At 38.7% G+C, this 57,671-nt stretch carries 49 protein-coding genes, 6 tRNA genes and 3 rRNA genes (2 of these 58 running past the window's edge); 9 read left to right on the forward strand and 49 right to left on the reverse strand.

Annotation, left to right across the window (positions count from 1 at the left end):
* The 24 genes from PEPE_RS07425 to pth form a co-directional block, all read right to left on the reverse strand.
* Positions 1-39: transfer RNA gene (locus tag PEPE_RS07425), tRNA-Gln, on the reverse strand (it extends 33 nt beyond the left edge of the window).
* Positions 40-42: 3 nt separating this feature from the next.
* Positions 43-128: transfer RNA gene (locus tag PEPE_RS07430), tRNA-Tyr, on the reverse strand.
* Positions 129-216: 88 nt separating this feature from the next.
* Entirely contained in the window at positions 217-1,032 is an 816-nt protein-coding gene (locus PEPE_RS07435) for a metallophosphoesterase (RefSeq protein WP_011673714.1), read from the reverse strand.
* A gap of 4 nt (positions 1,033-1,036) precedes the next feature.
* The gene (locus PEPE_RS07440; RefSeq protein WP_011673715.1) at positions 1,037-1,570 is read right to left on the reverse strand and encodes a dihydrofolate reductase family protein; all 534 of its coding nucleotides are present in this window, start codon (positions 1,568-1,570) and stop codon (positions 1,037-1,039) included.
* A gap of 67 nt (positions 1,571-1,637) precedes the next feature.
* On the reverse strand, positions 1,638-3,104 hold the full coding sequence (locus PEPE_RS07445) for a peptide MFS transporter (RefSeq protein ID WP_002834588.1): 1,467 nt from the start codon (positions 3,102-3,104) through the stop codon (positions 1,638-1,640).
* A gap of 92 nt (positions 3,105-3,196) precedes the next feature.
* Positions 3,197-3,269: transfer RNA gene (locus PEPE_RS07450), tRNA-Thr, on the reverse strand.
* A gap of 48 nt (positions 3,270-3,317) precedes the next feature.
* Positions 3,318-3,390: transfer RNA gene (locus PEPE_RS07455), tRNA-Asn, on the reverse strand.
* Between the two features lie 6 nt (positions 3,391-3,396).
* Positions 3,397-3,513, reverse strand: a 5S ribosomal RNA gene (rrf, locus tag PEPE_RS07460).
* Positions 3,514-3,607: 94 nt separating this feature from the next.
* Positions 3,608-6,531: ribosomal RNA gene (locus PEPE_RS07465) — 23S ribosomal RNA — on the reverse strand.
* 186 nt (positions 6,532-6,717) lie between these two features.
* Positions 6,718-6,790 (reverse strand) — tRNA-Ala (locus tag PEPE_RS07470).
* Positions 6,791-6,795: 5 nt separating this feature from the next.
* Positions 6,796-6,870 (reverse strand) — tRNA-Ile (locus PEPE_RS07475).
* A 78-nt stretch (positions 6,871-6,948) separates the two neighbouring features.
* Positions 6,949-8,525, reverse strand: a 16S ribosomal RNA gene (locus tag PEPE_RS07480).
* Together the 16S, 23S and 5S rRNA genes with 4 tRNA genes alongside form the textbook arrangement of a ribosomal RNA operon.
* A 463-nt stretch (positions 8,526-8,988) precedes the next feature.
* Positions 8,989-10,485 carry a lysine--tRNA ligase gene (lysS, locus tag PEPE_RS07485; RefSeq protein ID WP_002833036.1) on the reverse strand — a complete coding sequence of 499 codons (1,497 nt, stop codon included), beginning with the start codon at positions 10,483-10,485 and terminating at the stop codon, positions 8,989-8,991.
* A gap of 66 nt (positions 10,486-10,551) precedes the next feature.
* Positions 10,552-11,550 carry a tRNA dihydrouridine synthase DusB gene (dusB, locus tag PEPE_RS07490; protein ID WP_011673716.1) on the reverse strand — a complete coding sequence of 333 codons (999 nt, stop codon included), beginning with the start codon at positions 11,548-11,550 and terminating at the stop codon, positions 10,552-10,554.
* Between the two features lie 83 nt (positions 11,551-11,633).
* Complete coding sequence (hslO, locus tag PEPE_RS07495; protein WP_002833034.1) at positions 11,634-12,512, reverse strand: Hsp33 family molecular chaperone HslO; 879 nt, start codon at positions 12,510-12,512, stop codon at positions 11,634-11,636.
* A 58-nt stretch (positions 12,513-12,570) separates the two neighbouring features.
* Positions 12,571-14,652 carry an ATP-dependent zinc metalloprotease FtsH gene (ftsH, locus tag PEPE_RS07500; RefSeq protein WP_011673718.1) on the reverse strand — a complete coding sequence of 694 codons (2,082 nt, stop codon included), beginning with the start codon at positions 14,650-14,652 and terminating at the stop codon, positions 12,571-12,573.
* 93 nt (positions 14,653-14,745) lie between these two features.
* Entirely contained in the window at positions 14,746-15,282 is a 537-nt protein-coding gene (gene hpt / locus PEPE_RS07505; protein WP_002833031.1) for a hypoxanthine phosphoribosyltransferase, read from the reverse strand.
* Complete coding sequence (tilS, locus tag PEPE_RS07510) at positions 15,272-16,642, reverse strand: tRNA lysidine(34) synthetase TilS (protein ID WP_011673719.1); 1,371 nt, start codon at positions 16,640-16,642, stop codon at positions 15,272-15,274. Before tilS ends, hpt begins: the two co-directional genes overlap by 11 nt.
* A gap of 2 nt (positions 16,643-16,644) precedes the next feature.
* Positions 16,645-17,151 (reverse strand): S1 domain-containing RNA-binding protein, encoded by a 507-nt coding sequence (locus PEPE_RS07515; RefSeq protein ID WP_002833029.1) that lies wholly within the window; start codon positions 17,149-17,151, stop codon positions 16,645-16,647.
* A 149-nt stretch (positions 17,152-17,300) separates the two neighbouring features.
* Positions 17,301-17,657, reverse strand: a complete 357-nt coding sequence (locus PEPE_RS07520) for an FtsB family cell division protein (protein ID WP_011673720.1) — start codon at positions 17,655-17,657, stop codon at positions 17,301-17,303.
* A gap of 72 nt (positions 17,658-17,729) precedes the next feature.
* Positions 17,730-17,999, reverse strand: a complete 270-nt coding sequence (locus PEPE_RS07525) for an RNA-binding S4 domain-containing protein (protein WP_002833026.1) — start codon at positions 17,997-17,999, stop codon at positions 17,730-17,732.
* On the reverse strand, positions 17,996-19,579 hold the full coding sequence (locus PEPE_RS07530) for a polysaccharide biosynthesis protein (RefSeq protein ID WP_011673721.1): 1,584 nt from the start codon (positions 19,577-19,579) through the stop codon (positions 17,996-17,998). Before PEPE_RS07530 ends, PEPE_RS07525 begins: the two co-directional genes overlap by 4 nt.
* 9 nt (positions 19,580-19,588) lie before the next feature.
* On the reverse strand, positions 19,589-23,086 hold the full coding sequence (mfd, locus tag PEPE_RS07535; protein ID WP_011673722.1) for a transcription-repair coupling factor: 3,498 nt from the start codon (positions 23,084-23,086) through the stop codon (positions 19,589-19,591).
* Positions 23,087-23,104: 18 nt separating this feature from the next.
* The gene (pth, locus tag PEPE_RS07540; RefSeq protein WP_002833022.1) at positions 23,105-23,662 is read right to left on the reverse strand and encodes an aminoacyl-tRNA hydrolase; all 558 of its coding nucleotides are present in this window, start codon (positions 23,660-23,662) and stop codon (positions 23,105-23,107) included.
* Positions 23,663-23,912: 250 nt separating this feature from the next.
* On the opposite strand from pth, the gene PEPE_RS07545 reads away from it, so the two are divergent.
* The 3 genes from PEPE_RS07545 (at position 23,913) to cbpA (ending at position 27,383) form a co-directional block, all read left to right on the forward strand.
* Positions 23,913-24,875: an L-lactate dehydrogenase gene (locus tag PEPE_RS07545; protein ID WP_002833021.1), complete on the forward strand. Its 963-nt coding sequence runs from the start codon at positions 23,913-23,915 to the stop codon at positions 24,873-24,875.
* A gap of 394 nt (positions 24,876-25,269) precedes the next feature.
* Entirely contained in the window at positions 25,270-26,673 is a 1,404-nt protein-coding gene (locus PEPE_RS07550) for a L,D-transpeptidase family protein (protein WP_011673723.1), read from the forward strand.
* Positions 26,674-26,738: 65 nt separating this feature from the next.
* Entirely contained in the window at positions 26,739-27,383 is a 645-nt protein-coding gene (cbpA, locus tag PEPE_RS07555) for a cyclic di-AMP binding protein CbpA (protein WP_002833019.1), read from the forward strand.
* Between the two features lie 101 nt (positions 27,384-27,484).
* On the opposite strand, the gene PEPE_RS07560 is transcribed toward cbpA, so the two are convergent.
* The 10 genes from PEPE_RS07560 to PEPE_RS07605 form a co-directional block, all read right to left on the reverse strand.
* Entirely contained in the window at positions 27,485-27,847 is a 363-nt protein-coding gene (locus tag PEPE_RS07560) for a type II toxin-antitoxin system PemK/MazF family toxin (RefSeq protein ID WP_011673724.1), read from the reverse strand.
* A gap of 38 nt (positions 27,848-27,885) precedes the next feature.
* Positions 27,886-28,125 carry a hypothetical protein gene (locus PEPE_RS07565; protein WP_011673725.1) on the reverse strand — a complete coding sequence of 80 codons (240 nt, stop codon included), beginning with the start codon at positions 28,123-28,125 and terminating at the stop codon, positions 27,886-27,888.
* A 54-nt stretch (positions 28,126-28,179) separates the two neighbouring features.
* Complete coding sequence (alr, locus tag PEPE_RS07570; RefSeq protein WP_011673726.1) at positions 28,180-29,304, reverse strand: alanine racemase; 1,125 nt, start codon at positions 29,302-29,304, stop codon at positions 28,180-28,182.
* 1 nt (position 29,305) lies between these two features.
* Positions 29,306-29,662, reverse strand: a complete 357-nt coding sequence (gene acpS, locus PEPE_RS07575) for a holo-ACP synthase (protein ID WP_002833014.1) — start codon at positions 29,660-29,662, stop codon at positions 29,306-29,308.
* 89 nt (positions 29,663-29,751) lie between these two features.
* Entirely contained in the window at positions 29,752-31,332 is a 1,581-nt protein-coding gene (locus PEPE_RS07580) for a DEAD/DEAH box helicase (protein ID WP_011673727.1), read from the reverse strand.
* A 292-nt stretch (positions 31,333-31,624) separates the two neighbouring features.
* Positions 31,625-33,007 (reverse strand): UDP-N-acetylmuramoyl-tripeptide--D-alanyl-D-alanine ligase, encoded by a 1,383-nt coding sequence (locus tag PEPE_RS07585; RefSeq protein ID WP_011673728.1) that lies wholly within the window; start codon positions 33,005-33,007, stop codon positions 31,625-31,627.
* Positions 33,008-33,171: 164 nt separating this feature from the next.
* Complete coding sequence (locus tag PEPE_RS07590) at positions 33,172-33,954, reverse strand: hypothetical protein (RefSeq protein ID WP_011673729.1); 783 nt, start codon at positions 33,952-33,954, stop codon at positions 33,172-33,174.
* Between the two features lie 33 nt (positions 33,955-33,987).
* Positions 33,988-34,884: a zinc metalloprotease HtpX gene (htpX, locus tag PEPE_RS07595; RefSeq protein WP_002833010.1), complete on the reverse strand. Its 897-nt coding sequence runs from the start codon at positions 34,882-34,884 to the stop codon at positions 33,988-33,990.
* A 15-nt stretch (positions 34,885-34,899) separates the two neighbouring features.
* On the reverse strand, positions 34,900-35,481 hold the full coding sequence (locus tag PEPE_RS07600) for a LemA family protein (protein ID WP_011673730.1): 582 nt from the start codon (positions 35,479-35,481) through the stop codon (positions 34,900-34,902).
* A 90-nt stretch (positions 35,482-35,571) separates the two neighbouring features.
* Positions 35,572-36,261, reverse strand: a complete 690-nt coding sequence (locus PEPE_RS07605; RefSeq protein ID WP_002833008.1) for a class A sortase — start codon at positions 36,259-36,261, stop codon at positions 35,572-35,574.
* 79 nt (positions 36,262-36,340) lie between these two features.
* Here PEPE_RS07605 and PEPE_RS07610 point away from each other — a divergent pair, with 79 nt between their 5' ends.
* Entirely contained in the window at positions 36,341-37,567 is a 1,227-nt protein-coding gene (locus tag PEPE_RS07610; RefSeq protein ID WP_029258135.1) for a multidrug efflux MFS transporter, read from the forward strand.
* A 127-nt stretch (positions 37,568-37,694) separates the two neighbouring features.
* On the opposite strand, the gene PEPE_RS07615 is transcribed toward PEPE_RS07610, so the two are convergent.
* The 6 genes from PEPE_RS07615 to PEPE_RS07640 form a co-directional block, all read right to left on the reverse strand.
* Positions 37,695-37,940: a type B 50S ribosomal protein L31 gene (locus PEPE_RS07615; protein ID WP_002833006.1), complete on the reverse strand. Its 246-nt coding sequence runs from the start codon at positions 37,938-37,940 to the stop codon at positions 37,695-37,697.
* Between the two features lie 103 nt (positions 37,941-38,043).
* Positions 38,044-39,330 (reverse strand): transcription termination factor Rho, encoded by a 1,287-nt coding sequence (gene rho, locus PEPE_RS07620; RefSeq protein WP_011673732.1) that lies wholly within the window; start codon positions 39,328-39,330, stop codon positions 38,044-38,046.
* A 25-nt stretch (positions 39,331-39,355) separates the two neighbouring features.
* Entirely contained in the window at positions 39,356-40,627 is a 1,272-nt protein-coding gene (locus PEPE_RS07625) for a UDP-N-acetylglucosamine 1-carboxyvinyltransferase (protein ID WP_002833004.1), read from the reverse strand.
* A 149-nt stretch (positions 40,628-40,776) separates the two neighbouring features.
* Positions 40,777-42,375 (reverse strand): CTP synthase, encoded by a 1,599-nt coding sequence (locus PEPE_RS07630; RefSeq protein ID WP_011673733.1) that lies wholly within the window; start codon positions 42,373-42,375, stop codon positions 40,777-40,779.
* 212 nt (positions 42,376-42,587) lie between these two features.
* A complete protein-coding gene (rpoE, locus tag PEPE_RS07635; protein WP_002833001.1) occupies positions 42,588-43,124 on the reverse strand; it encodes a DNA-directed RNA polymerase subunit delta in 537 nt (178 codons plus the stop codon).
* A 44-nt stretch (positions 43,125-43,168) separates the two neighbouring features.
* On the reverse strand, positions 43,169-43,609 hold the full coding sequence (locus tag PEPE_RS07640; protein ID WP_002832999.1) for a DUF1934 domain-containing protein: 441 nt from the start codon (positions 43,607-43,609) through the stop codon (positions 43,169-43,171).
* 153 nt (positions 43,610-43,762) lie between these two features.
* Here PEPE_RS07640 and PEPE_RS07645 point away from each other — a divergent pair, with 153 nt between their 5' ends.
* Together PEPE_RS07645 and yidA are read left to right on the forward strand one after the other, a co-directional pair.
* The gene (locus PEPE_RS07645) at positions 43,763-45,112 is read left to right on the forward strand and encodes an HD domain-containing protein (protein ID WP_002832998.1); all 1,350 of its coding nucleotides are present in this window, start codon (positions 43,763-43,765) and stop codon (positions 45,110-45,112) included.
* 11 nt (positions 45,113-45,123) lie between these two features.
* Positions 45,124-45,936 (forward strand): sugar-phosphatase, encoded by an 813-nt coding sequence (yidA, locus tag PEPE_RS07650; RefSeq protein ID WP_011673734.1) that lies wholly within the window; start codon positions 45,124-45,126, stop codon positions 45,934-45,936.
* Here yidA and PEPE_RS07655 read toward each other — a convergent pair.
* Entirely contained in the window at positions 45,925-46,305 is a 381-nt protein-coding gene (locus PEPE_RS07655) for a DUF3899 domain-containing protein (protein ID WP_011673735.1), read from the reverse strand. The two genes, yidA and PEPE_RS07655, sit on opposite strands and share 12 nt — an antisense overlap.
* A gap of 132 nt (positions 46,306-46,437) precedes the next feature.
* Here PEPE_RS07655 and PEPE_RS07660 point away from each other — a divergent pair, with 132 nt between their 5' ends.
* A complete protein-coding gene (locus PEPE_RS07660) occupies positions 46,438-47,379 on the forward strand; it encodes an ROK family protein (RefSeq protein ID WP_011673736.1) in 942 nt (313 codons plus the stop codon).
* Positions 47,380-47,428: 49 nt separating this feature from the next.
* Here the strand turns inward: PEPE_RS07660 and PEPE_RS07665 are convergent, their stop codons facing one another.
* The 4 genes from PEPE_RS07665 to PEPE_RS07680 all read right to left on the reverse strand — a co-directional run bounded on the left by PEPE_RS07665 (position 47,429) and on the right by PEPE_RS07680 (position 50,678).
* Positions 47,429-47,956, reverse strand: coding sequence for a hypothetical protein (locus PEPE_RS07665; RefSeq protein WP_002832994.1), 528 nt, complete (start codon positions 47,954-47,956; stop codon positions 47,429-47,431).
* A gap of 103 nt (positions 47,957-48,059) precedes the next feature.
* Positions 48,060-48,590: a hypothetical protein gene (locus PEPE_RS07670; protein WP_011673737.1), complete on the reverse strand. Its 531-nt coding sequence runs from the start codon at positions 48,588-48,590 to the stop codon at positions 48,060-48,062.
* Positions 48,591-48,658: 68 nt separating this feature from the next.
* Positions 48,659-49,999: an MATE family efflux transporter gene (locus tag PEPE_RS07675; RefSeq protein ID WP_011673738.1), complete on the reverse strand. Its 1,341-nt coding sequence runs from the start codon at positions 49,997-49,999 to the stop codon at positions 48,659-48,661.
* A 19-nt stretch (positions 50,000-50,018) separates the two neighbouring features.
* Entirely contained in the window at positions 50,019-50,678 is a 660-nt protein-coding gene (locus PEPE_RS07680; protein WP_011673739.1) for a CPBP family intramembrane glutamic endopeptidase, read from the reverse strand.
* Positions 50,679-50,855: 177 nt separating this feature from the next.
* Here PEPE_RS07680 and PEPE_RS07685 point away from each other — a divergent pair, with 177 nt between their 5' ends.
* Entirely contained in the window at positions 50,856-51,107 is a 252-nt protein-coding gene (locus tag PEPE_RS07685) for a hypothetical protein (RefSeq protein ID WP_002832990.1), read from the forward strand.
* A gap of 71 nt (positions 51,108-51,178) precedes the next feature.
* Here PEPE_RS07685 and PEPE_RS07690 read toward each other — a convergent pair whose 3' ends face one another.
* Together PEPE_RS07690 and PEPE_RS07695 are read right to left on the reverse strand one after the other, a co-directional pair.
* A complete protein-coding gene (locus PEPE_RS07690) occupies positions 51,179-51,811 on the reverse strand; it encodes an HAD family hydrolase (protein WP_002832988.1) in 633 nt (210 codons plus the stop codon).
* A 116-nt stretch (positions 51,812-51,927) separates the two neighbouring features.
* On the reverse strand, positions 51,928-53,568 hold the full coding sequence (locus tag PEPE_RS07695) for a peptide ABC transporter substrate-binding protein (protein ID WP_002832987.1): 1,641 nt from the start codon (positions 53,566-53,568) through the stop codon (positions 51,928-51,930).
* A gap of 430 nt (positions 53,569-53,998) precedes the next feature.
* Between PEPE_RS07695 and PEPE_RS07700 the strand changes: the two genes are divergently transcribed.
* Positions 53,999-55,864 carry an FAD/NAD(P)-binding protein gene (locus PEPE_RS07700; RefSeq protein ID WP_011673740.1) on the forward strand — a complete coding sequence of 622 codons (1,866 nt, stop codon included), beginning with the start codon at positions 53,999-54,001 and terminating at the stop codon, positions 55,862-55,864.
* Positions 55,865-55,961: 97 nt separating this feature from the next.
* On the opposite strand, the gene PEPE_RS07705 is transcribed toward PEPE_RS07700, so the two are convergent.
* Positions 55,962-56,792, reverse strand: a complete 831-nt coding sequence (locus PEPE_RS07705; protein ID WP_011673741.1) for a YitT family protein — start codon at positions 56,790-56,792, stop codon at positions 55,962-55,964.
* An 84-nt stretch (positions 56,793-56,876) separates the two neighbouring features.
* On the reverse strand, positions 56,877-57,671 hold the 3' portion of the coding sequence (dltD, locus tag PEPE_RS07710) for a D-alanyl-lipoteichoic acid biosynthesis protein DltD (protein WP_002832984.1). Its footprint extends 492 nt past the window's final position; only the last 795 of its 1,287 coding nucleotides appear in the window; its start codon lies beyond the right edge, outside the window; the stop codon is at positions 56,877-56,879.

The raw sequence follows: 57,671 nt of genomic DNA on the forward strand, positions 1-57,671 counted from the left end.
GGATCAAAACCTGTTGCCTTACCGCTTGGCTATAGCCCAATATGGTGGAAGGGAGTGGATTCGAACCACCGAACCCGAAGGAGCGGATTTACAGTCCGCCGCGTTTAGCCAGACTTCGCTACCCTTCCATATAAGTTGTCGTCTTATCTATCCGACTTAATAATAATACCCAATCTCGAATAATTTTGCAAGCTTTTTTTTAAACTTTTTTCAAAATTATTTGAGATCGGTTATAAGCAATCGCTGAGTCCATTCAGTGAAGAAATCATCTGAACTCCACTCGTTGATTCGGTTGTTATGATAACCGACTGAATTATTATAATATATTCCATTAGACTTTGCAAGTGGTTTAAAATGATGATGTAAATGTCCTGATATCACCAATTCAGGCTGGTATGTTTCCAACAACTTTTCCATTCTTCTGCTCCCCGCCATTCCATTAATCATGTTCCAAAAGCGGGCATCTTCGGAATAATGAATATACTCATGTCTTACTGCAAAGTGAGTCATAAATAACACTTTTCTCCGACTGGCCTGCTGCATTTGTTGTTCAGTTTGCTTCAACACAATATTCATTCGTTCAATATCTGACATAGGCTGTTCAATTCCAGTATCAATCCAGAAAGACTTTTTCCAACGCCAAAACTGTTCGGTGGTTTTATCAACATTATCTGCAAACGTATAGTCGTACCACCCATTATTTCCAATAATACGCCATTTAGTCCCAGGAACGTCATAGAACTGGTTATGTAAGTATAATGGGCTTAAATTTGATTCTAATTGATTATAGTCGATATCGTTCAACATATCATGATTTCCGGCTATGAAAAAAACTTTAGTGTGTTCTCCCACTAATTCCTGTAGCTTTTCCACGTACTGCATGCTTCGATTAAATTTATTAAATAGGTCTCCTGCTATTAAATATACTCCCACATGTTGTTTTAAAAGATACTCGGCTTGTTTTTGAGCCATTTGATTTTCATCTATTTTGTTCACATCGAAATGATTGTCGCTAGTTGCTGCAATTTTCAAACTATTAACCTCTCTGATAAATCGAATATACTAATTCGTTTTTTTGATATACATCTATAAGACGGACCGGGACTTGCTCCTCTAATCGATCAAAAAGTCGAATACCTGATCCTAAAAAAATCGGGACCGTTGTTAAAATATATGTATCAATTAAATTGGCTTGCACGAGCGGATCAATAAGCTTAGCTCCTCCCACAATCCAAACGTCTTTTCCCTTCTCCTTTTGGATCCTTTTAACTAATTCTACTGGCGACTGTTTCCAGTATTTAATCTTATCTGTATCTTCCCCTAGGTGAGACGTAACAATATACGTCTGCCGATCTGCGTAAACATATTTTTCCGGAGATAATTTTTGTGTTACTTGTTCATAGGTAGTTCTTCCCATAATAACCGTATCTATTTTGGAATACATTTTCTCATAACTGTCATCACTTTCGGTACCATGGACATTTTTCTCCAACCAATCAACGGCACCTTGATCGTCAGCAATGTAATTATCAATACTCATTGCAATAAAAAGTATTACTTTTCTAGCCATAAATCCCTCCAAAATAAAAAGATGAACTAAGCATAACCTAGTTCATCTCTTGAATTCAAATATTTAATTATCTAATCCCTTGCATCTTCTTAGTAATCCATGGTGAACAAATTAATAGTACGAGTGCAAAGACTAGTGTTACAAGACCTAATACAATAAAGTAAGCTACTTCATGTCCTGGGTAGAAGCGAACTAACTGAGCGTTAATTGCTTGTCCAGCAGCATCGGCTAAGAACCACATACTCATCATTTGAGAAGCAAATGCAGCAGGTGCCAATTTGGTTGTTACAGATAAACCAATTGGTGAGATTAACATTTCACCAATTTCAACAATTGCCCAGCTACCAACTAACCAAAGAGCATTAACCTTACCATCAGTACCAAACATCAAACCAGGTAAAGCAATAAATAAGTATGATAGACCCGTAAATACAAGTCCATACGTAAATTTCTTAGGTGATGAAGGTTGCTTCTTACCTAACTTAGTCCATAGCCATGCAAAAATTGGTGTATAAAGCATGATGAATAATGGATTAAGGGACTGGAAGTTAGCGGGCGTAATATGCATCCAACCGTAGTTTAATTGAGTACGATCAGCAGCAAATAATGCTAAAACAACTGAACCTTGTTCTTCAATTGCCCAGAATAACGTTGCAGCGATAAATAATGGCACATAAGCCCATAAACGTGAACGTTCTGTTTTAGAAACCTTACTACTTGAAAACATGATGATAAAGTAAACAATTGGAGCAATAACAGCAATAATACTAATTAATAGAACAACATTATCAATTGTTAATGCATTAGCAACAAACATAACCACTAAAATTAATGCTAATACAATCACACCCATTAAAACTCGAAGACTAAATTTTTTGACTTCATCGGGTTGAATTGGATCTGATGGATATAAACTATCTTTATTTAAATATTTTTTACCATCAATATAATATTGGACTAATCCAAAGAACATACCAATTGCAGCTAATGAGAATCCAGCATGGAAACTCATATTAAAACCAACCCACGAAACAATTATGGGAGCTAATAAAGCACCTAGATTAATACCGAAAACAAAAATACTAAATCCGGCATCACGTCTCGTATCCTCCACGGAATATAGTGATCCAACCATTTCAGAAACATTTGGTTTTAACATACCAGTACCAGCAACAATTAAAGCAATTGATACTAGTAGGGCCGCCCCACCGAAAGGAAGTGAAAGTGCAATATGACCAAACATGATCAATACACCACCGTAAAATACGGTTTTTCGACTACCTAAAATTCGGTCACTGATAAACCCACCAGCAACACTAGCTAGATAAACCAGTGAACCATAAATGGCCATTACTGAAGCAGCAGTGGCTTGACTAAAGCCTAAACCACCCTTGGTTACAGCGTAATACATGTAATAAATTAAAATTGCACGCATACCGTAGTAACTGAAACGTTCCCACATTTCCGTGAAGAACAACGTCATTAATCCACGTGGTTGACCAAGAAATGCTGTATCCTTATCTTGTGTATTCAATTGTATATTTCCTCCATAATTTTCGCCTTAAAAACAAAGACTGTATATGAAAAAATGCGCCTTAACTTAACATTAAGGCGCATCCAAACAAATGCCGGCTAGGTGAGTCGAACACCTGACCTACGGTTTACGATACCGCCGCTCTACCAACTGAGCTAAGCCGGCATATAACAAAAGGATGCTAACTTTCCAGTTAACATCCATACAGCCTAACTCCGGCAGGCGGACTCGAACCGTCGACACCCTGATTAACAGTCAGATGCTCTACCAACTGAGCTATGCCGGAATAAACGCATGGCAACGTCCTACCCTCGCAGGGGGCGATCCCCCAACTACTCTCGGCGTTAAGAAGCTTGACTTCTGTGTTCGACATGGGAACAGGTATATCCTTCTCACTATCGTCACCACACTCTGTGCTAACTTACGTTATCACTTGAGAAAACTTTTGCTCTCTCAAAACTGAACAATATCTATTTTTTCCTTCGAGATTCAACCACTTCTACTTGGTTAAGTCCTCGACCGATTAGTACTAGTCCGCTCCATGTATCACTACACTTCCACTTCTAGCCTATCTACCTGATCATCTTTCAGGGGTCTTACTTGCCCGAAGGCAATGGGAAATCTAATCTCGAGGTGAGTTTCACACTTAGATGCTTTCAGCGTTTATCTCATCCACACATAGCTACCCAGCGATGCTCCTGGCGGAACAACTGGTACACCAGCGGTGTGTCCATCCCGGTCCTCTCGTACTAAGGACAGCGCCTCTCAAATTTCCTACGCCCGCGACGGATAGGGACCGAACTGTCTCACGACGTTCTGAACCCAGCTCGCGTACCGCTTTAATGGGCGAACAGCCCAACCCTTGGGACCGACTACAGCCCCAGGATGCGATGAGCCGACATCGAGGTGCCAAACCTCCCCGTCGATGTGAACTCTTGGGGGAGATAAGCCTGTTATCCCCAGGGTAGCTTTTATCCGTTGAGCGATGGCCCTTCCATACGGTACCACCGGATCACTAAGCCCGACTTTCGTCCCTGCTCGACCTGTCTGTCTCGCAGTCAAGCTCCCTTCTGCCTTTACACTCTACGAATGATTTCCAACCATTCTGAGGGAACCTTTGGGCGCCTCCGTTACTCTTTAGGAGGCGACCGCCCCAGTCAAACTGCCCACCAGACACTGTCTCCCGCCACGATTAGTGGCGCGGGTTAGAGGGTTCATACAACGAGGGTAGTATCCCACCATTGCCTCCTCCGAAACTAGCGTTCCGGATTCTACGGCTCCTACCTATCCTGTACAAGCTGTACAAACACTCAATATCAAGTTACAGTAAAGCTCCATGGGGTCTTTCCGTCCTGTCGCGGGTAACCCGCATCTTCACGGGTATTATAATTTCACCGAGTCTCTCGTTGAGACAGTGCCCAGATCGTTACGCCTTTCGTGCGGGTCGGAACTTACCCGACAAGGAATTTCGCTACCTTAGGACCGTTATAGTTACGGCCGCCGTTTACTGGGGCTTCAGTTCAGAGCTTCGCTTACGCTAACTCATTCCCTTAACCTTCCAGCACCGGGCAGGCGTCAGCCCCTATACGTCATCTTACGATTTTGCAGAAACCTGTGTTTTTGATAAACAGTCGCCTGGGCCTTTTCACTGCGGCTGATCTTGCGATCAGCACCCCTTCTCCCGAAGTTACGGGGTCATTTTGCCGAGTTCCTTAACGAGAGTTCTCTCGCTCACCTTAGGATACTCTCCTCGACTACCTGTGTCGGTTTGCGGTACGGGTAGCTAAACTCTAACTAGAAGCTTTTCTCGGCAGTGTGACGTCAGGAACTTCGCTACTTAAATTTCGCTCCCCATCACAGCTTGTCCTTAAGAAGTAAAGCATTTGACTCTACTTCAGACTTACTGCTTGGACACCCTTTTCCAGCTGGGTGCTTTCCTTAGCCTACTGCGTCCCTCCATTGTTCAAACAAGTTTAACTAGTACAGGAATATCAACCTGTTATCCATCGCCTACGCCTCTCGGCCTCGGCTTAGGTCCCGACTAACCCTGGGAGGACGAGCCTTCCCCAGGAAACCTTAGTCATACGGTGGATAGGATTCTCACCTATCTTTCGCTACTCATACCGGCATTCTCACTTCTAAGCGCTCCAACAGTCCTCACGGTCTGCCTTCATTGCCCTTAGAACGCTCTCCTATCACGCCACCTAATGGTGGCATCCACAGTCTCGGTAATATGTTTAAGCCCCGGTACATTTTCGGCGCAGAATCACTCGACTAGTGAGCTATTACGCACTCTTTAAATGGTGGCTGCTTCTGAGCCAACATCCTAGTTGTCTATGCAACTCCACATCCTTTTCCACTTAACATATATTTAGGGACCTTAACTGGTGGTCTGGGCTGTTCCCCTTTCGACGATGGATCTTATCACTCACCGTCTGACTCCCGGACATAAATCGATGGCATTCGGAGTTTATCTGAATTCGGTAACCCTTGATGGGCCCCTAGTCCAAACAGTGGCTCTACCTCCACGATCCTAATTCCGAGGCTAGCCCTAAAGCTATTTCGGAGAGAACCAGCTATCTCCAAGTTCGTTTGGAATTTCACCGCTACCCACACCTCATCTCAGCACTTTTCAACGTACACGAGTTCGGTCCTCCAGTGCATTTTACTGCACCTTCAACCTGGACATGGGTAGGTCACTTGGTTTCGGGTCTACATCCGCATACTTATATCGCCCTATTCAGACTCGCTTTCGCTTCGGCTCCGTCTCTTCAACTTAACCTGGCATACGAACGTAACTCGCCGGTTCATTCTACAAAAGGCACGCCATCACCCATTAACGGGCTCTGACTTCTTGTAGGCACATGGTTTCAGGAACTATTTCACTCCCCTTCCGGGGTGCTTTTCACCTTTCCCTCACGGTACTGGTTCACTATCGGTCACTAGGTAGTATTTAGCCTTGGGAGATGGTCCTCCCGGATTCCGACGGAATTTCACGTGCTCCGCCGTACTCAGGATCCTGAACTGAGAGAACTTGATTTAACTTACGGGGCTATCACCCTCTCTGGCGAATCTTCCCAGATTCTTCAGCTATCAAGTTCTTTGGTAACTCAAATGTTCAGTCCTACAACCCCAGGAAGCAAGCTTCCTGGTTTGGGCTCTTCCCGTTTCGCTCGCCGCTACTCAGGGAATCGAATTTTCTTTCTGTTCCTGCGGGTACTGAGATGTTTCAGTTCCCCACGTTTACCTTCACACATCCTATGTATTCAGATGCGGATAATAGTCGATTAAAACTATTGGGTTGCCCCATTCGGAAATCCCCGGATCAAAGCTTACTTACAGCTCCCCGAGGCATATCGGTGTTAGTCCCGTCCTTCATCGGCTCCTAGTACCAAGGCATTCACCATGCGCCCTTCCTAACTTAACCTATCTTTACCTACGGTAAAGTGATTAATTGAGTTTAGCGATTAATCTTTGAACTAATCTTGTTTTATAACTCTTTAAATTACGCGGTTTTCTCTCGGTTTAATTATGATTAACAATTAAAATTAGAAAATTATAGATATTATTCAGTTTTCAAAGAACAAAAGAATAAACAACCTTAGTTGTTTAATGGAGAATAGCGGGATCGAACCGCTGACCTCCTGCGTGCAAGGCAGGCGCTCTCCCAGCTGAGCTAATTCCCCATGTATGGGCCTAAATGGACTCGAACCATCGACCTCACGCTTATCAGGCGTGCGCTCTAAACCAGCTGAGCTATAGGCCCGATACGCGTGCTCTGAGAGTAGACCTCTCAAAACTAAACAAAACTTTGACATAGTGTGGGTTTCCGTTTATTCCTTAGAAAGGAGGTGATCCAGCCGCAGGTACTCCTACGGCTACCTTGTTACGACTTCACCCTAATCATCTGTCCCACCTTAGACGGCTAGCTCCTAAAAGGTTACCCCACCGGCTTTGGGTGTTACAAACTCTCATGGTGTGACGGGCGGTGTGTACAAGGCCCGGGAACGTATTCACCGCGGCATGCTGATCCGCGATTACTAGCGATTCCGACTTCGTGTAGGCGAGTTGCAGCCTACAGTCCGAACTGAGAATGGTTTTAAGAGATTAGCTTAACCTCGCGGTCTCGCGACTCGTTGTACCATCCATTGTAGCACGTGTGTAGCCCAGGTCATAAGGGGCATGATGATTTGACGTCGTCCCCACCTTCCTCCGGTTTGTCACCGGCAGTCTCACTAGAGTGCCCAACTTAATGCTGGCAACTAGTAATAAGGGTTGCGCTCGTTGCGGGACTTAACCCAACATCTCACGACACGAGCTGACGACAACCATGCACCACCTGTCATTCTGTCCCCGAAGGGAACCTCTAATCTCTTAGACTGTCAGAAGATGTCAAGACCTGGTAAGGTTCTTCGCGTAGCTTCGAATTAAACCACATGCTCCACCGCTTGTGCGGGCCCCCGTCAATTCTTTTGAGTTTCAACCTTGCGGTCGTACTCCCCAGGCGGATTACTTAATGCGTTAGCTGCAGCACTGAAGGGCGGAAACCCTCCAACACTTAGTAATCATCGTTTACGGCATGGACTACCAGGGTATCTAATCCTGTTCGCTACCCATGCTTTCGAGCCTCAGCGTCAGTTGCAGACCAGACAGCCGCCTTCGCCACTGGTGTTCTTCCATATATCTACGCATTTCACCGCTACACATGGAGTTCCACTGTCCTCTTCTGCACTCAAGTCTCCCAGTTTCCAATGCACTTCTTCGGTTGAGCCGAAGGCTTTCACATTAGACTTAAAAGACCGCCTGCGCTCGCTTTACGCCCAATAAATCCGGATAACGCTTGCCACCTACGTATTACCGCGGCTGCTGGCACGTAGTTAGCCGTGGCTTTCTGGTTAAATACCGTCACTGGGTAAACAGTTACTCTTACCCACGTTCTTCTTTAACAACAGAGCTTTACGAGCCGAAACCCTTCTTCACTCACGCGGCGTTGCTCCATCAGACTTGCGTCCATTGTGGAAGATTCCCTACTGCTGCCTCCCGTAGGAGTCTGGGCCGTGTCTCAGTCCCAATGTGGCCGATTACCCTCTCAGGTCGGCTACGTATCACTGCCTTGGTGAGCCTTTACCTCACCAACTAGCTAATACGCCGCGGGTCCATCCAGAAGTGATAGCAGAGCCATCTTTTAAAAGAAAACCATGCGGTTTTCTCTGTTATACGGTATTAGCATCTGTTTCCAGGTGTTATCCCCTACTTCTGGGCAGGTTACCCACGTGTTACTCACCCGTTCGCCACTCACTTCGTGTTAAAATCTCAATCAGTACAAGTACGTCATAATCAATTAACGGAAGTTCGTTCGACTTGCATGTATTAGGCACGCCGCCAGCGTTCATCCTGAGCCAAGATCAAACTCTCATATTAAATGATGAGTCTTTTTCAAGCTCATTAATTGTTTGTTTTGCGAATTGACTTCGCATAATGTTTTCTTACATAATCTTGCGATTTGTAAGACCCTACACTATTGATTGTCAAAATTTTGTTCAGTTTTCAAAGGTCTACTATCGTTGTCATATCAACGCTGTTAGCGCTTTTGACAACTATTTAACTATATCATCGAGATCAATTACTGTCAATAACTTTTTTTAGCATTTTTTCATAAATCTAATTCGATGACTGCTGCGAACTAACGCTGCTAGAATATAATACCAATTTTACCCGTGATTCGTCAATAGTTTATTTTAAAAAAGTAATAATTACTTAGTAAAGGATTAGAAATTGATTTGTTAACGATTTCATGAAGCTAAAAAAACATCTTTTTCCTTGCGTAAAATGCACAAAAAAAGAATGAGAATTTTGCTATTCTCATTCTTTTCTTAGTTCTTATTTAATCGATGGGTTTCATCGTTGGGAACAATAGTACATCACGAATTGAAGGAGCATCAGTTAGCAACATCACTAAACGATCAATCCCAATTCCAAGTCCCCCTGTTGGTGGCATACCATATTCAAGTGCTTCGATATAATCTTCGTCAATACCTTCAGCTTCATCGTTACCTGCTTCACGTTCTGCAACTTGAGCTTCAAAACGTGCCCGTTGGTCGATAGGATCATTTAATTCAGTAAAGGCATTACCATATTCATTACCTAAGATGTACAACTCAAATCGATCTGTAAAACGATCATCTTCGGCGTTCTTCTTAGCTAGTGGAGAAATTTCTACTGGATGTCCGTAAATAAACACCGGTTGTTTCAATTGGTCTTGAACCTTTTCTTCAAAGAATTCATTGATGATGTGTCCAACTGTCCACCAAGACTCGTAGTGGATACCATTTTCATCAGCAAGTTTCTTCGCATCTTCAACCGACATCTTAGGCCAAAAGTCCACTCCCGCATATTTCTTGATTGCATCGACCATGTGTAGACGTTCAAAATCTTGACCTAAGTCAAGTTCTGTTCCTTGGTACGTAATCTTACCATCATCTGAAACCGCTGCAACTGCTGCCTTAAAAATTCCTTCAGTTTCATCCATTACGTCATGGAAATCAAAGTAAGCTGCGTATGTTTCGAGCATAGTGAATTCAGGATTATGACGAGTATCAATCCCTTCATTTCTGAATACGCGACCGATTTCGTATACTCGTTCCATTCCACCAACAATTAGCCGTTTTAAATGAAGTTCCAACGCAATCCGTAAATATAAATTGATATCTAGGGCATTATGGTGTGTAATAAATGGACGTGCACTAGCTCCACCAGCTTGAGTATGTAGCACTGGTGTTTCAACTTCGGCAAAATCATTACCATCAAGATATCTTCTTACTGCTGAAACAATCTTAGTCCGTTTTCTGAAACGATCCATACTATCATCATTAGCAATTAAATCAAGATAACGTTGACGATAAATTTGTTCAACGTTTTGTAAACCATGGAACTTGTCGGGAAGAGGACGGAGCGCTTTACTTAAGAAAGTTAGTCCCGTTACTTTAATTGTTAATTCACCCATATCGGTTTTCATGACATCCCCAGTTACACCGAGGAAATCACCAATATCAGAACGCTTAAAGACTTTGTATACATCTTCGCCTAAAACATCCTTACGAACGTACAATTGCATTTTTCCAGAACGGTCTTTAAGATCTGCAAAACCGACCTTACCCTTACCACGCTTAGAGATCATACGGCCGGCAATCGTAGCTACCACGCCCTGTTCATCAAGCTCTTCCTTTGTCATATCACTGTACTTTTCGTGTAATTGTGCTGCTAAATGTGTTCTCTCAAAACGATGACCAAATGGATCGATGCCCTTATCACGAAGTTCTTGCATCTTTTCGCGACGAACTCTTAGTTGGTCATTCATACTTGGTTGTTGCTTTTCACCCACTATTTTGTCCCCCTCTTAAATTTATTCAAATATAATTATTACCTACTAAAACAACAAATTGCAACCTTAATTCAAAGTTCTTACTCTTCTAGTTTCGAGTTTTTCAATAAAACTATCAAAAATATTAATCATTTGTTGCTCAGTATCTGCTCCCGTTACAGCCACCTTGGTTCGAGCTGAATGTGGAATACCCTTGAGGTAGTAGGCAGCTTGTCCACGGAATTCTCGCGGACCGACATTTTCACCCTTCAATTCTACTAGAGCGTGTAAATGCTCTTTTGCAATCTCAATTTTTTCTCTTGGTGTAGGTTCATCAATAACTGTTCCATCATTTAAATAAGCTGAAATTCGTTGTAATTCCCATGGATTACCCAGTACAGCACGGCCAATCATTACCGCGTCCGCACCAACTTCATCCAACATTCTTTTGGCATCTTCAGGTGTCCGTACATCTCCATTACCCATAAATGGAATATGTAACTGACTTCCAACTTCTTTTAAAATATTCCAATCTGCTTGTCCAGTATACATTTGTTTACGAGTTCGACCGTGCATAGCAAGCGCAGAAGCACCCGCACGTTCGGCTGCTAATGCATTTTCAACCGCTAAAATATGGTTAGCATCCCAACCAGTTCGCATTTTAACTGTTACTGGTTTTTTAACCGCATCCGTCACGTAAGATACCATCTCATATACCTTATTAGGATCCAGCAACCAACGGGCACCAGCATCAGTATTAACAACTTTGTTTACGGGACATCCCATATTGATGTCAATAATATCTGCATCAGTATTTTGATCAACAAATTTAGCAGCTTCTACTAATGTTTCTTTAGTACCACCAAAAATTTGAATACTCATTGGATGTTCATTTGGATCAACTGTCATCATGCTCAGAGTTTTTTTGTTTCCATAGATAATTCCTCGGTCGGATATCATTTCGCAGACCACTAATCCCGCACCGAATTTTTTACAGATCATTCGAAAAGCAGTATTAGTCACACCGGCCATTGGAGCAACAACTAGTTGATTTGGGATTGTAATGTCCCCAATTTTCCATTCCATTTTTTCACCTCGTCAAACTTTTTATGCATGCAGAATATAATATCACAGAAATTCATGATTGTGGAGAAGCTTACCAATTTCACTTATTTTTGGTCAATGATTTCTTGGAGATCCGCTTCCGAAAATACATACTTATTACCGCAGAAACGACAAACCGCCTCAGCACCATGATCTTCTTCCATCATTTCTTTGATATCTTGTAATGGTAATGCTGAAATTGAATCGCCAAAACGTTCTTTAGAACAATCACATTCAAATTTAACATCCATCTTGTCTAAAAATTTAATCTCATCATCATTGAAAATATCTTTTAAAATTTCCTCTGGTGTTTTACCAGCACGTAACATTTCTGAAACTAGTGGAATTTCTTTCAAACGTTGTTGAAGTTTATCAATAGCATCGTCTGTAGCATCTGGCATAACTTGAATCAAGAAGCCACCTGCCACCCCCACCGTTTCGTCAGGATTAACAAATACTGATACGCCGACGGCAGAAGGGATTTGTTCAGATTGGGCTAAATAATACGTAAAATCGTCCCCAATTTCTCCAGAAACTAAGCCAACTTGTCCAGTAAATGGATCTCCTAGACCCATATCTTTGGTAACAGCCATTACCCCAGCATTCCCAACTGCTTGCCCCACATCAATATGATGATCTTCTTTTAAAGGTAATGAAACATGGGAATTCTGAAGGTAGCCCTTGACCGTTCCGTTCGCATTTCCATCAATCACAATCGTTCCGGTAGGGCCGCCACCATTAATTTTGACAGTTAATTTTTCTTCGCCCTTTAAAACCGACGATGATAATAACAGTGTTGCCGTTAAAGAACGTCCCAATGCAGCAGTTGCGGCACTCCAAGAATCATGACGTTGTTGTGCTTCTTGCACTAAATTAGTGGTACTAACCGCGTAGGCTCGAAACATTCCATCATTTACAATACTTTTAACTAAATAATCTTTCATTTTATACCCGCTTTCATCAAAAAATCGTGAGTGCATTTTGCAACCCACGATTCTTAAATTATTGATTTTCTGAATGATTGTTATCGTCTTTTGGATAATAAACAGTCGTAGCAGAATCACTTTCTGAGCCGTCATGCTTAACTGCCTTAGCAGCTTCATCATGGCGTTCAGCTTCTTTACGTTCTAGTTCTCGTTTAGATTCTTCGAACGTTGCAGCTTTTTCGCTCGGAAATTCAGAAGTAGTTTTCTTTTCAGGCATCTTGCCTGTCTTGAATAAACTAATAATTTGCTTTTCATCAAGTGTTTCATGTTCAAGCAATGCTTCCGCAATAATCTTATGTTGTTCACGATGCTCTTCAATAATCTTACGAGCTTCGTTATAACCTTCAGTAGTAAAGCGCCGAATTTCTTCGTCAATTGTCGCAGCTGTCTTTTCAGAATAAGCTGGTCCACCTTCACCATAGTAGGATTGCCCCGGAGCAGCCAACTCGACTTGACCAATTTTTTCGCTCATCCCATACTGAGTAACCATTGCTCGAGCAATTTGAGTAGCTTGCTCAAAGTCATTTGATGCTCCAGATGATTGTTGGTCAAAAATGATCTCTTCTGCAGCACGACCACCCATCAAACCAGCAATTTGTTCCATAGCATCTTTCTTCGACATTAACATTTGATCTTCACGAGGAAGCATGATGGCATAACCGCCGGCACGTCCACGAGGAACAATTGTAACCTTGTGAACAACTCGTGCATCGTTTAATACCAAACCGACAATTGTATGTCCAGCCTCGTGGAAAGCAACTGTCTGACGTTCCTTCTTGCTAACCACTGCGTTCTTCTTCGCTGGTCCTGCAATTACTCGGTCTTCAGCTTCGTCTAAGTCAGCAGCATCAATCGTCTTCTTATTACGACGAGCAGCTAACAAAGCAGCTTCATTAAGTAAGTTTTCCAAATCAGCTCCAACAAAACCTGGTGTTTGTTTAGCAATTTCTGCTAAATCAACATCACTATCAATTGGCTTATTCTTGGCATGAACTTTCAAAATTGCTTCACGTCCATTAACATCTGGACGACCAACTAAGATCTTACGGTCAAAACGTCCCGGACGTAGTAAAGCTGGGTCTAAAACATCCGAACGGTTAGTAGCAGCCATAACAATGACTCCTTCATTTCCCGTGAACCCATCCATTTCAACCAATAATTGGTTTAAAGTTTGTTCTCGTTCATCATGTCCTCCGCCGGTACCATTGCCACGGCGACGACCTACAGCATCAATTTCATCAATGAAGATGATTGATGGAGCATTTTTCTTAGCTTGGTCAAACAAGTCACGTACACGACTTGCACCAACCCCAACAAACATTTCCACGAAATCCGAACCAGAAATTGAATAGAACGGAACTCCGGCTTCACCGGCTACCGCTTTTGCAAGTAAAGTCTTACCAGTTCCGGGAGGTCCTTCCAAAAGTACCCCCGCTGGGATTCGAGCTCCCAACTGAACAAACTTACGTGGATCTTTCAAGAATTCAACAACTTCAACAAGTTCTTGTTTCTCTTCTTCTTCACCCGCAACGTCAGAGAAGCGAACTTTATTTGCACTCTTATCAGCAGGTTTGACCTTGGATTTACCAAAGTTCATCACCCCTTTACCTCCGCCACCTTGACCGGCTTGACCCATCATCATGTAGAAGATAAAGATAAAGAAAATTAAAGGTAAGCCCGTTACTAGTAATTGAACCCAGAAACTGCTTGATTCTTCTTCTTTAGTTGTGACCTTAACTCCATCAGCTGAAGCAGATTTAGTTATTTCGGTAATTGTTGAATCATTCTGTAGAACTGAAGTTTGGAATCCAGTCACCTTATTAGATGAAACGGTTCCTGGGAATAATCCTGCTGAAGAATCATCCTTTTGTGCAGAACGATATTTACCTGTAACCTTATAAACTCCATTGGCTGGCTGAATATCAAAGCTCTTCACGTTGTCTTTTTTAAGTTGTGAGACAAATTCGCTAGACGAAATAGTAGAAGTTTGGCTATTGCCACCCTTTCCAACTACAGCCGCGATAATTCCCATAATACTCAAAAAAACTACGATATAGAAAAGACTATTTTTAAACAGGCCATTTCTGTTATTTTTCATGTAGTTCCTCCTTGTAAGGCATCAAGAAATATCAGTTACAATCTTGACCATTGACGATATAATACCATATTTGACTAACTTTGACCAATGATTTTATTCGTAAACTTCTGGCTTCAAAACTCCCACATAAGGTAAGTTTCGGTAATAGCCTTGATAGTCTAATCCATAACCCACTACAAACTCTTTAGGTACGGTAAAACCAACGTAGTCAGCTTTAGCTTCTACAACACGTCCAGCTGGCTTGTCTAAGAAGGTACAAATCTTAACGCTTTTCGCATTGCGTGAATATAATAAATCCACAATATAACTTAATGTCCGCCCAGTATCAACGATATCTTCAATAATTAAAACATCGCGTCCATTAACATCTTCAGATAAATCTGACACCAAATCAACAGTTCCCGTTGATTCCATGCCACCTTTGTAACTTGAAACATCGATAAAATCAATTTCAGAATATACATCAAATTCACGAACGACATCCGTTGTGAAGAACATAGCACCCGTTAATACACTTAAGATTAAAGGACGTTTTCCTGCATAGTCCTTTGTTAATTGTTTACCTAAACGTTCGCAAGCTTCCTTTATATCCGCCTTACTGTACAAAACTCTGGCGATATCATTGTCCATGGGGACTTCCTCCAATTCTAAATTCCATAATAAATTGTTGATTATCTTTTAGGAAAGGTTCCTTTAACCAGGCCTTTCGCAAACCTGGTACCCATAAAATTTCATCATCAACATCCGTAATTGCAAAATAACGTTCTCGTTGTTCATTCGGAACCTTTTGATCAATTAACTCTCGACGAATTGTTTTATAACCACCATTTTTAAGTCTTAAGCGGTCGTTGGGGTTTATTTTCCGGATAAAAAGCGGGAACCTCAGCTGATTGGCGCTCAAAACCATCGTCTCGTCAGCATCCAAAGCCGACTTTTGATTAGATAATTGGAATTGAGCATCACCATCTAAATTTAACCACGAATTCAATGTTACCACACGCTTTTTTACTTGTTCACCTTTTACGGTTATTTTTTTACCAATTCGTAGATAATTGTACGTGATTTCAAATTTATAGTTTTTTCCAATGTCGATTGTAGCTTGAGCTTGTTTAGTATTATTAACCAATCGAACTAGCTCATCCAACTTATTCTCATTTATTGCAATTTCCGCATTAACTTCAGTAATAATTTTTAAAATAATTTTTTTCTGCCATGGGAGCGATTCTTTACGTAGTGCCAGCAGATCAAAGCTTTCATCTCTTTGTAACTTAGTAAGTTTTTCAAGAACCACTTGGTCGACTAAGTTAGACTGTTCTAATAGCTGATCTTGATAGTGCTGGATATGTTCAACCACCCTTGGATTTTCTTTTCGAAAAGCAGGAATGATTTCATTTCGCACACGGTTACGTAAAAATTCAGTAGTACGGTTGGTTTGATCTTCAAACCACCGTAATTTATTTTCTTGAGCGGTCTCAATCAAAAATTGCTTAGTAAATTTTAGAAACGGGCGAATTAGCCATCCTTGTGCAAACGTTCGCCGTTCTGGAATTCCATTTAATTGATTTAGCCAGCCCCCCCGAATCACTTGCATTACGAAATTTTCAGCTTGCTCATCCGCATTATGTGCAGTCAATAGTACTTGCGCATGCTGGTCATGCATTACCTGCTTAAAAAAAGTATATCTAAATTCGCGTGCAGCAGCTTCTACTCCATGTTGAGGGTGCTGACTTTTAGGCCAGTCCGTCTCCATAAACGTGATTTGATGCTGTCGACACCATTTATGTAAAAATCGTTCTTCTTCAATACTTTGCTCACGCAGCTGATGATTGACATGGGCAACAATCAATTGTTGATGCTTAATTTTAGTTGAATTTATCAATGCGTTAATTAGCACCGTTGAATCGACTCCCGTTGAAACTGCCACTACGATTTTGAATTGGCTCAGTCCATATTGTTCAACAATCTGATCACCTAGCTCACCGATTTTCATAGTTAACTACGGCGTCCGCCACGGCCACCACGTTTACCATCCGTATTACGTTTTAACGTTGATAAGCGTGACTCACTATCCTTTAAAAATCCAGAGAGCATTTGATCAAAATCTGGTTCCACATTTGAGCTGCGTTGTTCACGATGATTATCGCGATGACTGTGTTGATTATGTGAATACTTTCTATCCATGTTTCCTGCTGGACGGCCATGGAAATTTCCATTGGAATGGTGGGAAGTTGAAGCAACTTTAGCAGTTTCTTTTTGTACGGGATGATCAACTGCCTTTCTAATTGAAAGAGCAATCTTTCCATCGTCCGCAATCGATAAAACCTTAACCTTCACGGTGTCTCCAACATTAAGTACATCATGAATATCCTTAATAAAACCGTCAGAAACTTCACTAATATGGACTAAGCCCGAACGATTCTCCCCCAAATCAATAAAAGCTCCGAAATTTGTAATTCCTGAAACTTTTCCGTCTACCTTAGTTCCAACTTCGATTGTCATAAATACCTATGATCCTCCTAAAAAATTTAATGCTTAATTATACCATTCCACACCGACTCCTTGCGAGTTTTGTTCACGCAAATTCAGTCCATTAATTAACAAAAAAAGCATTAAGATGACCTACGTCATTTCAATGCTTTAATCTAATTTTATTTTGCATCATTTGGCAAATTATAGACAGTTTCACCTTTTTTAGTATAGAGATATTTAGAACGAATCAATTTTTCCAAATATTGTTCATCGTTCATCTGCTTAACTTTGACTTTGAGCGCCTTGTTATCATTTTGAATCTTTTCATAATGCGCTGTTTCCATTGCTAATTTATTATTAACGCTACTTCTGGAAATATGTGCATGGACAATTTGAAAAATAAAAATGGTCGCAATAATCGCGAAAACACCTAAAATAAATAGTGCTCGTTGTTTACGGGCCCTAGCATAGGGATTTACTGCTCCTGTCGCTGTTCTTGCTTTCATACTTCTCTTATTTTTCTTCACATTTTCCATTAAAATAACCTCTCAATTATCTTAAATTATAACAACGCTTTCTTTAACTGTCTATCATTTTTAACTTCTTAATTATTTTCTAAAATCTTGTTCGTAATTTTCGGAAACGATCGTGTACATCCGTTCTGCATCATCTTTTTTCGTAGTATCTAAAAGCTGATCAACTTTAATTACCAACGTTTTATTTCCAAAACGAATTTCAATATGGTCGTTTACTCCCACATTAGTTGAAGATTTAGCCACTTTATCATTGATCAAAATTCGTCCTTGATCAGCTACTTCCTTAGCTAAAGCACGCCGTTTGATAATTCTTGAAACCTTTAAAAATTTATCTAATCTCATTTAACAATCCTCTGTACCATTCTTAAAATTTTTGAACCATAGGGAATAGTCAACCATTCCCGAATACTAAATAACCTGAATTTAAAGATATAACTAATAAAAACACCTGCTCCAACGATTACACCCATTACTGTGATAATAGTAGCGCCGAAGCGTCCTGGAGAAACTACTGTTAATTGTAAAACAATCACGAGTAATTTTACTACTATGAACATTAACAAATTTCCCCAGATGAGTTTCCTTAAAAAGTGATGTTCTCGGTAAACCCGTTTCGACAACTGACTCGGTAATGCATAATTCATCACACCTGCAATCACAGCTAAGCTTAATACTGTCACGAGACTAGCTCCTAAGATTCCCAACCATTGAGTAGCCCAACTATTTAAAACAACTTTAATTATAATTCCTGTGATAATGGCCACCAAGGTCGGTTTAACAGCCCCCGCACTTTGCAAGATGCTGTTATACACAAAGATTAATGCAGCAAAAATCACACTTAAATTGTACACAGCTAGAGCTAAGGAACCTTCCGAACTGCCAAATAGCAGGTGATTGATTTGAGGCATTAAAGCCACCATTCCTATACTGGCAGCCATCGATATGGTTAGTGAAACCCGCAATAGTGAGGTTGCTGATCGATAAAAGGCTTTTGTGTCCCTTTTTTGTAAAGCCTCCGTAAGAGATGGTAGCAACGTGGTGGCAAAAGCCGTAGCAATCACCGTCCCTAATTGAACTAACGGCTGTGCACGATCATAAATCCCCTTCATCGACTTAGCCATTGATTGAGTTAGCCCACCACTGACCAAACTATTTTTAACCGTGAACGAATCTACTAACTGTAGCAAAATAATCATGGCTGCCAATAAGCAAATTACGCCACCTTCAACCACAAAGCGTTTCACTAAAATTTTAAACAGTTGCCAATTAAATTTATGTCGTTTAGCTTTTATTAACTTGGACCCAAACTTTATAAAAAAGAGCGTTGAAGCAACGGCAGCTAAAGTTGAACTAGCCATCGCCCAAGTCCCCATTTTATACACGGACCAATTTAGTTTAACCGCCAATACCGCAACTAAAATAATGATTGAAACCCGCACTACTTGTTCAAGCACTTGTGATTTAGCCGTCGGCGCCACATCATAAATTCCTTGGTAGTAACCCCGCCCCGTCGCCAATAATGGCATAAACAGGAACATAGTCGAAACCATTCGCAATAGTGGGGTTAAACTAACATCCCCCATTGCACCAGCAATCCACCTAGCACCTACCATTAAAAATAAAAATATTAACAATGATAGCCCTGCCAAAATTAGCATCGCATAGCGACTTAAACGTAACCTTTTTTCTTCTTCGGGTTCCTCAGCAATAATTTTTGATATAAAAATCGGAAATCCATTTAATGCAAAGGTCATTCCAATGCCATAAATTGGATAGATTTGTTGGTATACATAAAAACCAGTATTACCAACTAAATTTTGAAGGGGCACTCGATAGACTGCACTTAAAATTTTAGCCACAATTGATGCGATGGATAAAATTAATGCCCCACGCATAACCTTTTTAGCACTCGAATTTTTCACAATCAGTCCTCACACATATTCTTTAAGTTTCTCAATATAATTAAACAGCTGTGTAAACCAATCCTTTTGTGTCATTCGTGGTTGAATTACCAGCTTAATATGCATTTTAGCATCTGATTCCGCTACCGTCGCTCTCAGTCTTGTAACTGATAATGCTTCAAATATCTGCTCACCAGTTAATTTTTGGCTGGCTGCCCTTGTCATAGTTACAGTTAAAATACCGTCCTTGCGGGTGATTCTTTCGACTTGAACTTGATCGGCTATAATTTTCAAGTCGGTAATTTGTAATAAATTATCAACTTCAGCTGGATAATCTCCAAAGCGGTCTAACATATCATCTTGAATATCAACAACTTCTTCATGACTGTTAGCCTGACGTAATCGTTTATAGAATTCGATTTTCTGCTGTTCATCTTCAATATAAGAACTAGGAAGAAAACCTTCGATTCCGAGACTAATCTCACTATCTGAACGCCGTTTAACCTTTTTACCTTGCTTCTTCTTAACCGCATCTGCCAGCATTTGTGAGTATAAATCATATCCAACAGAATCGATAAAGCCATGTTGTTGTTTTCCTAACAGATTTCCCGCGCCTCGAATTGATAAATCTCGCATAGCAATTTTAAATCCAGAACCTAGTTCTGTGAAATCTTTGATGGCTTCCAATCGTTTTTCGCCTAATTCAGTTAACACTCGGTTTTTCTGATACAAGAAATACGCGTAAGCCACCCGTGATGAACGCCCAATTCGACCACGAAGTTGATATAATTGGGAAAGTCCCATATGATCGGCATTTTCCACAAAAAGAGTGTTAGCATTCGGAATATCAATTCCGGTTTCAATGATTGTCGTTGTAACTAACACATCGTACTCACCCGCAATAAATTCAAACAAGATATCTTCTAATTGTTTCTCGGTCATTTGTCCATGAATATAACCCACTCGGGCTTCTGGAACTAATGCTTCAATTTCAGCCACTACTTTTTCAATATCTTGAACTCGATTATGAAGGTAGAAAACCTGTCCATTACGGCGCATTTCTCGCATAATTCCTTCACGAATAGCCCCCGCGTTTTCTTCCATTACATACGTTTGAATCGGATAACGATTAGTTGGCGGTGTTTCAATCACTGACAAATCTCGCACCCCAATCATGGACATGTTCAATGTCCGAGGAATGGGGGTCGCGGTCAAGGTTAAAACATCCACCTGTGATTTAAGCTCTTTAATTCGTTCCTTATGTTTAACCCCAAAACGTTGTTCCTCATCAATTACCAGTAATCCTAAATCTTTAAATTCAACATCCTTAGATAATAGTCGATGGGTTCCAACAATCACGTCTACACTGCCATCTTTTAATCCCTCAAGGGTCTCCTTAACTTGTGCCCCAGTTTGGAAACGAGACAATATTCCCGTTGCAATTGGGTATCCTTCAAACCGTTCATTCATCGTATCAAAATGCTGTTGCGCCAGAATAGTGGTGGGAACTAAAATAGCCACTTGTTTACCACTTTCAACCGCTTTAAAGGCGGCCCGTAACGCAACTTCTGTTTTACCGTAGCCAACATCTCCTACTAGCAAACGATCCATCGGGCGTTCTCTTTCCATATCTTTCTTGATTTCTTCAATGGACCGTAATTGATCTGGAGTTTCAGTATATGGAAAATCATTATCAAATTGACGTTGATAGCTGTCATCTGGTTTAAAAGCAAACCCTTTTTCAGCTTCCCTTTTGGCATACAGTTCAATTAAGTCATCGGCAATGTCTTCAATCTTAGAAGCAACGTTCTTCTTCGTCTTAGCCCAGTCAGAGCCACCCAGTTTATTTAGTTTAGGGCTTTTACCTTCCGCTGCAACGTATTTTTGTACAAGATTTAACTGTGTTACCGGAATAAATAATTGACCACTCCCTTTGTACTGGATGGTCATATAATCTTGATGAACGCCATCGACTTCCATCGTGGTCATTCCCATAAACTTTCCAATCCCGTGATTGACATGAACAACGTAGTCCCCAGTTTTTAGTTCTGTATAACTTTTGAGACGTTCGGCATTTTCCACATGTTGTTGGCGAGGACGTTTTTTAGGAACCTTAGCAAATAGCTCTTTCTCCGTTAACACTACCAATTTCGTACTAGGCATATCAAAACCTTGTGGAAATGATTGTCCAATAATGTTAACCGCTGCCACTTGAATTCGATCAGCATTAACTTTTTGAGCAGTAATCTCAAAATCGTGAAGCACTTCGGTAATTTTTCCTTGTCGTTCTTTGGAATTGGCAAAGATTAACACCGTTTGCTTACGAGCTAACCATCGTTCCACCTCACCTTTTAAAACAGGCATTTGTCCAAAGAAATCTTGGACAGCCCTAGTAGTGATTTCCGTCAACTGGTCAAACTTTAAGCGCCCCATCCCTTTTTGGAACATCGACAAAAATAACTGAGGAACAGACTTTTTCTTGATCAATGTTCGAATATCGACGCCAAAGGATTCGTTATCTAACAACACGTTATTTTTTAACTGATCAACGATCCAACTGGCTTCATTATTTTCAATGTCAGTTTCAGCATCCAAGATCCGGGGATAGTCGTCTAAAACTAGCGTGCCCTTTGTTAGATAATCTAGCAATGAAGTTTTAGCTGCATACAATTGTTTAGCGTACATTGTATCTTCTTGAATCAGTTGGTGGTGTTTCCAGCGCTCGATTACTTCATTAATATTTTGTTGTAAAGCCTCAAAGTTTTCTTCACTTAATTTTTTTTGAGCTTGCGCCAGCTCGTTATTCATCGTTTTAATTGCTTGGTTTAATTTTGTTTCATTTATTATCAAGTCTGTAGCGGGCAATACTTCAATTTTTTCGATATTTTCAATACTTCGCTGGGTTGCTTGATCAAAAGTTCGCAGCGAATCGATTTCGATATCAAAAAAATCCATTCGGATTGGGTCATCTTGATTAAGTGGAAAAATATCAACTACCGAACCTCGAACCGCAAATTCACCTTTCTTTTCCACCTGTTCAACCCGTTGGTATCCCAGCGCATTCAGATCGCTAATTAAAGTTTGAAACTCATATTCAGCTCCCACTTCCAGAGTGATTCGAGCTTCAATAACATCCTTAGGTTCGGGAACTAATCGGCGTAAACCGGATGTAGAAGTAATAAAAATACCTGTCTTTGATGTCGCTAAAGCACTTAAAAATTGGATTCGTGCCGTACGATAATTTGGCGAACTAGTGGCCACCTCGGCCGCAATAATCTCTTCAGCTGGAAACCAATACGTATCAATCTCGGACTGTTCTTCTTTAAACATGTTATAGACATGTTCGGCCCGCGCTAAGCTATCTGTTACATATAAAATTGGGGCTGATTTAGTTTCAATAATCGTACTTAAGAAAAGTTGTTTAGCCGGCTCTAGTAAACCAGTAACTAATTGCCGCGACCCTTTTTGGAGAGCATCAACAACGGTTGTAACTCCCGAATCAGATGCAAAAATTTCATTTATATTCATACTTGCTCCTAAATAATCCTAGTTGTATTTATTCATTAGCTGACTGAAATTTTCAATTGTAGTCCAATCTTCTAATGCTGCTACTGCATTTTGAACACCAATTTCAAAATCGGTTATCTGTTCCTTCCTAAACTTACCTAGTACGTAATCCACGACGCTTTCTTTAGTCGGATGATCAATCCCTACTCGCACTCGATTAAAGGATTGGGTTCCTACATGGGCTATTATACTTTTAATCCCATTATGTCCCCCGGCTGAGCCCTTTTGACGAAGTCGAATTTTACCAACTGGCATATCCATGTCATCATAGGCCACAATCATGTCATTTAAATCAACATCGTAGTAATCCATTAAAGGACGCACTGCTCGACCAGAATCGTTCATATAAGTAGTTGGTTTTACTAACAAAACTTTTTCACCATTTACTCGAAAATCTGCGATCAAGGCATCACTTTGAACTTTAAAATTATTTATATCATGCTTTTTTGCTAATTCATCGACAACCATAAAACCAGTATTATGGCGCGTTTTATCATATTCTTTACCAATATTTCCTAAACCCACAATCATTTTCATGTTATTTTTCCACCCTCAACACGCAAAAACGGCTGAAAGAGCAAAAACCCCTCAGCTGTCCACGTTTATTTTCATGTAATATTACCATATTATTGACCCCAAGCGGGTCTTTTAACCTCTAACTTATCAATCACTTTACTAACTGTACCCGAACTTCATAAAATTTTTACTCAACTTTCTTTTATGAAAATGCTATACTTAGTATTGTTTGATAAATTCAAATATTATATGAAAAAAGGGGATTGATCTTTTGTCTAAAATTCAAAACCATCAAAAAGTTGTATTAGTCGGCGACGGCGCTGTAGGTTCAAGTTATGCCTTTGCAATGGCACAACAAGGAATTGCAGAAGAATTCGTAATCGTTGATGTTGTTAAGGACCGTACTGTTGGTGACGCACTTGATCTTGAAGATGCTACTCCATTTACTGCACCTAAGAACATTTACTCAGGTGAATATTCTGACTGTAAAGATGCAGATCTTGTAGTTATCACTGCTGGTGCTCCACAAAAACCAGGTGAAACACGTCTTGACCTTGTTAACAAGAACTTAAACATTCTTTCAACAATCGTTAAGCCAGTTGTTGACTCAGGCTTCGACGGTATCTTCTTAGTTGCTGCTAACCCAGTTGATATCCTTACTTACGCAACATGGAAATTCTCAGGATTCCCTAAAGAAAAGGTTATCGGTTCAGGTATTTCTCTTGATTCAGCACGTCTACGTGTTGCTCTTGGTAAGAAATTCAACGTTAGCCCTGACTCAGTTGATGCATACATCATGGGTGAACATGGTGACAGTGAATTCGCTGCTTACTCAACTGCTTCAATCGGTACAAAGCCATTGCTTGATATCGCTAAAGAAGAAGGCGTTTCAACTGACGAATTAGCTGAAATCGAAGACAGTGTTCGTAACAAAGCTTACGAAATCATCAACAAGAAGGGTGCTACATTCTACGGTGTTGGTACTGCTTTGATGCGTATTTCAAAAGCTATCTTGCGTGACGAAAATGCTGTATTGCCTGTTGGTGCTTACATGGACGGCGAATATGGTTTGAATGACATCTACATCGGTACACCTGCTGTTATTAACGGCCAAGGTTTGAACCGTGTTATCGAATCACCACTTAGTGATGACGAAATGAAGAAGATGACAGATTCAGCTACAACATTGAAAAAAGTTCTTACAGATGGTTTGAAAGCTCTTGAAGAAAAATAAGCTTTTCAACATCAACTAATTTCAAATAGTTGAAAAAACGACTCTGAATAAATATTCAGAGTCGTTTTTTTATGCCCAATTTACTAATTTCACGCTTCTAACATTACTTCTTCATAAAAAGATAGCATTTCTTCTGATATAATAAGTAAGTAATATTTACCGTATGCAATTAATTACTAGATAATAATAACTGATTAAATATTTTGAAGATAGCAAACACTTTTAATGTTTTAGTTATTTAATTTTTCTATATATTCTCTCGTCATTAAAAATCAACCACTCCATGTTGACCTGTATTTTTCTATTTACTAAATAAAAATATATAAATAGGCTTGATTAATATTCTTTATTACAGTAATGTTACAGAGGATAAAATTTATTTCGGAGGCTCACGATGCAACGTAGATCAAATCATCTTAAAAAAACAAGGAAACTTCCTTACATAATACTTGGTGCAGTCGCTGCTGTGCTAGTCTTAATTTATGCAGGAGGAGCAATCCACTACAGTACTTCCAACACATTCATGCCTAATACTGTAATTGATGGCGTAAATGTTGCTGGGAAAAATGTAAATCAGGCACAAACACTGGTTAACAATCATGTTAAAAACCAAACTTTTAATTTAACTGAAAAAAACAAAGTTCTCAAAACTGCTAAATATGCAGATGCAGGTTTAACCTCTTCTGATAATAAGACTATAGCTAAGCTTCTCAATAAACAAAATGCTTTAATGTGGCCCCTACAACTTGTCCATGCCGCTAATGCTGATAACACAGTAAACGCAACTAGCAAGGCTAAATTAGAAGAATTTGCTAAAAAAACAGCGATTACTTTGAATAAGAATCGTAATACTGGTTCAGCTTCCGCTATTAGTGCCACTGAACTGGCTAGCTCAAGCTCTAAAAAAGATAATAAGATAATTAGTTCTACTGCGCTTGCAGAGGAAATCAAAACCAGCATCGCAAAAGGACAAAAAGATATTGATTTAACCAAAACATATCAATCAGCTACTGTTAATTCAGATGATATTCAAAAACAAATTAAAAAGTATACAGCAGAAAAAATTACTTATAACATCAACGGTACCAATGTCACTATTCCAAGTGATACTTTAAAGCAGTGGATAGTTCTTACTTCTAAAAACGACGGTACTCAAACTGTTTCGGTCGATAATGCCCAAGTTAAAGCCTATCTAGATGACTTAAACGATAAGTATTCTACCTATGGAGCTAGTGTGACCTTTAATAGTACTAAACGTGGTTCTCAAACTGTTAAAAATGAAATTTTTGGTTGGACTATTGATACTACCACCGACGCAGCTGATATAGCCCAAAAAATTGCAACTGGTAAAGACTTCACCGAAAAAGCTACAATTTCAGGTTCTGGACAATCTCTTAAAAAAGGTGAACTCGGATCAACGTATGTCGAAGTTGATAAAACTAACCAACATATGTGGTATTACAAAGACGGCAAGCTTAAAATTTCAACTGATGTTGTTACTGGAATGCCTGCAAATAATGATGACACTCCAACTGGTGTGTTCTTTGTTTGGAATAAAAAACGTAATGCTACCCTAAAAGGTAAAAATACGGATGGCTCTAATTATGCCTCACCAGTCAGCTACTGGATGCCAATTGATTATACTGGAGTTGGTCTCCATGATGCTTCATGGCAACCTAAATTTGGTGGAGATTGGTATAAAACCCATGGTTCCCATGGTTGTGTCAACACTCCACCTGCAACAATGAAAACTGTTTATGCTGAAGTAGCCCTCGGAACACCGGTAGTCGTGTTCTAAATTATCATTTTGTGTTATTATTAAATTTGTATTAAAGAAAATTGCGGTTTTGGGAGGAAATTCTAATGCTTTTAAAATCAATGGTCAAACCTAAGAAAGATTTAACAACTGTTCGTGAAGATGCAACTCTTGAAGAAGCGCTTGATATTCTTGAAGAATCTGGATTCCGTTGCGTTCCAGTTTTAGATAAAACGGGTCGCTTGTTCCGTGGAAATATTTATAAAATGCATATTTATCGCCACAAATCACGTGGTGGATCAATGCAAGAACCTGTGACTTCTCTTTTAAAAAATGCCACTAAGTATATTAATGTTAATGCTGCTTTCTTTAACGTCTTCTTCTCAATTAAGGATTTACCTTTCATTACTGTATTAGATGATAACAATTACTTCTATGGAATTTTAACCCATGCACGTCTCTTGGATGGGTTATCTCAATCGTGGAACGTAAATGTTGGTAGTTATGTGATTACTGTCATTTCTGGGGACGAACGAGGCGATTTAGAGACGATTGCAAAGATCATTACTAAATATACCTCAATTGCTAGTGTTATCTCTTTAGACGTTGAAGAGGGGGATTTAGTGCATCGGATGATGTTCACTCTCCCAGCAAGTGTTGATGAAAAGAGATTACATCAAATTATTAGTAACTTAGAACGTAAAGGCTTCAGAGTTCCTGAAGTTGAAAACCTAAAACAAGATCGTTTATAGTTCGTAAATAAAAAAGGATTCGCAGTTTGCGAATCCTTTTTTCTATCTTGAAATAGGTGGTTTTAAAATTTGAGCGTGAAACTTTGTTCACATTTTCTATTCTATGTATTCGGTACGAGACCTATACTTACCTTTAAGGCCTCGTCCACCTGTTTCATCTTCTGGTCATCTAATCGACCAATTTTATCATGTAGACGTTGTTTATCAATTGTTCGAATCTGTTCCATTAAAATAACTGAATTACGGCCTACTCCTTGTTCTCCACCTTTAATTCCTACATGGGTAGGCATTTTAGGCTTAGAAATTTTAGCCGTTATTGCTGCAATAATGACCGTCGGACTATAGTGATTACCGATGTTATTCTGGATAACAAGAACCGGTCGCATCCCGCCCTGTTCAGAACCAACAACTGGTGACAAGTCTGCATAGAATAAATCACCGCGTCTTATCTTCGACTCGTCCACAGTGTCACCCCATTAACTTTTAATTTAAAAAATTTAACTTAGTAACGTTCAAGCACATGCTTTTCACAATCCGCTTCACATGAAGAAAAGTCATGAGTAATTTCGGAATTGATATCAGCCATTTGAAGGTATCCGGCTTTAAGCTGTTCAAGATGCTCAGTTGCGTGATGGGTAAAAAAGTTCCTTACAATATCATCATTTACACAACTAGGTTCAAAACCAAACATTTCACAGTAAGTCTCTTTCTCAATTGACATATCTTTTGGTTGAATACTCATTAGATTGCTCTCCTGTACTATTTAATTATTAACATTATTTTAGCATTCAATACATTAATTTACTACACCATTTTCAGTATAGATTCGTGGTAAACGTTGTGTGAATCCACATGTGATTTCATAATTAATGGTCCCAGCATATTCGGCAATGTCTGTCATGGTAATTGATTTTTCGCCTGATTTTCCCGCTAAAATTACTTTAGTTCCCACAGGATATGACTTTGGTAAGCGAACCATCATTTGATCCATACAAATTCGTCCTACTATTTCGCAAAATTGACCATCAATCAAAACATGGAATCCTTGTAAACGACGTTCATAACCATCTGCATAACCAATCGGGATCGTCCCAATCCATTCATCTTCTTCAGCTGTATAAGTCGCTCCATAACTAATTGAACGGCCTTTTTGCACTAGTTTAGAAAAAGATAGTTCAGACTCCAGACTCATAGCTGGCTGTAAATCAAAAGGACTTTCCAGTGTTTTTCCAGAAGGATTCATCCCATAAATGCCGACTCCAAAACGAATCATATTACCATTGCAAGCTGCATGCCACAAGCTGGTAGCAGTATTAGAAACATGCACATAACGTGGACGTCGAGTTAATTGGCTGATGAAATGGTTAAAACGTTCCACCTGTAAATTGAAATAAGTCGTATCCTTTTCATCTGCTGTTGCAAAATGTGTAAACACACCTTCAAAATTGAACTGTTGACTTTGTTCAAGATAATCGGCCGCTTTCTTAAAAGAAGCTCCATCTTGAAAACCAATCCGTCCCATTCCTGTATCAATACCTAAATGAACTTTCAGCGGCTTTTGATTTAGAATTTGCGTAGCTTCATCTAGCCATGCTTGATCACCCACCGTTAACGAGATATCATTTTCAGCAGCTAATTTAGCATATTTAACATCTGTAATTCCTAAAACTAGGATAGTTTCTGTTAGCCCAGCATCTCGCAAAGCCAACGCTTCGTCTAAGATAGCAACACAAAAACCAGTTGCCCCAGCTTGTTTCGTAAATTGGGCTGTTTCTACAATTCCATGTCCATAGCCATTAGCCTTAACCACGGCAAATAATTCACTGTGTCCATCTAATCGACTAATCTCATTTTTTACATTATTTCTAATTGCCTCAGCATTAATAACTAGCTTGCTGGGACGATGTATCCCTACAACCATTTCAATTATCCCCCTCTAAAATTACCTGTGTTACAACATGGTGGTCAGAATGGGAAATTGACACATGTACGGTTCCACTAAACGGATGTTTAACAATCTTAGGTTTTCCAACCCCATCGTAATTAATTTCGATGTCTTGAAAATTAAGTTTTTTACCTAATCCTGTCCCGTAAGCTTTACTATATGATTCTTTAACCGAAAAGTGCCCTGCTAAAAATTCATACGCGCGTTGACCTTTCTTAGCTTCAAACTCATCAAATTCAGTGGGCGTCAAAACCTTTTGGATAAACGTTGCTGGATTGTGGAGAGTTTTAAATCGATCAATGTTTGTTATATCAATGCCAATTCCGTAAATCATCCTAGTACCTCCAATGTCGTTCCTATTGTATCAAAAAAAGAGGTCAAGAAAAAATGTATTTTCCGGGCCCCTTAGTTTATTGAAAATGTTTATTTTTCTTTAATTACAAATTGACGGTTTGATCCACCCTTGTTACCTGAGTTGCGATCATTACGCTTACCACCATTGTGGTTACGGTCATCGCGACCAAAGCGTGACTTGCCGCCACCCTTACGATCGTTATTCCATTTACCACCACGGCCCCCGCCATTGCTGCTATTACCATTACTACGACGACCATTACCACCACGATGGTTTCCGCCACGGTATCCGCCGCCACCTTTACCGCCTTTGTTGCCACCTTTTTTACGAGGAAGTGGGCGTTCAGGAGTAATCTTAACTTTGATTTCACTAGCGTCAGACTTAGTTACTTCATTTAGAAGTGCAGCAACCAGCGTTTTAGCATCATGTTGTTCTAAAAGATGATCAACTTGTTCTTCGAACTTAGCAACATCTGTTTTTTGAACCAATTCTTCAATGCTTTGTTCAGCCATTGCAGCACGTCCAGCAAAAGCTTCTTCTTCTGTTGGTGGCTTCATTGGTAACAAACGTTTCTTTGTCAAATGTTCAACGTCACGAAGATAGTCCATTTCCCAGTTAGTAACGAAGGTTACTGAAGTACCTGTAGCACCGGCCCGGCCTGTACGACCAATACGGTGAACATAACTTTCTGGGTCTTGAGGAATATCATAGTTGTAAACGTGAGTTACACCAGAGATATCAAGCCCACGTGCAGCAACGTCAGTAGCAACTAAAATATCTAATTGTCCTTCACGGAATTGACGTAAAATACTCATCCGGCGTTGTTGAGTTAAATCACCATGGATTCCAGCAGCATTGTAACCACGAGTAACTAATCCCTTAGAAACTTCATCAACGCGACGCTTAGTACGACCAAAAATAACTGCAAGTTTTGGTGCTTGTACATCAAGTACGCGGGTTAAAATATCAAATTTTTCGAATTCTTTAGAACGAACGTAGTATTGATCAACCAAATCAGCAGTAAGTTCTTTAGACTTAACTGTAATTTGTTTTGGATCAGTCATGAACTTAACACCAATTTTCTTAATTGGTGCTGGCATTGTGGCTGAGAACAATAATGTTTGGCGTTCGCTAGGTGTTTGTTCAATAATGTGTTCGATATCAGGTAAGAATCCCATATCTAGCATATCGTCAGCTTCATCAAGAACTAATGTTTTAACGTGGTCTAAACGAATTGTCTTTCGACCAATATGGTCCAACAAACGACCAGGTGTACCAACCACGATTTGTGGATGGCTCTTTAAAGCATTAATCTGACGACGGATATCTGATCCACCGTAAACCACTTGAACTTTAGCTTTTTTATATTTTCCTAATTTAAAGATTTCTGCTTGTGTTTGAGCAGCTAACTCACGTGTAGGTGAGATAATAATTGCTTGAATGTTAGGATTATCTAGGTCAACATTTTGTAGGATTGGTAATCCGAAAGCAGCTGTCTTACCAGTACCTGTTTGAGCTTGTCCAATGATGTCTTTTCCTTCTAAAACACCAGGAATAGTTTCAGCTTGGATAGGTGTTGGTTCGTCATACCCATTGTCTAAAACTGCTTTTAAAATGTCTTCGTCTAACCCTAGTTCGGTAAATTTCAAATATAATTCCTCCTAAATTTTCGTCACCGCATCAAAGAAAATCCGTCCTTTTAGGGCCGCGCCCACGGTGACAATCGTGTAAACATAACTTTATAATCATACACCCCTGCTTAGGGATTAGCAAACAAAAGTTCTTGAAAACGCTGTTAAAACAGCTCTATTTAGCCTTTTTAATAAAAATAAAGTTGTGATATTTAGGCTAGCATTCCCCACTCAAAGGTCGGCAACCGCGTTTTAAGAATAATTTACATACGCTGTAAAAAATCTAAAAGCCACATCACAACTTTATTTTTTAATTTTTAATTTTATCAACAACATTTTCTAAATGAATTCCGTGACTTGCTTTTAATAAAATACTATCATTTGCTTGAATTTCAGTTGAAAGATCATCTGTAAGTCGCTTTAATTCGCCAGTTTCATAATAATGAACAGCATCTTTACTGTAGATATCTTCATCAATCAGTCGTTTTTCAAGAGCTTTCATATGTGGGCCAATTAAATATACTTGTGCAAAACGCTTGGCATTTAATTTTTCAGCTAAGCTAGCATGCATTTGATCAGCATTCTCACCTAATTCCAACATATCTCCTAGAACTACCAAACGACGTCCTTCAGTATTTACGTTAGCAAATGAATCCAATACTGCTCGAGCAGCAGTCGGATTAGAATTATAAACATCACTTAAAATACGTTCGCCTTTTTTTCCAGTTAACCACTCTGTTCGATTTTTGGTTAAATCAAAGTCAACTAGCGCTTCAGCTTCTTTTTTTAGGTCAATATGGTACTTATGTCCAACGGCGATTGCTGCTAACGCATTAGTTACATTGTAATCACCCAATACTGGAATTGTTACGGTGGTTTCTTCATCCAAATTAGTTTTGAACATTGTACTTGTGTCAGTTCCCTGGATATCGCTGGCGCTGACATCATTATCTGCTTTAAGCCCAAAACGGTATTGTTCAACATTGAGGTCTTTAGCACGCTGTTCTAATAGCGGTTCATCCCCGTTAAAAACAAAACAACCGTCCTCTTTTAGGCCATCTGTAATTTCCATTTTTGCATCAGCAATCCGCTCACGCGTCTTAAAAAATTCAATATGGGCTTCGCCAATCATCGTAATCACAGCAATATCAGGTTGAACCAATTCACTTAAAAAGTGTAACTGTCCTGGACGATCCATTCCCATTTCAACTACCAATACTTCCGTATTAGAGCTCATTCCCAAAATAGTAATTGGCACGCCCAGTTCGTTGTTAAAGTTTGCTTTAGTTTTTACCACATTATATTCTGCTTCCAGAACTGCTGCAGTCATATCCTTAGTAGTTGTCTTTCCATTACTTCCAGTAATAGCAACTACCTTAGGGTTAATCTTATCCAGATAATATTTAGCAAGTTTTTGCAGAGCTTCTAATGGATTTTTTACTAGAATACTTGGTAAATCAGCTGGACGCCGTTCTTGGTGGTCTTCCGCCCATAAAGTTGCAACGGCGCCTGCTGTTACTGCTTGACTAATAAAATCATGTCCGTCACGTTCACCCATAATTGGCACAAAAAGTGATCCTGGAGATAATTTTCGACTATCAAATTGAACACTCGTTACGCTAATATCGTTCCATAGTTCAGGATATTCATCCGTTCCAAGAGCGCGCGCAATTTCGCTAAGTTGCATTTTCATCTTTTTAAAACTCCCCTTAAATTAAAAAACCTGGCTACAATTATACCATAATAGCTCATTAAATTAACTTACCTTAAAAGTAGACTAAACATCTTATCCCCAAAATAATTACCCTTTTTTGCTAAAAAAGAGAACTTATATCTTATCTGACACAAGTTCTCAATTTAATATAATGCATCCGCATCAAAGGCTTGCGGGTTAGTAATAATAAAATGCCAATGTTTACTACGTAGATTATATTTCAAAATCGCAATTTGTTGGGCATTATTATAAAGTGAATCTTTGCTGCGTAACGTAGGAGCCAAATTACTGTCGCTAGCAATCAAAATCGGGATTCGATATTCGCGATCTTGCTCAAAAGCTTGATCAAACGCAAAAATTAATCCTTCTCCTAACACAGGAATTAATTGTCGAACCATTCCAGCTGGTAATTCAGCAAATTTATTTCCCCGACGAAATACAATTCGATGCTCGTTATAAGCTTGTTCAGCATGACGAATAATAGATTGATTCAAAACTAAATAAAAATTTTTTAGACGACGATAATAGGTCTTCACCTGATTTTCGCCAATGTCTAAATAAACATAGTCGTTTTGGAGCTTATACGAAAATGGCGTATCATTATGAGTTTTCATATGCCCCATATATAAAAGATTAGCAATATCAGCCGGCGTGAGCTCACTCAACGCATCTCGCTGAGAAAAATCAATCCAATTGCGTGGGCCATGGTTTCCAATTAAATACTCACTAACTTTTTTAGCGCCATTAATTTCATTTAAAAATGTATGATTATCAATCGTTAAATCATCACTGACTTCCCGATTTAATAATAAAATATTGGTTGGTATTTGCAAGACTCCCTTTAGGAAATCATTTGCCGTAATCCCGCGCGAATAAATTAAATTAACAATTGATTCTAAATGTACAAAAATATAGTCATCACGCATGATCCCATAACTCTCTTTCAATTAACTATATACTTACATTCTTTCCAAACGTTGAATGCGATCTTCAATTGGTGGATGCGTATCAAATAGATGTGCCATGGTACGTTTCTTTTTAAATGGATCAGAGATATAAAGTGCAGCACTACTTGGATCGGCTTCTTTCATCGGTTCACTGACCGATATCTTTTGTAGAGCATGGATTAGCCCCAGTGGGTTACGTGTTAATTCAACGCTAGAGGCATCGGCGAGATATTCTCGATTTCGTGATAAAGCCAATTGAGCGATAGTTGTGGCAATTGGACCTAAAATAACCAATACGATGGAAATAATCATCATCACAATTTCCAAACTTCCGCCTTCATTGTCATTATCATTGCGACGTCGTCCCCCGCCCCACCAAAATGAGCGCATTCCAATATTTACTAGCATTGCGATCGCCGAAGATAATGCCAAGGCGATGGTCGAAAGGCGAATATCATAATTTCGAATGTGTGAAACTTCGTGTCCAATTACGCCTTCAAGTTCTTCTCGATTAAGCCGTTCTAAAATACCAGTAGTCACTGCTACGGCAGCATTTTTAGGGCTATTTCCTGTTGCAAATGCATTAGGGCTGGCATCGTTAACAATATAAACCTTGGGCATTGGTATATTAGCTACCAAGGCCATGTCTTCTACAATATGCCAAATTTCCGGATGATCGGCTTCACTAATTTCAGTTGCGTGATTCATTCCCATCACGACATTAGTAGAATTGGCAATCATCATGGCCATATAAATAGCGGCAATTACTGCCGCCATAATAATCCCTGCCATTGCACTATCATAGAAAACATAACCAACTGCAGCACCAATAAACAATACTAAGATAGCAAAACCGATCATCACATAAACGGTCTTTCGCTTATTACTTGCAATCTGTTGATATAACATTAATCGACCTCTTAATTATTTATCAAATGAAACGGTTGGGTTTTTAGTTTCTTCTTCAGGAACTTGAAGATAATCAACCGGCTTAAATCCACCCATCCCAGCAATTAAATTATTAGGGAAAGATTGTAGTTTAATGTTGTAACTTGCTACACTCGAATTATATAGTTGACGAGAATAAGCAATTTTATTTTCTGTATTAGTTAATTCTTCCATTAATTTAGTAAATTCTTGGTTAGCCTTCAAGTCAGGATAACTTTCAGATAAAGCAAAAATACTTTTAAGTGAGTCACTAATCTGGTTAGAAGTTTTCATAATCTCTTCACGTTGTTTAGTAGAAGGGGCTGAATTATCAGTCTGATCCACTAATTGATTACGAAGTGCCACCACTTTACTTAAAGTATCTTTTTCATGGGCTGCATATCCCTTAACCGTATTTACAAGATTAGGAATCAAATCATTTCGACGCTTCATTTGAACGCTAATTTGGCTCCATGATTCCTGTGTATAGGTTCTAGCTTTTACCAAGCCGTTGTACATTGAGACGATCGCAATTACAATCACCACAATTACAATTAGTGCTATTATCATTCCTACCATTCAATCCCATCCTTTCAAAACTTCCTATATATGATATTAATAGTAACAAATTCGTCAAGCAAATTATATGAATTTGAACACTAAATTTTCTTAACGATTAAACTTTTCTGAAAACTCTTTTTGAACTGCTTCCGGAGCCTTGGTATGACTCATTTTCTTGATAAATTTAGCCCGAATCATCAAACGACCCGCTCCCGTATCATCACAGGTAACCAACGTTAAAATTTTCTTACCTTTAATATCGTCAACTACTTGCACATCGGTCGCCTTTATAAATTTACGGGTGTCTACCCGATACTCATAAATATTGGTCTCATCTGTCAAATAAACCTTTTGCCCAATTTTGGCTTTCCAATAAAGCGGACTAAATAAAACATTTTTATCAACCATATGATGTCCAGCCAATGCGTAGTTACCTTCACCCATTCGCTGATTTTCTTTTAAAGTTCCCGCCGCCAACGCCAACGTAAGATTATCGACCCCTTTGCCGATCGGAAGGTGTATGTTTATATCAGGGTAAACAATTTCACCAATCACTTTAATTCTTTTCTCCGAAGTCCGTGCCTTTAGGACCGTCTGCCAATCCAATGATTTTACTTTTGTATAGTCAAAATTGGCTTTCTTTTCAGTGTTTTTAGCAACCACTTTCTCGTTCACCTCTGGATTATATTGTGCTACCATCCATGTTTTGATTTGACGATTAAAAATCATCGCTAAACTTAGTAGCACCAATAATGTTAATCCAATCGAAACTAACCAATTTTTTAGTTTTTTACTCATTGACTTTTGCTCCATTACTATTTTTAATTTTTATGGTATTGTATATTGGTATATCTTTTTTGAAAGAGGGCTTTTTATGATGTTTTTCAATCGAAAAGGACAATCTAGAAAGAAACGTGAACCTTGGGAACAAAATCTTTTTGTGCTTTGGTTCGGAACCTTCATAGCCGGGGTCGCATTTAGTGAGATTATGCCGTTTTTGTCGCTTTATGTCAACACACTCGGTGACTTCTCAAAATCGCAACTATCTTTTTATAGTGGTCTAACTTATTCTTCTACTTTCTTAATTTTAGCAATTATTTCTCCAATTTGGGGAAAAATTGCGGATAAGCGTGGAAGAAAAGTAATGATTTTAAGAGCTTCACTCGGAATGGCTTTCGTCTTAGGCGCAATGGGCCTTGTTCAAAACGTCTTTCAACTGATTGGCCTTCGTTTATTACAAGGTGTTTTTGCAGGTTATATTAGTAACTCCAATGCACTCATCGCTACCGAAACTCCTAAAGAAAAAAGTGGTTATGCACTTGGTATTTTATCTACTGGTCCTGTATCCGGATCTCTACTAGGTCCCCTCATTGGTGGTGCACTAGCTTCTATTTTTTCATATCGAGTAACTTTCTTTATTACAGGTGGTTTATTACTAATCGTCTTTTTCCTAAGTTTCTTCTTGGTACATGAACACTTCGTTCCCGTAGAAAGTGAATCTGGTTCGCTTTCTGCTCGAGAGGTAATTGGTAAACTAAATCAGCCTAAGGCCGTATTCGGCATGTTTATCACAACGATGATTATTCAAGCATCTAATAATTCAATCGCGCCGATTATTAGTTTATACGTTAAAGAATTAATGCATAATGGGGCTGGTGTAACAATGGTTGCTGGTTTAATTGCTGCAATTCCGGGAATTGCTAACATGTTAGCGGCTCCGCGCTTAGGAGAACTTGGGGACCAGATTGGAACCGAAAAAGTTCTTTCCGTGGCCTTTCTCTTCGCCATGGTATTCTACATTCCAATGGCCTTTGTTCCTTCTATTTTTTGGCTAGGAGTTTTCCGCTTCTTTATCGGAATTTCTGATGGAGCGATGCTACCAGCGGTTCAGAGTATTTTATCTAAACGAACACCTGCTGCGGTAACTGGGCGTGTATTTAGTTGGAACCAGTCTTTCCAAGCACTCGGAAATATGATTGGCCCATTACTAGGCTCTGCAGTCTCTGGTTTATTTGACTATAACGCTGTCTTTATTGCTACTTCTGTATTAGTTTTAATTAACTTTATCTTATTCCGTTGGTTAAACGGACGATCAGTAGCATAAATCAAGTTAGTAACGCTGTGTTATGTTGATTACTGAGAAGCAATCCTAAACTATATTTCAGACCACAAAAAAAGAGGTACCACTGATAAATTCAGCGGTGCCTCTTTTTGATAACCAATGGTTATAATTAAGCCAAACCGTACTTTTTGTTGAATTTTGCAACAGTACCGTCTGCTTGTTGGAACTTTTGACGTCCTGTGTAGAAAGGATGTGAGTCAGATGTGATTTCCACACGAATCAATGGGTATTCGTTACCGTCTTCCCACTTGATTGTTTCAGCTGAACCTACAGTTGAACCTGACAAGAACTTAAAACCAGTTGCTGAATCTTGAAATACAACTGGATGATAGTCTGGATGAATTCCTTTTTTCATGATATTACGCTCCTTTGCCATGAGTCATTTGCTGAGTCATAGTTATTTATTATAAATCAACGTCCCCAATAATAGCATAGAAAAACAACTTAAACAAGGTCGATTAAGATTTTTTACTACCATTAGGACCTAAATTTAAATTCTTTAAGTTAGCAATAAACGCTTCGTTGTTTTTAGTGTTTTTCAATAACTTAAGCACTTGTTCCGTATACTCCAGAGCATCTCCACGCATCGACCGGCGAATATCCCAAAGCTGATTAAGTATATCTTTTGAGACCATTAGTTCCTCTTTACGAGTTCCTGACTGGCGGATATCTAACGCTGGAAATACTCTGCGCTCAGCTAAATTCCGTGATAAGACTAGCTCTGAATTACCCGTACCTTTGAATTCTTCATAAATCACATCATCCATCCGGCTTCCTGTATCAACCAAAGCTGTCCCAATGATGGTAAGTGATCCACCCTCTTCAATATTTCGAGCAGAGCCAAAGAATTTTTTAGGCTTATAAAACGCTGCCGGATCAACCCCACCAGAAAGTGTTCGACCACTAGGGGAGGTCACTAAATTATATGCACGGGTTAATCGCGTAAGTGAATCTAGTAAGACAACAACATCTTGTTTATCTTCTACTAGACGAAGCGCCCGTTGTAATACTAATTCTGAAACACGAGTATGATTCCGGGGTTCTTGATCAAAGGTGGAATAAACCACTTCTCCCTTAATCGAGCGTTCTAAATCTGTTACTTCTTCTGGTCGCTCATCGATTAGTAAAACGATGAGCTTCACATCTGGATAGTTGGTGGTAATCCCATTAGCAATAGCCTTTAGTAAAGTGGTTTTTCCTGCTTTAGGTGGTGCTACTACCAGACCACGTTGTCCAAATCCAATTGGTGAAAACAAATCAACTAATCGCGTTGATAAAATATTAGAAGTTGTTTCTAATTTTAATTGTTGATTGGGGTAGATGGGGGTTAGAGCTGGAAAATGAGGACGTTGCTTAGCTTCTTCTGGGTCCTTATTATTCACTGAAGTAACCCGCATTAATCCATAATACCGTTCACCTGGTTTGGGATGGCGAGCTTCACCACCAACTAAATCCCCATTACGCAAACCGAAACGTGTGATTTGCGATGCTGAAATATAGATATCTTCTTGCGAAGAACCATAGTTGATTGGCCGTAAAAAACCATATCCATCATTTCCAACGATATCTAAAACGCCTTCCATTTCAACAAATGACTTCTTTTTAGCCTGAGCACGCAAAACAGCCAGAGACAATTCCTTCTTGTTCATCTGGCTGTAATATGAAATCTTATATTCACGGGCAAGGCCGTATATTTCTTTGAGAGTCATTTCTTGCAAGTCATTCATTGTTAAAAAATTATCCATCGACTTAACTCTCCTATATCTTTGACTACAATGTATTGTCGGTCGTGATTGAAACATCCGCTCCGAGCTTAGTTAGTTTTTTAACCAAACTGTCGTATCCACGTAGGATGTTATCTGCTCGGGTGATGGTTGTAGTGCCTTGGGCCATAAAGGCTGCAATCATTAAACAAGCCCCTGCCCGAATTTCTCCAGCCTCAACTTCAGCGCCCGTAAGTTTTTCAGAATGATTAATATAAATCACTCCATCAGCATGTTTAATCTTAGCACCCATTTTTTGTAATTCAATTACGTGTTTGATACGTTCTGGATAAATATGATCATTAACAACACTTTGACCAGTTGCTTTTAATAGGGAAGCCGTCAAAGGTTGTTGCAAATCAGTCGCAAATCCAGGGAAAGGACTCGTATTGACTTCAATTGCTTTTAATTGATCCACTTTAGGAACAAAAATCTTATCGCCATCAATTTTAATATCGACGCCAAGTTCAAGCATCTTTGAAGTAAACGATTCTAGGTGTTCTGGAATAATATTATTTACCATCACACCATCCCCCACAGCCGTAGCTAAAGACAAATAGGTTCCAGCCTCAATTCGATCCGGAATAATGGTATGCGTAGCTGTAGAAACCAACTTATCTACACCTTCAATTCGGATAACATCAGTCCCTGCTCCACGAATTTTAGCCCCCATATTATTTAAAAACATTGCTAAATCAATAATCTCGGGTTCACGTGCTGCGTTTTCAATCGTTGTAATACCTTGGGCCTTAACGGCAGCCAAAATAACATTGATCGTTGCTCCTACAGAAACCACATCTAAAAAGATGTGCGCTCCATGGAGTCCACGATCATATGCTGAAATGTACACTGTATCTTCATCTTCTGTAACGTTGGCACCTAAGGCTTTGAAGCCTTTAATATGCTGATCAATTGGTCTTGGACCAATATTATCTCCACCTGGAAATGTAACTGTTGAACGCTTGAAACGACCAAGTAAAGAGCCCATAAAGTAATATGATGCTCGTAAGCTCTTAATTGCCTTACTAGGCAATGGATTCTCAACAATTTCAGTTGGATCAATCACCATAACTCCATCCTCAAACGTTGAATGAACATTCATCGATTCAAGGATAATCATTAAGTTATGCACGTCAAGTATGTCGGGCACTGAATCAAACCGTACTGGAGTATCCGCCAAAATTGCAGCCGGAATCAACGCAACGGTACTATTTTTAGCACCACCGATGGTCACTTCTCCAGACAGTCGCTGTCCACCCTTGATTATCATTTTTTTCATGGTTTTTCCTCACAAACGAACTTTAAGTACTTTAAAATTAAGGAATGTATTTTACAGTCAACCTCAATCATAAATAATTTGTTCCAAAAATACAACCTCATGAACGCAACAAATAAAAAAATAGCCGAAAAATTCGACTATTTTTATGCTTATTTATTTGCAGCAGCGATAAATGCCTTAAATAATCCTTCTGGACGTTGTGGACGTGATAAAAATTCTGGGTGATATTGAGCTGCCACGAAGAATTTCTTTTCTGGTAACTCAATTACTTCTACTAAACGATTGTCTGGTGAAGTTCCTGAGAATACAAGACCCTTAGCTTCCATTTCGGCACGATAGTCATTGTTAAATTCAAAACGATGACGATGACGTTCTTCAATCATTTCTTGGTTGTTATAAGCGGCGGCAGCTACAGATCCTTCTTTAAGCTTGCATGGGTAAAGACCGAGGCGTTGAGTTCCACCCATATCTTTAACACCTTCTTGATCAGCCATTAAATCAATAATGTTGTGCTTAGTTGCTGGATCCATTTCAGCCGAATTAGCATCTTGGTAACCCAATACGTTACGAGCAAATTCAACGCTGGCCATTTGCATTCCTAAACAAATTCCTAAGAATGGCACATCATTTTCACGAGCATATTGAATGGAATGAATCATTCCTTCAATCCCACGATCACCAAAGCCACCAGGAACAATGATTCCATCTTGCCCGGCAAGTTGTTCAGCAACATTTTCCTTAGTAAGTTTTTCTGAATCAATTTTGGTAATCTTAATGTCGGCATCGACAACATAACCTGCATGTTTTAACGCTTCATTCACCGAGATATAAGCATCTTGTAAGGCAACGTATTTACCAACCAATGCAATGTTAATGGTATGGTTCAAACGGTTATTAACGTGATCGACAAGATCTTCCCACTTAGACATGTCTGCTTGTGGTGCTTGCAAACCAAAGTGGTCCATCACAATGTCGTCCATCTTTTGTGCTTTTAAGTTCAATGGAATTTCGTATAAACTTGCAACATCTTGAGATTCAATTACAGCTTCTGGCTCAACATCACAGAATGCAGCAATCTTCGAACGCATACCATCTGTGATATCTTCTTCTGTACGAACAACCAACATATTAGGTTGAATTCCCAAACCACGAAGTTCTTTAACACTGTGTTGCGTTGGCTTTGTCTTCATTTCCCCTGCAGCTTTTAGGTATGGAACCAAAGTCGTGTGGATGTAGAAAACATTTTCTGATCCGGCTTGACTCTTCATCTGACGAATAGCTTCCAAGAAAGGAAGTGACTCGATGTCCCCAACCGTTCCACCAATTTCAGTGATTACGATATCAGAATCAGTCACTTTACCAGCGCGCATAATTTTTTCTTTAATTGCGTCCGTAATATGAGGAATAACTTGGACAGTTGCTCCAAGATAATCGCCATGACGTTCTTTACGTAATACTTCTGAATAAATCTTTCCAGTTGTAACGTTAGAATACTTGTTTAAGTTGATATCGATAAAACGTTCATAGTGGCCTAAATCTAAATCTGTTTCTGTTCCATCATCAGTAACAAAAACTTCACCATGTTGGTAAGGACTCATCGTTCCTGGATCCACGTTAATATATGGATCAAACTTTTGAATCGTAACCTTAAGTCCACGATTCTTCAAAAGACGTCCAAGGGATGCAGCAACAATCCCCTTACCTAAAGATGAAACAACCCCACCTGTAACAAAAATATATTTGGTCATTAAAATTCTCCTTTTCTAACATTTATGACTGGTTAAATTAGGAAACGCAAAACAGTTGTTTTTACTGTTGAAATACTGATACAACAATAAAAATACCCCCTATTCTGAGAATAGGGGGTATTACCGTTCATTGTCTGAAAAATCCTCAAAAGGATCTCCAGAGCCCAAAAAATATAATACAGAGTTACAGACTATAAGTCAAGTTTGTATATTTAGTTTTCGTCATCTTCGTTTAATTCTGATAGTTGACCTTCAATTCCATCTGGAAGAACATCAGTATCGTCATCGTTAGAAAGATCTTCAAATGCTGGAGCGTCATCTGATGTAGTATCTTCAGCTTCGACTTCTTCATCTTCTGGATCATCAGAATCGTAGTCAATTACATCATCGTCATCAGCTGCATCAGCAAGAAAGGCATTAACCTTCTTACGTTTTTTACGTACAGGACGGTCTTCGTCTTCATCTTCAGCGTGAATTAAGGCTTCATCAATTGATTCGAATGGGTACCAAGTACGAAGTCCCCATGTATTTTCGCCCAAGGAAATAAAACTTCCGTCAACGTTTAAATCAGTATAAAATTGTGATAATCGATTTCTAAATTCCTCATCTGTCTTATCTAAATAACTCTGAACCGCGTTGGCTAAATCAACAAAAGCCATTGGTTCACCACTCTTAGCTAAAATAGCGTGGGCAACTTCGATCATTGAGAGTTCGTTTTTGTTTTGACCCTTAAAATTTTCTAATTCCAACTGGTGCACGTCCTTTCCACAGTCTATCTCAAATAATACTACAATTAAGCAGTAAATTGCAATCGGATTTTGTAGTTACCAATCAACTGTTCTCCTGCAAAAAGTTGGTAATCAATATTTACCCTTCCCGCCAGGGGTCCTTCTTGGAGTTCTATCTCTAGAAATGGTGTTACTGTTTCAATCGGAAAAAGTCCGTAAGGCGTGCGATACCGCGCTTCAATTCTTTTACCGTTAGCAAAACGCAAACGCATTTCACTCTCAGACGAACGTGTTAATAGGACATTGCCATCCCCATCAATTTTCATGGTTACGGGTGATTTTTTTCCAGTTTCTTCATTTTTTTCCTGATATCTTAAGTAAAGTGAATCGCCCATTTTAAAAATCTGTCCTGGTTCGTCAAAAGCTAGGTGTGTTTTTTCACCTTCTTGTTCAATAAATGTCTCTAAATGGATTTCAATTGGAATGCCATTGTTTAATCCAGCCATTTGAATCCTCCTCTTTGTTCACTGTTCTAATGTAATAATTATAATTCATTTCATATATTATTCTAGCTTTAAGCTTTTACAATCTCACCTTAAAACTTGTATAATTTTAGTTAGATGTTTCTTTTTAAAATTACAAAGTAAGAAGGTAGTAAGATGTCCCAAGAAAATCAACGTTTACCGATGGAGAAAGTCTTTCGTGATCCTATCCATGACTACGTTTATGTTCAAGACCAAGTCATTTTAGACTTGATTAATACTAAAGAATTTCAGCGTCTTCGTCGAATTCATCAATTGGGAACCACTTCCTTTGTGTTTCATGGAGCTGAACACACCCGCTTTTCACATTCATTAGGATGTTATGAAGTAGCACGTCGCATCGTTGAAAGCTTTGCTCGAAATTATCCTTCAAAAACTCCCAGTGATGGATTGTGGAATAATGATGAACGGTTAGTAACGCTTTGTGCCGCCCTCTTACATGATATTGGTCATGGGGCTTACTCGCATACATTTGAACATATTTTTAATACCGACCATGAAAAATTTACTACCCGGATTATTACGGACCCTCAAACCGAAGTTAACCAAGTTTTACGACGTATTAGTCCCGACTTTCCAACAAAGGTCGCTTCTGTAATTAGCCATGATTATCCTAATCCACAAGTAGTACAGCTAATTTCTAGCCAAATTGATGCCGACCGTATGGATTATCTTTTACGTGATTCATACTACACCGGAACTAACTACGGAAACTTTGATTTAACCCGCATCTTACGTGTGATGCGTCCTTATGAGCATGGTATCGCCTTTCAAATGAGTGGCATTCATGCCGTCGAGGATTTTATTGTAAGTCGTTTTCAAATGTACGTTCAGGTTTATTTTCATTCTGTTTCCCGTTCTATGGAGGTCATTCTTGGACATCTCTTAAAGTTAGCTAACCAGCTATATCAGTCTGAGCGAGCTAACCATCGACAACGTAACTTTCAACCTCATTACTTAATGCCATTTTTTGATGAAAATTTTACGTTAGATGATTATTTAAAACTAGATGATGGCGTCCTAAATACGTATTTTCTTCAATGGGTGGATGATGAAGATCCTATTTTGAGTGATCTTGCCCATCGCTTCTTGGATCGTGTTCCTTTAAAATCAGCACGCATCACCGATCAAACGCGGAGTCTTCTACCTGAATTAAAACAATTGGTGGCTGAAGCTGGTTTTGATTCTGAATATTATACTGCTGAAAATGACAGTTATGACTTACCATATGATGCCTATGATCCAACCTCTAAAAAACCACGGACTCAAATTGAACTAATGCAATCGGATGGTAGCCTAGTCGAACTTTCGACCGTTAGTGATTTAGTACGAGCAATTTCAGGTAAAGTTTCTCGTGACGAGCGCTTCTTTTTCCCCAAGGAAATGCTTATAGATAGTAACGAGAGTTTGTTTACAGATACTTTTGAAGCTTTTCAAGCTCATATCAAAAACAATATAATTAGTTAGGAGTAATAATCTTGAGTATAAAATTAATCGCCATCGACCTTGATGGCACCCTTTTAAATGACAACAAACAACTTACAGAAGCAAATATCGCGGCCATCAACGCTGCTTCTAAAATCGGGATTAACGTCGTCCTTTGTACCGGACGTCCCATTACAGGAATTCAACGTTACCTCACCCAACTAGACCTTACTAACGAAAAGGAATATGCCGTCACTTATAATGGAGCACTCGCTCAAACTCTGACTGGCGAAACCCTCATTAAACACACACTTTCCTTTGAAGACTATCTCACTGCTGAAGCATTTAGCCGTAAAATTGGTGTGCATTTCCACGTAGATGGTAAAAATCACATTTACACTGCCAATAAGAATATCAGCACTTATACGGTAGGTGAAAGTTTTCTAGTTGAAATGGGTCTTCGCTATCGCGCCGTTAATGAAATGGACCCTAACTTAGAAATGCCCAAGGTAATGTTCATTGATGATCCTAAAGTTTTAAGTAAAGCGCGCGACCAGATTTTTGCTAAGTTCCAAGACAACTTTAGCGTCGTTCAAAGTGAACCATACTTTATTGAACTTATGCCCCAAAACGTTAGCAAAGGTAATGCTGTAACTGAGTTAGCTGCACGTCTTAACCTTACTTTAGACCAAGTCATGGCAATTGGTGATCAAGGTAATGACCTTTCCATGATTAAAGCTGCCGGAACTGGTGTAGCAATGGAAAATGCAATTGATGAAGTTAAACAAAATGCACAATTCATTACGGCCAATAATAACGAAAGTGGCGTTGCCAAAGCCATTCAAAAATTTGTACTAGAAAAATGAAACTAGGATCGCATTAACAATTAGAATCAAAGCATAGCTTAGTATTAAACGAGTAAATGGGGTGAACCGCATGGGCTCGTTTTTTTGTGCAGCAATTTCTTTTGCCCGCTCAGTTTTAGACTGGACAGCTTTATGCTCAATTTTTTCAACAAATTCACTGTTTTTTCGATTGCCATTTAATTTCCATCCACTAAATAAGTGAGCGTTGAATAAAATTGCTAAAATTCCCCATAATAGTAAAAGCATCCCTAAAATAAAATAAATATTACTTACGATGTAGGTTCCTTTAAAAATTAATCCCCCTACTACCAAAATAATAAAAATAACTGCTTCGGTGCTTAATTTATTTAATAGATTAAATACTTTCATAGTCTTACCTCTTCAGTCTGGTATTGCTTACTACTATAGCGTCTTTTTTTACTAATTAAAACTTTATTCCTCATTCGTAACTTTGAAATCGTTCTCAATCAATGTATAATAATGACACAAAGGAATGATTATATGAATAATACGAACTACTTAAGTATCGCCATCAGTGCATCTTTTATTCGTTACGCACTATTTGACGAAAGTGGCAGTCTTAAAGTAAAAAAACAAGTTCCAACGCCAACCGATAGCGTTGAAAATTTTCTAAAACAAATTTATGAAATTGTTACTGACCATCTTAAATCGATTTATGGAATCGGACTTAGTGTTCCTGGCCAAGTCGACCCAAAAGATGGCGTAATTTATCAGGGGGGCTCGTTGCCCATGCTCCACGGACTCAGCCTTGGAAAAATCCTTGCCACTCGCTACGAATTACCGGTGTCGATGGAAAGTACTGGTTTTTGTGTTACTTTAGCTTCTCAATGGAATGGTAATTTAAAGGGTGTCACTAACGGAGCAACCATCGCCCTTGATGATGGTGTAAGTTCTGGCTTAGTTTTAAATCACCAGATTTTTTCTGGTTCCCACTTACAAGCGGGCGGAATTGGCATGATTATTGCCAATCCAACGGTTGAAAATCATCAACCTGAAGATATCATGTTCAACGCCTGTTCTGCCTCAAAAATGATTAACACCATCGGCAGTGCGTTAGAGTTATCTGATCCCAATGACGATATCAAAGTATTTAAGGCAATTGAAAATGGAGATGCTAACGCTCGCGAAATGTTTAACGCATATTGTCGAAATGTAGCTTATATGATTGTGAATACGCAGGCCGTTCTTGATCTTAATAAGTACGTCATTAGTGGACGAATTAGTAATCAGAGTATTCTCGTTCCTGAAATTAATCACCAAATTCAAATTATTCGAGAAACGATTCCGGTCCTCAAAGAAATGCTGGAAATGCCGGTAATTGAAACTTCGATTTTTAAACAGGATACTGACCTTTTCGGTGCATTTTATAATGCTTTGGATCACTTGGACTTTATGCAACCTACAGATAACAAAGCGGAATAAAAAGGAGTTACGGCCTAAGCCATAACTCCTTTTTATTTTGTTCTATAAACTATGCCACCGCACGTTGGTTAACAGTATGAGCCAAGAACGCTAAGCGGATAATAGCTAAGTTCAAGGCTTCTTCTAGACCTGAACTAACCCGTAAGTATTTACTTACACATGTATCCACCTGTTGGTATAGCTTAGTTTCTTTTAATTCTTCGTCACTAGCATCGTTGTATTGAATATACTTTTGATCAAGTTCTTCTTGTTCAATTACATCAGGAAAATCCGTCTGTGTTCCTGGTCCATCATAGTAATCGACAAAATTATTATTTGTATTAATTCCCAAACAAAACTCTCGCTTAGGTATTCTCAACAATTCAAAACCCAGTCCGGTATGATTGTCCGTGCTAATTACTACACCTTCATCGTCGTTAAGCGGCAAGAATACATAGTAATCGTGACGATTATGATCACTCACACTATAATCAATGCCGTTTAAACCTTTGATCTTAGTGATGTAGCTGTTTTCGTTGATTTTGATTGTTTTATCTTCTTCGATCACTTTTGATAAAACATCATATTTAAAAATCATTTTTCTTCCTCCAAAAAATAACCATAAATACTGGAACAGAAGAAATTATACTCCCTGCAATCAAAAAAGCAACAGTTGTAATCTTACTGTAAAATTACTGGAATTATTTTGATTCATTTTGGTCGATATAAATCGCCATTGCGAATTTCAACAAGGTTAAATTGACCTTTTGTTCATCTCCATCGCTGTAGCCCAGATAAACACTAATATAACGATCCGCCATTTGATATTCATTACTCTGGATAATTTCTTCATCAGTAGCATTACGATATTTTTTAGTTAAATCCTCGATAACTGGTCCTGTAAAGAGATCTAGAAAATCAGTTTGATTTCCAACTCCGTCTTCAATATCAATGACGCCCTTTTCTGTATTCACTTCGAAATAAAACTCACTTAAGGGGATCTCAAAAACCGTAAAGCCATCAAAGGTGTTACCATCGGAATAAAAAACAATGCCTTTTCCTGGGTTTAATTCTAAGAAAGCATAGTAATCTCTTTCATTTCTCAATTCTGAAATGAAGGTGATTGCATCGATTTGATCACTATCCATTTTTTTAATTTGACTCTGATCATTAATGATAATCGGTTTCCCGGTATCAATTACATTCTTTAGAACGTTATAAGTAAAAATCATCACTCTACCCCCAACGCATTTACTTTCTATACCTCGATTATATCGTGTTCACGCTCTTTTAGCATTTTCTACGGCTCAGCACGTTTTCTCAATTGTCGTACAACTTGAACGTATGAATAAACTAATACTAAATTTGAACCTAACCAAGCCAATGGGTTAGCGGTACATGCTCCCCAAAATCCAAAAGCCGGAACCACAAAGAGTCCCACTAACATCCTTGAAATCAATTCGGCTACCCCAGCCATCGTTGGGGCCACACTCTTTCCGAATCCTTGTAAGGTATATCGGATGATGAACAAGATTGCTAGCAAGAAATAACTCGCACTAACGATCACAAAATATTCATGCGCCAAGTTGGTGATATGTTGTTCTGAATTTCCAATAAATAGATTAACCAGTACGCGACTATTCAAAATAATTAAAGCACCCACAATAAAACTGTAAGCGACCGAAGTGATCAACGTTTGACGAATACCTTTCAAAATACGTTTAAATTTTTTGGCCCCATAATTTTGAGCCGTAAAGGTTGCCATTGTGATCCCCAGTGACATCATTGGCTGCGTTGCTAGCTGATCGACTTTTCCAGCAGCAGTATAAGCAGCAATTGCTGATGATCCAAGATGGTTCAAAGAAATTTGTAGGATAATTGACCCAATCGCGATAATGGACGCCTGGAACCCCATTGGTAATCCAATCTTGATTTGTTCACGAACCAATTTCATATTTGTTTTAATTTCTTTTACTTCAAGCGATAAAACCGGAACGTGAGACTTAATATAGAACCAGCATAGAAAGCATGAGATTAATTGGGCCGTAACCGTAGCAATTCCGGCTCCAGCAACTCCCATGTGTAAAAAGACAATCAAAATAATATCCAATACCACGTTGATAATACAGGCGATTACCAAAAATACGAGTGGCAAACGACTATTTCCCAACGCACGTAACATATTGGAGAAAAGGTTAAAAAACATAGTTGCAAGCACACCACCAAAAATGATCGTCAAAAAGGTCGTGGCACCGTCAATAATGTTAGCTGGGGTTTGCATCATTTCTAGCAACGGTCTAGCCGCCAGTACACTAACTACCGTCAGCATTAAGGCGAATACGCCACAAATCCAAATACTCGTAGCAAAACTTTGCTTAACTGCTTTAACATCCCCAGCCCCATAGTGCTGAGCCGTAATAATCGATAACCCCGTTGTCATCCCTTGCGCAAATCCAATAATCAAAAAAGTAAGTCCATTGGTTGCCCCGACAGAAGCCAATGCTTGTACACCGACTACTCGACCAACAATCAAGGTATCAGAAAGCGTATAAATCTGTTGGAAAATATTTCCCAAAAGAAGTGGGATACTGAACAAAATAATGCCCTTGATGGGACTTCCCTTAGTTAAAATACTATCCATGTAAATCCTCCGTTTTTTATTAAATAAAAGATATAAAATTATTTAAGATGTGAATTCCAATACTACATTTAATATCACGGGTACGCATGTAGGTAACCGCTAAAATTGCGCCCATGATTGCATAAATAGGAAAATTAATTCCTGTATCGTGCAATGCACCAAAGATAACTGCATTAACGATCACTCCGATTACTTTTATTACTGGTTGATCAGTTTGGAAAAATAATTCAAAGAAAATCCCCCTAAAAATGAGCTCTTCCATGACTGGAGCCACCAACACGCCATCGATGAATGTCCAAATTGGTAGTTTTTCAAATAGTTTTTCGATTGCTAATTGGTTAGCAGAAATATTAACTTTAAATTGATTGGTATACCAGATTTGAAAAAGCATAAAAATCATCCAAACTAGAACCATTAACAGCAATGTTTGAGTTCGCACCCTTTTTGGTGGTAAATCCCCATAAATACTATGATTTTTTTTAATTTTATATCGATAAAATTGCCAGAAAAAGACGATAACTGCTATGGCAATCGCAATATAGACGATTATTAGAAAAAATAAAAAGAGATGGTGGTTTTGTGTATATGCTGCTACTAGTTGTGGAATAGAAACCAATTGATCCATTCCAAATAGTAATACTAAAAATAGGCAGTTCTTCAACACTTGTAACGCTCTCATTAAGTACTCCTTTTTAAGATACCAACTTTATTTTAAAGATAGCATTTTATCCATAAAATACAATCACTAAAAACTCGCAAACGTGATTTTTATTAAGATGCACTTAATTATTGGTATATTTTATAATTCCTTAACCTTTCCATGGTATTCTGAAAAAGTAAAGAAAGGTGATGCTTGATGATTATTAACGATAAAAAAATGGACCAGTACCTTGAAGTTCAATTAATTGGCCATAAAGATAACAAAATCAAAGCCAAAACCAGCGCTGGACAATACATATTTGTTTATCCTACCACCGAACAAACTAACGATCCTTTATTTTGGAAAAGTTTAAAAGATATTATTAATAATAAAATGTGGCTTCCAATTACTAAACAATTTCATCAATTGATAGCTAGTGATTGGCTTGTACCAAGTATTCAAATTTAATCCGATATTAAACCAAGAAGCTGTGACAAATGCTAGGATTTAATCCCCTTCATTTGATTCACAGCTTCTTTTTATTTAACAATCTCTAATAAATCAGTTGGTGTTTTTAAAATATATTCTGCTTCAGAGAAATCATTCGCTGGGATTGCTCCCCATCCAGCATTGGCAAAATCGACTCCAGCGGCATGCGCTGATTGCATATCAAATAGCGAATCACCTACATAAATCACATCCGCTCGATTTAGCTTAGGGAAATACTTCTGCATACCAAATTCAATTGGATCAGCATGAGGTTTATGCTTTTTCGTATCATCTGAAAGCACGACTTTTTCAATTGCTCTAATCTTAGGAAAACTACGCATTTCATCATCAAAAACTCGTCTAAGCTTAGAAGTTACAATTCCATATTCGATTCCTAATTCTCTTAAACCAGCAAACATTTCATCAATTCCATCATATTCCTTAATTAAATCAACTTCTTGATTAATCCGTTCGTTAAAAATATCAATTGTCTTGGCTGGATTCGATGAACCTAACTCGCGTGCCATATCAATTCCTGGAAGACCCATTAATTCAACAATTGCTTGCGGGGTGACTTCTACGCCATCTTGGTTTAAAGCATATGTTAATGCTGCCACAGATGCATCTTCAGTTTTTAAAAGGGTGTTATCTAAATCAAATAAAGCAACTTTATACTTAGTCATAATATCCTCCAAAAATCTTATTAGTATTTGCCACCTATATTACGCCCCCTTGCCCAATATAAAAAGAAGAAAATCCTCATTTGGGACTTTCTCCTTAAAATAAAACATTTTTGTTACTAATTTGTTATATAAGCATACTTGTAGTTCCATTGGGTACCCGCTGTGTTGTGAATAACGCCTTTTACTTTAGGATTTTTCAAGTATGAATATACAGTTTGATAAAGTGGTGAAACAGCTTGTTCTTTCATCACAATTTGTTCTGCCTTAATCATATCTTGCCAGCGTTTCTCAGCATTATTAGCATCTTCATTTTGGGCTTTTTTCACAAGGCTATTATATTCCGTGTTGTCCCATTTGCCATAATTATATGCACTATTTTTTTGTAAAATTTGAAGATGTGAAATTGGATCATTAAAGTCAGCTCCCCAATGTCCAACTAAAATATCAAATTCTCCACTTTGAGATCTCGAATATGCTACTTGCGATGGCACGTTAACAATGTGAATTTGTAATCCAGGTAATGTCTTTTCCAAGGACTGTGCATAAAATTCAGCATAATTTTTGCTGTTCCCCTCATTATCTGAAGTTAAATTAAGTTTCAAATTCTTTACTCCAATTTCTTGAAGCCCTTTTTCCCAGTACTGCTTGGCCTGTTTTTGATTGTACTCGATGGTACCGTCTAAATATGCGTCATCAGCAAAGTCCTTTCCCGTTTTTGGATTATTAGCTAAATCCGTGGGAACGAGGCCCTTACTTGGTGTTGAAGCATCCCCAATGATTTTTTCAATCAACTGCTTCCGATTGATTGAATAGGCGATAGCCTTACGAATATTTACATTGTTAAAGGCTTTACGTTTGGTTTTATCTGCATCATTAAAATTATATTGTAAGAAAGTGGTAATGGAATATGGAAAGGTGGTGTAATCTTTATTATTTTTATAGTTTTTAACTTGTTCACTGGAAAGCTGTGTATAATCTAGCTTCCCGGATTGGTATAAATTCAACTTAGTTTGTGGGTTTTCCACCACTCTAAATTTAATTTGATCCAATTTAACAACTTTTTTATCCCAATATTGTGGATTTTTAACGAAACTCCAAGTATCGTTCGTTCCTGTCCAGCCTTTTACTTTAAAAGGCCCTGAATAAACCGTATATTGCGCCTTTGTTCCATATTTATCACCATATTTTTCAACAGCCTTTTGGCTAATTGGTGAAAATAGTGGATAACTCATTAAAACTTTAAAATATTGAATAGGTTGATCCAAATGTACAACGAAAGTTTGATCATCTTTAGCCTCGACCCCTAGCTTAGAGGGATCCATCTTACCTGCATTAATTTGGTCGGCATTTTTAATCCCTTCAAATAAGTAAGCATACAAAGCTTTAGTCTTAGGATTAATCGTTCTTTGCCATGAATAGACAAAGTCATGAGCTGTAATTTTACTACCATCACTAAATTTAGCATTTTTGCGAATCTTGAAAGTCCACGTCAATCCATCTTTAGAAACTTTAGCCTCGCTGGCCAAACCTGGGGTTGTCTTACCATTTTTCCCTAGGCGATATAGACTTTCAAATACATTTCCAGTTTGTCCATAACCATTGGCTTTAGATACATCCAGCGTGTCCAAGGGAGCATCAGCTGCTAAATTCATGGTTTGTTCAGCAGCATAGCCACCTTTTTTAGCTCCACAACCCGCCAATACCACCAATGATACTAAAATAACCGAAAGAAACCCGATCCACTTTTTATTTTTCATTTTCTACTCCTTTAATTTTAATCACATCAACTTGGAAACACCCTACAATCGCTACATTCAGATTCCATATCATCACGTCCTTAACAAACAAAAAACCGGCTAACTACACCGCAGTGTAATTAACCGGTTCAACTAATCCCAATTGGTTCGTTGAATAATTCCGCTATTTACGCCTGCCAAATAACATGTGGTCTTTTAGACAACATGCGCAAGCTTCAACTACTGATTTAGTATTCGTAAATAGCATAGAATTACTCCTTGTTTTATTTTCAATTATTAGAATACCCTATTCACTTATTTTTTGTCAATTCAAATGGCTTAACTTCTAAATAGTTGTATAATTACATGTAAACGTTTCAACTATGAAACTACGGTAAATTTAATTATTGTGCTATCATAGCTGTAATTAATAAATGAGGTGGACAACACGATGAAAATAGCATTAATAGGGGCTGGTCCACGTAATTTAATGGCCTTTGAACGTTTAGTTTATTGGGCATTAGATCGCAAATGGGCAGATGAAGTTAAAATACTCATATTTGACCCATTTGGAATAGGTGGACGAGTTTGGAACCCTAACCAAAATCATGAACTGAAAATGAACTCTCTGGCTTCCAAAATAACTTTATTTACGGATGATTCAATTCAAATGGAAGGCAATCCTCATTTAGGTCCAACTCTTTTTGAATGGGCAACAACTCTTGGAAAAGATTTTATTGAAAATAATAATTTTAAGCGCCAAAAACTTTTATTAGAAGAGATTGATCATTTAACTAAATACTCTTATAGCTCTCGGGCTCTATTTGGTATTTATCAACAATGGTTCTTTCAACATGTTGAAAAACGCATGCCTAGTAATTTTAGTATCGAAATTCACTCAAATTTGATCCATAACGTCAAATTTGACAATGAAAAGTACATCTTGCTTACAGATGAGTTAGCATACCAAGTAGATGCTATTTCAGCCGCTCTGGGCGAAGGGATGGATGAACCAAGTGACGCAGAAAAAGAGGCTCAAGCATTTGCTGAAGCACATCATTTAAAATACGTTCCCGTTCGCTATCCCGCCGAAGTTGATGTTGATGACATTGCGCCTACTGATCAGGTTATCATTCGCGGCTTAGGCTTAAGCTTTATTGATTACCTGTCCGAACTAACCGAACGTCGTGGTGGTGTTTTTCAGCGTGATGAACGGGGTTCGTTAATTTATACACGTTCTGGCGACGAACCAACGATCTACGCTAGCTCTCGTCGAGGACTTCCTTACCATGCTCGTGGTTTAGACCAGAAAAAAGTTGGAGAGACTTATCCACGTTATTTTCTATCAGACGCGTATGTTAATAACTTGGTGCTTAAAAATCAATCAATTACAGGATCAGAATTTATTAAGCGTATTACGTTAGACGTCGAATTAACTTACTACGTTACTTTAGCTAAGCTACTATACCCTGATATTAACCCCGTTGAATTTGAAAAAGAATTGGCTACGGCTTCTAATGGATTCAAAAAAATTCTAGATAAATACAATGTTAGCGCTAAAGATCGCGTGGATTGGTCAGCTTGGGAGAATCCAATTCCTACCAGTGTTACTGACACTGCTTCCTTTACCACTTTTATAAAAACTTATCTCCAACAAGATATTGATATTGCTAATGAAGGTAACAAAGTTTCTCCTTTCACGAGCGCTGTTGAAAAATTACGCGAATTACGTTCCAACATTCGTAAAATCGTCACCTACGAATTACTAAGTGACGATGATTACGTGAAATATATTTTAAAGTACTTTAACGCATTAAATAGCTTTTTAGCGGTGGGACCGCCTGCGTTCAGAATTGAGCAAATTTTAGCCCTAATTAAGGCAGGTGTGCTCACTTTAACCGGTCCAGGTATGGTCGTTGAAAATGAAGATGACCATTTTGTAACTTATTCATCCGTATTGAGTGATCATCAACGTTATTCTGGGAATGTTTTAATCGAAGGACGGTTACCACAGCCTAGTGCTGAAACAACTCAAAATCCTTTAATTAAAAATTTGCTTGCTAATAAAATGGCTCGCATTTACTCTTTGTATTTGAGCGACGGAACTTTATTTAAGACCGGTGCTTTAGATGTCACTACCGAAACGGCTGAACTAGTTACTCCCAACGGTAAAATCATGCCTAATTTCTTTTTGTGGGGGCTTCCTACTGAAAAACGGCATTGGCTGACTAATGGTGCCCCAATTCCTGGTGTAAATGATGTTCGCTTACGTATGGCTGATATGATTGCCGCTAGGATTGTAAAATCTGCTAAATAACGCATTTAAAAAGTATAAAAAACAAGCGATAATAAAAAGTTTGGTTGAATCTAAAATTCAGACCACCTTTTGTTATCGCTTGTTTTTATTTCAAAAATTAATATTGTCCACCATGTACTTCAGCAACGTTGGTAGTTAAAATAAATGCCTGGGGATCGATTTCACGAATCCGACCGATTATACGGTGATATTCGGAGTTTTCTACTACAAGCATCAACATGCGCTTGTTATCCCCCGAAAAGCCACCTTGTACATCTAAGCTAGTATAGCTTTGATCGAGAGACTCCGAGATAATTTCTTCAACCTCGGCTAAGTGACTACTCATAATATAGACACTTTTTTTACGATCGATACCTGTCTCAATATAGTTCATTACTAATAAAGTAATTACCGATGAGAATAAAGCTAAAATAAATGCTTCAATTCCGGAACTAAAGATATTCATCACACAAACCATTGTATCAATTACCAACAAGCTGACAGATGGCTTAAAATTGAAGTATTTCTTCAAAATTAGTGGAGGTACCGTTGTCCCACCACTAGATGCATCGATTTGATATAAGAGCGCTACTCCAAGTGCGTATAAAGCACCACCAACAATAACTGCTAAGGTTCGATCTGACACTAAACTAATACTAGGAGTAATCGCCATACAGACCGGTAATAGTAAACTACCCACTGTAATTCTTGCAGTAGTTTCTTTTCCCAAAGTAAAGTACGACGCAAGTAACATGGCAATGTTAATAACAAATACAATTAAAGCACGATTCCAACCTAGGGCATCTTCTAAAAGAATTGAGATACCGGTGGCTCCACCAGCCGCAACATTGTGAGGAGCGTAGAACATATTGATACTTATTGCTAGCACCTCTAGTGCAACCAACATTACCGCAAATTGCATAATTAACTTAAATCCTTTTTCTTTCATACATTCCTCCGTTTCACTGACTTCCTTCTAAAAAAAGGAGGTAAGCCAAATTAAGACTTAACCTCCTTTTATTATAACTAAAATTTAACCGTTATTCTTGATATACGAATTTAAATCATCTGGAGCTAAATTTTGCCACGATTTGGCATAAAACTGATTGTTCATTTTGTATGATGGGATTTCTTGTTCGCCATCAACGAAAGCCTTAACCTTTTTATCGAAAGCGTACCAACCATTCCAACCCAAATGAATTGTATCTTGCATAAAGTAGGGTTGTGAACCTTGATTAGATAAATCAGCAATGTGGTCAAATCCTTGACTCTTTAATTGATACTTAATCTTCTTATTGAAGCCTTTCAGCATCGATTGTGATAAACCAGCATAATTTGCCCACTTTTGATTAATTGGTGGTATTACAAATAATACATCAGTTTTATCAGCAGCAAATTGATTTAAAACCAATTGGAAATCTGCGAACTCTGGGGACTTAGTGTAGTCATAATTTCTTTCAAATCCTTTAAACTTACCCAATTTATCTTTCAGTCGATGACTATAGAAGGAATTTTTGATTCCAAAATCATTATTTGATGTTTGTTGCTTGGCCTGTTTGATAATCGCTTGGCGAATTAAATCTCCCGATTCACTATTTGGTAGAGCTTGCAGCTGGCGATTAATTTTCTTTTGATTATCATCTTTCAGTTTCAAACTAGAGAAAAGTTGATCTTCGTGAGCTAACAAACGTTTGTAATAACTAATATTTCGTTGAGTACTTGCTGATAATTTTTGCCCTTGCGCTACTTGACGAAGAGCTTTGTTAATCATTCCATTACCATTATCAGTGTTTTGTTCCATCTTTAATAAGCGATGGGCAGCGTACCG

It is taken from the genome of Pediococcus pentosaceus ATCC 25745, assembly GCF_000014505.1.
Classification (GTDB): Bacteria; Bacillota; Bacilli; order Lactobacillales; family Lactobacillaceae; genus Pediococcus; species Pediococcus pentosaceus.

Excerpts from the sequence above, each read along its gene's own strand:
- PEPE_RS07440 (WP_011673715.1), bottom strand. The coding sequence starts at position 1,570 with ATGGCTAGAAAAGTAATACTTTTTATTGCAATGAGTATTGATAATTAC.
- dusB (WP_011673716.1), bottom strand. The coding sequence starts at position 11,550 with ATGGAATGGAAAATTGGGGACATTACAATCCCAAATCAACTAGTTGTT.
- hslO (WP_002833034.1), bottom strand. The coding sequence starts at position 12,512 with ATGAAAGATTATTTAGTTAAAAGTATTGTAAATGATGGAATGTTTCGA.
- ftsH (WP_011673718.1), bottom strand. The coding sequence starts at position 14,652 with ATGAAAAATAACAGAAATGGCCTGTTTAAAAATAGTCTTTTCTATATC.
- hpt (WP_002833031.1), bottom strand. The coding sequence starts at position 15,282 with ATGGACAATGATATCGCCAGAGTTTTGTACAGTAAGGCGGATATAAAG.
- tilS (WP_011673719.1), bottom strand. The coding sequence starts at position 16,642 with ATGAAAATCGGTGAGCTAGGTGATCAGATTGTTGAACAATATGGACTG.
- PEPE_RS07515 (WP_002833029.1), bottom strand. The coding sequence starts at position 17,151 with ATGACAATCGAAGTTGGAACTAAGGTAGACGGAAAAGTTTCAGGAATT.
- PEPE_RS07520 (WP_011673720.1), bottom strand. The coding sequence starts at position 17,657 with ATGGAAAATGTGAAGAAAAATAAGAGAAGTATGAAAGCAAGAACAGCG.
- PEPE_RS07525 (WP_002833026.1), bottom strand. The coding sequence starts at position 17,999 with ATGAGATTAGATAAATTTTTAAAGGTTTCAAGAATTATCAAACGGCGT.
- mfd (WP_011673722.1), bottom strand. The coding sequence starts at position 23,086 with ATGAATATAAATGAAATTTTTGCATCTGATTCGGGAGTTACAACCGTT.
- pth (WP_002833022.1), bottom strand. The coding sequence starts at position 23,662 with ATGAAAATGATTGTGGGTTTAGGAAATATTGGTAAAGAATATGATAAA.
- PEPE_RS07550 (WP_011673723.1), top strand. The coding sequence starts at position 25,270 with ATGCAACGTAGATCAAATCATCTTAAAAAAACAAGGAAACTTCCTTAC.
- cbpA (WP_002833019.1), top strand. The coding sequence starts at position 26,739 with ATGCTTTTAAAATCAATGGTCAAACCTAAGAAAGATTTAACAACTGTT.
- PEPE_RS07565 (WP_011673725.1), bottom strand. The coding sequence starts at position 28,125 with ATGAGTATTCAACCAAAAGATATGTCAATTGAGAAAGAGACTTACTGT.
- alr (WP_011673726.1), bottom strand. The coding sequence starts at position 29,304 with ATGGTTGTAGGGATACATCGTCCCAGCAAGCTAGTTATTAATGCTGAG.
- acpS (WP_002833014.1), bottom strand. The coding sequence starts at position 29,662 with ATGATTTACGGAATTGGCATTGATATAACAAACATTGATCGATTTAAA.
- PEPE_RS07585 (WP_011673728.1), bottom strand. The coding sequence starts at position 33,007 with ATGAAAATGCAACTTAGCGAAATTGCGCGCGCTCTTGGAACGGATGAA.
- PEPE_RS07590 (WP_011673729.1), bottom strand. The coding sequence starts at position 33,954 with ATGCGTGATGACTATATTTTTGTACATTTAGAATCAATTGTTAATTTA.
- htpX (WP_002833010.1), bottom strand. The coding sequence starts at position 34,884 with ATGTTATATCAACAGATTGCAAGTAATAAGCGAAAGACCGTTTATGTG.
- PEPE_RS07600 (WP_011673730.1), bottom strand. The coding sequence starts at position 35,481 with ATGGTAGGAATGATAATAGCACTAATTGTAATTGTGGTGATTGTAATT.
- PEPE_RS07605 (WP_002833008.1), bottom strand. The coding sequence starts at position 36,261 with ATGAGTAAAAAACTAAAAAATTGGTTAGTTTCGATTGGATTAACATTA.
- PEPE_RS07610 (WP_029258135.1), top strand. The coding sequence starts at position 36,341 with ATGTTTTTCAATCGAAAAGGACAATCTAGAAAGAAACGTGAACCTTGG.
- PEPE_RS07615 (WP_002833006.1), bottom strand. The coding sequence starts at position 37,940 with ATGAAAAAAGGAATTCATCCAGACTATCATCCAGTTGTATTTCAAGAT.
- rho (WP_011673732.1), bottom strand. The coding sequence starts at position 39,330 with ATGGATAATTTTTTAACAATGAATGACTTGCAAGAAATGACTCTCAAA.
- PEPE_RS07625 (WP_002833004.1), bottom strand. The coding sequence starts at position 40,627 with ATGAAAAAAATGATAATCAAGGGTGGACAGCGACTGTCTGGAGAAGTG.
- PEPE_RS07630 (WP_011673733.1), bottom strand. The coding sequence starts at position 42,375 with ATGACCAAATATATTTTTGTTACAGGTGGGGTTGTTTCATCTTTAGGT.
- PEPE_RS07640 (WP_002832999.1), bottom strand. The coding sequence starts at position 43,609 with ATGGCTGGATTAAACAATGGCATTCCAATTGAAATCCATTTAGAGACA.
- PEPE_RS07645 (WP_002832998.1), top strand. The coding sequence starts at position 43,763 with ATGTCCCAAGAAAATCAACGTTTACCGATGGAGAAAGTCTTTCGTGAT.
- PEPE_RS07655 (WP_011673735.1), bottom strand. The coding sequence starts at position 46,305 with ATGAAAGTATTTAATCTATTAAATAAATTAAGCACCGAAGCAGTTATT.
- PEPE_RS07660 (WP_011673736.1), top strand. The coding sequence starts at position 46,438 with ATGAATAATACGAACTACTTAAGTATCGCCATCAGTGCATCTTTTATT.
- PEPE_RS07665 (WP_002832994.1), bottom strand. The coding sequence starts at position 47,956 with ATGATTTTTAAATATGATGTTTTATCAAAAGTGATCGAAGAAGATAAA.
- PEPE_RS07670 (WP_011673737.1), bottom strand. The coding sequence starts at position 48,590 with ATGATTTTTACTTATAACGTTCTAAAGAATGTAATTGATACCGGGAAA.
- PEPE_RS07675 (WP_011673738.1), bottom strand. The coding sequence starts at position 49,999 with ATGGATAGTATTTTAACTAAGGGAAGTCCCATCAAGGGCATTATTTTG.
- PEPE_RS07680 (WP_011673739.1), bottom strand. The coding sequence starts at position 50,678 with ATGAGAGCGTTACAAGTGTTGAAGAACTGCCTATTTTTAGTATTACTA.
- PEPE_RS07685 (WP_002832990.1), top strand. The coding sequence starts at position 50,856 with ATGATTATTAACGATAAAAAAATGGACCAGTACCTTGAAGTTCAATTA.
- PEPE_RS07690 (WP_002832988.1), bottom strand. The coding sequence starts at position 51,811 with ATGACTAAGTATAAAGTTGCTTTATTTGATTTAGATAACACCCTTTTA.
- PEPE_RS07695 (WP_002832987.1), bottom strand. The coding sequence starts at position 53,568 with ATGAAAAATAAAAAGTGGATCGGGTTTCTTTCGGTTATTTTAGTATCA.
- PEPE_RS07700 (WP_011673740.1), top strand. The coding sequence starts at position 53,999 with ATGAAAATAGCATTAATAGGGGCTGGTCCACGTAATTTAATGGCCTTT.
- PEPE_RS07705 (WP_011673741.1), bottom strand. The coding sequence starts at position 56,792 with ATGAAAGAAAAAGGATTTAAGTTAATTATGCAATTTGCGGTAATGTTG.